Below are 57,671 nucleotides of genomic sequence, written 5' to 3'. Positions count from 1 at the left end.
ATATGGAACTACATTAGGTAATTCATTGAGAAGAATGTTAATCTCATCATTACCAGGAGCAGCAGCAAGAAGCATCGATATTGAGGGAGTTCAACACGAATTCCAAGCAATTAAAGGTGTTGTAGAAGATGTTACTGAAATCATTATGAATGTTAAAAACATTGCGTTTGTAGTTCATTCTGAAGAAGAAAAACAAGTTTCAATCAGTGTTAAAGGTCCAGCAGTTGTTACTGCAGCAGACATCGCTATCGATTCTGATATCGAAGTAGTAAATACTGATCAACACATTGCAACAGTATCAGAAGGTGGACAGTTTGAAATGATTATTTACGTTGGAAAAGGACGTGGATTTGTACCAGCTGATGGTAACAAAAAACGTGACTTACCAATCGGAGTTATTCCAATCGATTCAATTTATACACCAGTATCAAAAGTTAACTATACAGTAGAAAAAACTAGGGTAGGTCAAAGTGCTGACTTTGATAAACTAATCTTAGATGTTACTACTAATGGTTCAATTACAGCTAACGACGCTTTAGCATTAGCATCAAAAATTCTAATTTCACACTTAGAATTATTTATGGAGATGTCTGAAGAAGCAAAAGCTGCTGAAATATTGGTAGCTAAAGAAGAAGATAATAAAGTTCAAATGTTAGAAATGACAATTGAAGAATTAGACTTATCAGTACGTAGTTACAACTGCTTAAAACGTGCAGGAATTAACACAGTACAAGAATTAGCTAACAAAACAGAACAAGAAATGATTAAAGTAAGAAACTTAGGTCGTAAATCTCTAGAAGAAGTTAAAATTAAACTTCAAGAGTTAGAACTAGGATTCAAAGAAGAATAAAACTAACAAGGAGGCACACTAATGGGTTACAGAAAATTAGGACGTACATCAGCTCACCGTAAAGCGATGTTAAGAAACTTAGTAACTGCTCTACTAGTACACGGTAGAATTGAAACAACTGTTACAAGAGCGAAAGAAGTTCGTTCATTAGCAGAAAAAATGATTACATTAGGTAAAAAAGGTGATCTAGCAGCAAGACGTAATGCAGCTAAATTCATCCAACCTGTTGCAGTAGCAACTGAAGAAGGTAAGAGTCAATTAGCTCTTAAAAAATTATTTGAAGAAGTAGCACCTAAATATGCAGACCGTAACGGTGGATACACTCGTATTCTACGTGTTGGACCACGTAAAGGTGATGGTGCAGAAACAGCTATTATAGAATTAGTTTAATAAAAATTTTTCATACAACAATAACATACTACATACACACACAACTAAACAACACATACAACAAGAATTTAAACTAATTTTTTTGGCAAAAGAGTGCTTGAAATGCGTAGGAAAAGGCTACGTCGTCTAGCTCTAACGTATCCTAGCTTCTGCTAGGATACCCTTTTGTCCCTTTAAAAATTAAATCTAATTATACTTTAAAAGATTACCAGGCAAGGTAGTCTTTTTTTGCTTTGTACCTTTCGTTTTAGCAATTCTTTGAATTGCATAAAACGTTAGGTACAAAGTACGCAAGGACGTACCAAGAAGCAAGGCGATAGCTGAAGCTGATTGGAGTACGTCTACTGCGAAGTTGCCAATTGTAATATAGTAAATTATAATGAGATTTCTAGTGCCAAAGGCACGACGAAATCCTTACGTACAAAATACGCACAGTTGTCCCAAGAACGAATGAAATGAGTGATTGGCTGACAACCACTGCGAATTGACAAAGTGAAATCAGGACACTATGGAAAGTATATCTTACGTACAAAGTACGCAAGGACGTACCAAGAAGCAAAGCGATAGCTGAAGGCGATTGGAGTACGTCTACTGCGAATTGACAAAGGAATTATAAGAAACTTAATAGAAGTATCCTTACGTACAACGTATGCAACGAAGACTTACTTTTAGAGGAACGAAGAGACGAATAAAAGTAGCAGTGATAACTACTAATCATCTTAGTCGCGTTGCTTCTGATGATTAGAGTTATTGTTGCATAAGTTACTCGATAAAATTTCTCTGCATCCTTTGGATTTGTGAAATTTAACGATTAACTCATAGTCAAGACTGCGAGGCAGTGTTAAGATTTTTAGAATCTTCGATTCGTAAAAATCATTACGTGCAAAATACGCACAGTTGTCCCAATAGGTTTATTCTTGGCTTCTTGAGAAGAATCGAAAGAAGGTTAGAAGAAAGCTAAACAAGGAAATACCAAGAATGAAGAGTGAAACGATGAAATGATAGGTATATTTCTACTGAGAACGAATGAAATGAGTGATTGGCTGACAACCACTGCGAATTGACAAAGTGGAATCAGGACACTATGGAAAGTATATCTTACGTGCAAAATACGTACTGAATACTTGCTTTTCAGCTAAACAATATAAAATTAAAGAACCATATGGAAAATACCACATGGTTCTTGTTTATTATTACGCATCAGATCTTGCGAATTTATTTCTCATATTACAGCTTGCTGTAAATAACGCTTTATCTAACAAATCATCTGTTTGAACTTTAAGTTCTTTAGCAATTTTATCGTTAGCTTTTTCTAGATAATCTTTAGCGGCTTCTTTAGAAACTTTAGTTTCTACAAACTCTTCATCATATTTATTAAGAAGTTCTCTTGATTGTGATTGAACTTTTAATTGATAACGTTCAATATGTGAAGCAGTATCAGCAAAATGAGCATCACAAAGAGCTGCAATTAAGCGATTAGTCCAGTAGAAGTTTTCAGTTGTTACTTGGTTAGTTGTATTAGCTAGGTATTCAGGTGTGCGATTAATGTTAGTGTAGAATGGAACTATTGCATTAAACACACAAGAACCAACAGCTAGCCATTGAATAGATTTAAGTTCATCAGGCATATATGGTCTTATTTGAACTAATCCTAAGAAGTTAGTACGATTTATACCGATTGGACGTAAAGTTCCTTTTTTAACAGAATTAATGTTTTTAGAATATGAATCATATTCAGTTCCTTGATAGTGGTGAGATAATCCATATTTAATATCTTCAACAGTTATTTTTTTCTCTGGTACTCTAGCCCAAGGTAAATTATCAGAATCTGGGCGATAGTCAGCATTTATACCATCATAAGAGTTAGATGTTGGATTGAAATAGCGTTGAAGTATCCAAGCACGTGGCGTATTGTATGTATGGTCGGCATCACTACGGCTACCAAAAGCATGACGTGGATTAAAGTTTCCATCGATTGATAAGTCTAGGTGATATTTATCAACAAATTCTTTTAAATCTTCAGAACACATATATTCTTTTTTCGCTCCAAAAGCATCTTCAAAATCAAATTTATCGATACCAAGTTGGTTTGGCATAATTACATAACTATCATCAGGAACGCGACGTGCCATCCAATGATGTCCACCTATAGTTTCAAACCACCAAATCTCATCTTCATCTTGAAACGCAATTCCGTTCATTTCATAAGTACCATATTTTTCTAATAGTTTCCCTAAAAATGTAACACCTTCACGTGCGGTTGCAATATATGGCATTACTATTGTATAAATATCCTCTTCACCGATACCACCTACTTGTTCAGGTACATAATCATCGTCTCCTGGTTTACCAATAGCTGCTTTATATTCTACTAATGGATCAGCTCCAAGAACACGTTCATTAGATGTAATAGTTTCAGTAGCACTCATTGAAACATTGTATTCATTAGCACCACATTGTCCCCAAATACCATTATCTAATATAGCATTAGGTACTGCAGTATAACGTACCGGATTATTAGGTAATTCGATTTCTACTTTTGAAATAACAGATTTATATTTACGAGGTTGTTCCTCTGGACTTACGTTTATGAATTTTTTTGATCTAAACACTCCTGATGGTGAGTCCTCAGTACGAGCCACCATAGTTGAACCGTCGTAACTAGCATTTTTTCCTACAAGAATAGTTGTACATCCCATAATAATTCTCCTCCTAATTTGTAAATAATTGATTTTATATATGACGTGTAAAAATGTTTATTCTCGTAGAGTTTTAAAAAATATAATTTTCATAATATTTCCCCCTTACATGAAATATTCTTTAATTTTATTGTAGTACTTATAAATATTTTATTCAAGCGATATGAGAAGATATCGTAAAAAAATAATTTATTTAAAGAAAATAAAGATTTTATTAAAAGGAAAAAGAATAATAACAAATTAAAAACATTATAAAAAATAAAAATTATTGAAGATGAAAAAATAGAAGAATAAAATTATAAAAAGTATATTTTTATTACAATATTTATGATATAATAACCATGGTAACGATTTAAGAAAGGTTGGGAGATTAGAAAGTAGTACAGATAATCCTAAAAACGATATTTATTAAAACTGTGTAATAATATATAGTTTTTTTATTTTGACTATCTTGCTGATCTTAATTGGGAAAAAGAGATGTATGAGAAATTATTAATGAAAACAGCCTTACTTGCGGGAAAAATCCTAATGGAAAATGGCGCTGAAGTTTATAGAACAGAGGATACACTGGAGAGAATTATTAGAAAAGGTGTAGGAGAAGTTAGAACGGATGAATATTATACACACGTTACCTTAACAGGTATTTTTATTAGAATAGAAGGGCTGGGGACTGATTTCAGAAGAGTTAATGATAGAACGTATAATTTAACAAAGACAACAGCGGTCAATACACTATCTAGAGCATATACATCAGGACAGATCAGCTTACTAGATATGTATGATGCACTAAAAAGAGTGCAAGAAGAAAAGAGTCCGATAAAAAATTGGTTTAAAGTTCTTTGTTCAGGAATTCTTAGCGGAAGTATTGTATTGATATTCGAGGGAAGTTTTTGGGATGTAATTCCTGGGAGTATAGCTGGAGCAGTAGCATTTTATGTATATGTAAAAGTTATAGGGTATTTAAAAGCTCCATTCATTTCAGAATATATAAGCACCTTTGCTGGAGGAGTGGCAGGTTATTTAGGATTTGCATTGTTGAATGGTCAGTCTTTAAGATTAGCTATGATAGGGGCTGTAGTACCACTTGTACCCGGTATTACAATAACGAACTCCATGAGAGATATTATAGCCAAACAATTTATTTCTGGAACAATTCGTTTTATAGAAACATTCTGTGTAGCTTTTGCACTAGGTGCGGGAATTGTAACAGTTTATTATCTTGTTAGATTGTTAGGAGGTGCATTATAATGATGGCAGTATTAAGTCATGCTTTATTATTACTATATCACTTCGTTTTTAGTTTTATATCATCAGTTTCATTTGCTATTGTTTGTGATGTTCCGAAGAAAACTTTAGCTACAGGTGGTGTAATTGGTGCAATAGGTTGGTGTGGATATTGGGAAATGTGGAGTCATGGTCAAAGTGTATTCATGTCGAGTTTGGTGTGTTCACTACTTCTAGCAAATATAAGTCAAATCTGTGCGATTAAATTTAAAAATCCTTTAACAGTATACTTCGTACCTGGACTGGTTCCAGTAGTACCAGGGGTTACTATTTACGATGCATTTAGAACATTATTATTAGACGAATATGGAAACTCTGCTAAAATCTTCTTAAATAGTTTTTATGGTGCAGTGGGACTTGCAGTAGGAATAATAATCGCGGATTCAATTTTCAGGGTAGTATTAAACCCATTATTACAGAAAAAACATAAATAAAAAAATTAGACATAATAATTAATTAAAAAATTTATTATTATGTCTTTTATACTTCAATGATTAAGAAATCAGAAATCTATATTTTACAATACTGAGTGCTTAAATAAAGAGGGATAGTAAATTTTAAATAATCAGAAATTATCCTTTATTTTCCGACAATTTTATACAATTACAAAAAGTTTTCAAGAGAAAATACACAATTTTTTCAAAAAAACTGTTGACACATGAAAAATTTACTGATATACTTAGTATCAAGTTAATGATTCACACGATGAAAAGATAAGTAAGAGTGAAAGATGGTAAAGAGAGTCTCGGTTGGTGAAAAGAGATCGTATTGGAAACTTTGAAAATGGTCTTTGAGTGGTAATGGTCGAATAATTAGGCCTTTACGGGTGAGCCCGTTATAGCTTCAGGGTATAATATCAATATATATTGATACGTACTTTTTGAGTTGATATTTGTGAGAATATCATAAAGTAAGGTGGTAACACGTAAATTATAGACGTCCTTGCAGAAGCATAAGCTTCTGTGAGGACTTTTTTATTTCTCAAAATAATCACAAGGATACTTAACTTACAAAATAATATAAAATTTCGGAGGAAAGTAACATGTCAGAATTACTAAATATTTACAAAACTTTAAAAAACAAAAAATGGGTGAACTTAAGCCACAAGATTGATGAAAATTCACCTAAGTTTCCTGCACTTCCTGCACTAGAAAAAGAAAATGTCTTTACTTTAAAAGATGGATTTTATGTTCAAAAATTCTCAGTAGTAGGTCAATATGGAACACATATTGATGCCCCAATTCACTTCGTAGAAGGTGGACGTTGGTTAGATGAAATTGAACTTAAAGATTTACTATTACCTTTATACGTAATTGATAAAAGTAAAGAAGTAGCAGAAAATAATGACTATGTAATTTCTAAACAAGATATCCTTGATTTTGAAGCTAAGCATGGTGAAATATTACCAGAATCATTCGTAGCATTCAGAAGTGATTGGTCTAAACGTTGGCCTAGCTATGATGAAATTAGAAATCTAGACGAAAATGATGTTCAACACACTCCAGGTTGGGGAAGAGATGCATTAGAATTCTTAATTAAAGAAAGAAAAGTTAAAGCTGTCGGACATGAAACTCTAGATACTGACTCAGGAGTTACAGCAGCTGCGGAAGGACTAATTCAAGAGTATTACTTACTAGAACAAGATATTTATCAAATCGAAGTTTTAGCAAATCTTGATCAAGTGCCTGCAACTGGAGCGTTAATTTCAATTGCTTATCCAAACTGGACAGAAGCAACTGGATCACCAGTAAGAGTAGTAGCGATACTACCAGAAGATGAATAGTACGGTCTTTATAAAAAAGTTTTAGTTTATGAGAAAAAATATGTATTAGAAAAGAAGAAAAGTTTGAAGAGAAAAGTTACTAGAAGTTTATAATAAAGTCAAAATAATAAAGTCAGAAGAATAAAACAAAAAGAGAAAATAAATCAGTTAAACAAAAGGAGAAAAAATATTATGTGTCAAGGATGTCAAAATAAAGTAGTAAAAAGGAGCATACATAATGCTTAAAGGATCTTGTTTATGTAAAGCAGTGACCTACACTCTAGATGAGGAATTATCGGAATTAGTTTTTTGTCACTGCTCAATTTGTCGGAAAGCAACTGCGTCTGCCTATACAGTTAATGCTAAAGTTAGCAGTAAAAAGCTAGTATTACATGGAAAAGAAAATCTTGTTTCCTATAGTTCTTCTCCAGGGAAACAGCGTTATTACTGCCAGAACTGTCATAGTCAAATTTTCACTGTTCAAGAAAATATACCAGAAGTCTATGCTTTGAAATTAGGTACAGTAGATGAATGCGATCAGAATTTACAAACTGTTCCTAAACGTCATATTTTTCAGGATCCAGCCTTTTCTTGGTTGCTTGATAAATAAATCTAAGAAGATAGAGAAAATAAATTAGTTAGATAAAAGGAGAAAAAATATTATGTGTCAAGGATGTCAAAATAAAGTAGTAGAAAGAGCAGCATACAGAGTAGATCACGTGGGGTCATTTTTAAGACCTAAAGAGCTAGTAGAAGCTCGTGAAAAATTCTCAAAAGGAGAAATTTCACAAGAAGAATTAACTAAAGTAGAAGATAAAACAATTACAGAATTAGTTGAAAAACAAATTGCAAATGGATTAAAAGGAGTAACTGATGGGGAGTTTCGTCGTGCATACTGGCACCTTGATTTCTTCTGGGGACTTAACGGTGTAGAACATGTTCAAGGAGAAAAAGGATATCCATTTAAAGGAATTGAAACTAAACCAGATACAGCAAAAGTATCAGGGAAAATTAGTGGGGAAAATCATCCATTTGTAGCTCACTACAAATTCTTAAGAGACTTGGTAGCTGATAAAGAAGGTGTAACTGTAAAATTAACAATTCCATCACCATCACAATTATACTTTGAATTAATTCGTACAGAAGATCACATCAAAGGATACGAAAAATTCTATCCAACATTCGAAGAATTAAAAGATGCTATTGTAGCAGCTTATAAACAAGTAATCGCAGACCTTTACAACGAAGGATTACGTGTATTACAATTTGACGATTGTACTTGGGGAGCATTAGCTGATGATGGATTTGCGAATCGTTTTCGTGACGCACGTCCTCTAGAAGAAGTTCGTAGAGAATATGCAGCACGTTGCCTAGCTCTTAACAATGAAGTAATTGAAGGTAAACCTGAGGATTTAGCGATTAATACGCACGTTTGTCGTGGTAACTTCGCTTCTAAATGGATTTCTCAAGGTGGATACCAAAATGTTGAAGACGAGTTACTTGCTGGAGAAAACGTAGATGCGTACTACTTAGAATACGATACAGATCGTGCAGGAGATTTCAAGCCACTAGCAAAAGTTGGAAAAGATAAAAAAGTTGTTTTAGGATTAATTACATCTAAATTTGCAGATTTAGAAGATAAAGAAGAAGTAATCGCAAGAATTAAAGAAGCTAGCGAATATGTACCATTAGAAAATATCTACTTAAGTACTCAATGTGGCTTCGCTTCTACTGAAGAAGGAAATGTGATTACAGAAGAAGATCAATGGAAAAAAATTGGTCTAATCAAAGAAATAGTAGAAGAAGTTTGGGGATCAGAAAATTAATAATACTTTAGGTGCCGACAAAAGGTCCTAAAATTTAAAAAAGTTTATATGAGAATTCATAGACGCAGTGGTTTATTGATATCTGAATTCGCTTTATAAAAGCTTTTTAGATATCTAATAAACTGTGCGGGGGTGACTCGACAAAATCGATTTCTACGAATTTCGATTTTTGAGTCACTCCCAATAAATAGAATTATATAATTAAAGTAAATGATAAAAGTAAGCACATAAATTGACTTTTTTATCGATAATACAGTAAACTAAACTAGCATTGATTTCATTCGTTCAATGTATAAGTAATATCTGGTTTTATATTTCATATTATAAAATATAATCTATTTAATCAATACATGAGTAGCAAAGTAAGTCTCTCGCTGCCAAATAGGCAAATGTATTTAACCATTATTAAATAGGGGTAACCAAAATATTTCATAGTTTGAAAAATAGGACTTAAAATCAAGGAGGAAAAAAGAATGAAAAAGAACAAATTGTTTATAGGAGCACTAGCGTTAGTAATGAGTGTTGTAACAGCATGTAGTTCAAAAACGCAAAACACAATTACCACTTCTCAAGATAAAGATACTTTTACGTATGCTATTAGTGATGATCCATCATCAACTAACCCAATCAAGGTAAGTGACCGTTGGGGATTAACAATGACTAATATTATTTACTCACCATTAATCAAAGTTAATGGGGATGGTTCAAAAGAATACGCCCTAGCAGAATCTACTGAACTTGCAAAAGATGGTCTTAGCTTAAAAGTTAACTTAAGAAAAGACGTAAAATGGTCTGATGGACAAAAATTCACAGCTGATGATGTAGTCTTCACTTATCAAACAAAAGCTAAAAAAGAAAATGGAAACTTTAAAAACTTATGGATTGGGGACAAACCTATAACTATTGAGAAAATAGATGACAACACAGTAGTATTTAAGTTCCCAGAACCAAGTGCGGCTGCGGCAAATAACATTGCGAATGAAACTTACATTATTCCAAAACACGTTTATGGAAATGTATCTGACTTCTCAGTTAAAGAATTAAAAGAAACACCAGTAGGGACTGGACCATACAAACTAGTAGAAAACAAACGTGGAGAATACATTAAATTTGAAGCGAATGAAAATTATTACAATGGTAAGCCAAAAGTTAAAAATGTAGTACTACGTATTATTAAAAGTGCTGATACTACAAAAGTAGCATTACAAAAAGGTGAGGTAGATGCAGCATATGTATTACCTGCTGCAATTAAAGATTTAGATTCTAAAAACATCGATACTTATCCATACAGTGAAAACCGTATCGGATACTTAGGACTAAACACAAACACAGATGAATTAAAAGATGTTAAAGTTAGACAAGCTATTTTATACGCATTAAACAAAGAAGATATGAATAAAGCGGCTTACTTAGATAGCAAATACTACCAAAACCCTTATTCATTCTTACCACCGAAAAATCCATTCCATACTGATGATGTAGAGAAATATACTCAAAATGTTGAAAAAGCAAAATCACTATTAAAAGAAGCTGGAGTTTCTAACTTGAAACTTAATTTAGGATATGCAAGTAACGATGCTGCAAATACTATCCAAGCAACATTCATCCAACAACAATTACAAGCAGTAGGAATTAATGTAGAGCTTCGTGGTGGAGATGAGACAGCTATCTTTACAGAGTTAAGAAAACCTGGTTCTAAAGCTTACAACTTATTCTTAGGTGGATATATCATGGGTAACGATCCTGATTTATACTCTAAGCTATTTGGATCAAATGGTACTTCAAATTACTTCCAATACAGAAGTGAAAAGATTGATGGATTATTCAAACAAGGTGCAGCTGAATTAGATGAAGCTAAACGTAAAGAAGTGTACAAAAACCTTCAACAAGAAATTGCTAACCAAGCATACCTATACCCAATCGTAGATAACCAAAAAATCTTAGCGGTTAACAAACGTGTTGGAAATGTTAACGATGCTAAGTTAGTACCAATCTACACATTTGATGATTTATCAAAAATTACTCTTAAATAGTAATAGTAGTGGAAAATAAAATATAGTGTGAGGGGGAGTACGATAAAATCCTATTTATATAAGATTTTATAGTATCTCCCTCGCTTTATTAGTTTTAAGGGGAATGTTCATTTATAATTTATAACGAAAAGATTTGTGATAAATTATAAATGAATTTCATAAAAATATAGTAATTAAAATTTTAAGGAGATTATATGATTCGATATATTTTGAAACGTATATTACAGGCAGTACCATTACTTTTAGTAATATCGTTTATAGTATTTACTTTAATACATTTAGCACCATATGATGCTATCGATGCACAGATAACGTCGAATATGTCACAAGAAGAAATTAATATTCTTCGTGAGCAAAGTGGACTTAATAAACCATTCTTAATTCAGTATGTAGATTGGTTAGGACAAATATTGAGTGGAAATTTCGGTCACTCATTAGTAACTCACAATAGTGTAGGAGAGGAAATTCTAGCGAAAATACCTAATACAATATCATTAGTATTACCTGCATATATAACAGCATTAGTGATTGCAATAGTACTAGGATTATTAGCGGCTGCAAATAAAGGTAAGTGGCAAGATAAACTTATCGATGCTGTAGCTTCACTTGGAATAGCTACTCCATCATTTTGGATAGCGATGATATTCATCTATGTTTTAGGATATCAATTAAACTTATTCCCAATAATAGGGATGCACACAATTGGTAAAGAGGACGATTTTGGTGATTTCTTATCACACTTTATTATGCCTTATCTAACATTAACAATTGTATTCTTCGCAGAACTTACACGTTATGTAAGGTCTTCAGCTTTAAGTCAAACAAATGAAGAGTATGTAGTGGTTCAACAAGCTTTTCAAGCGACAAAAACTCAAATTTTCACAAGGCACATTATAAAAAATGTATTAATACCAGTAATAACTCAAGTGGGTATGTCACTGCCGATGTTAGTAACTGGAGCGATTATTACAGAAACAGTATTTAGTTGGCCAGGAATCGGACCATATATCACACAAGCAACTAGAGCATTAGATTACCCTATAATAATGGCGGTAATGTTACTGTCAGCTACATTAGTAATAGTAGGTAATTTAATTTCAGACATACTTTACTCAATAGTAGATCCTAGAATTAGAAGAGGAGGTAAGTAAGATGAAAAGATTTATTAAAATAGCTAAAAGTTCAAAAATCTATATTTTTTCACTTATTTTTATTGCGATATTAGTGTTTGTATCATTAATAGCACCTTTACTTCCTATAGATCCAGCGGCTACTGATGTAGCGAATCTATCTCAATCACCGAGTTTACAACATTTATTCGGAACGGATGAGGTAGGTCGTGATTACTTCATTCGTGTAATATATGGAGGTCGTATTTCTCTTATAGTAGGATTACTGGCGATGGTGACTGCCGTAACAATCGGGACGATAGTAGGACTTATCGCAGGTTATGTTGGTGGAGTTGTTGATAGTTTACTTATGCGTTTAGTTGATGTATTATCATCTATTCCATGGTTAGTATTAGTAATTGTACTTAGTGTATTTTTAAAACCAGGAATTGGTTCAATAATTATAGTAATAGGATGTTTTTCTTGGATGCGCCTTGCGAGATTAGTTCGTGCTGAAACTTTATCGGCAAAAGAATATGATTATGTAGTATATAGTAGATTTAGCGGTGTAAAAACTATCTCTATCTTAAAGAAACATATTATTCCAGCTATAATACCAACTTTAGTAGTAGCGGCAAGTGCCTCAATAGCTAACGCAATAATGACAGAAGCGGCGCTTAGTTTCTTAGGTCTTGGTATTCAACAGCCTATGACTTCTTGGGGAACATTGCTACAAAATGCACAACAAAGCCTACAACGTGCTCCTCATATGGCTATCATCCCTGGATTATTTGTAATGTTAACAATTTATTCATTCAATAATATTGGTAACTTACTTACAAAATATATTCAAAAGGAGGGAGAATAGTATGACAAACATAGTAGAATTAAAAAATCTAAAGGTTAATTATAAACCAAATAAAGAAGTAGATAAACAGTTAATACACGGTATCGATATTAATTTTAGAAAAGGTCATATCACTGGTGTTGTTGGTGAATCAGGTAGTGGAAAAAGTATTCTGATGCGTAGCATAATGTCTATTCTTCCTAACAATATTTTTGATAAAAATGATAAGTTTATCTTTGATGAAAAGGAAGTTAAGAAGGGTGAAAAGTTACCAATCTCTATGATTTTCCAAAACCCTATGACCTCACTAGATCCAGTTAGAACAATTGGTTTTCACTTAATAGAAGTAATAGAAAGATTCCAAAATAAGTCTAAAGAAGAAGCAAAAAAATTAGCAATAGAGCAACTAGAAAAAGTAGGAATTCTTAATGCACCGCTTAGAATGGAGCAATATCCACATGAATTATCAGGTGGTATGCGTCAAAGAATATTAATAGCTATGGCATTACTTGCTAATCCTAAGCTATTGGTAGCAGATGAACCAACAACAGCTTTAGATGTTACGGTTCAAGCACAGATTTTATCTCTTATTAAAAAATTACAAAAAGAAACAGAACTTAGTGTTGCACTAGTCAGCCATGACTTTGGTGTAATAGCTGGAATGTGTGACTATGTTTATATTATGTACAGAGGCAGAGTTGTCGAAAAAGGAAATGTTGAAGAAATCTTCAGCAATGCACAACACCCATATACAAAACAACTTCTTGCAGCGGCAAGATTAGAAAATACTAATAATGAACTTCTGACTGTTGATTATAAGGAAGACGACAAACACTATACTTGGCAAAAACTTAGCGATACTCATGAGTATCTGAAAGAGGTGGAGTAATGAGTAAAGAGTATTTAAAACTAAAAAATGTACGAAAAGTTTATAAATCTAAAGGAATGGGCAAGGAAGTCAAAGAAACTATAGCTGTTAATGATATTAGTTTAGATATTTATAAAGCTGAGACGTTAGCTGTAGTAGGTGAATCTGGAAGTGGAAAGACTACCCTAGGTAAGGGGATTTTAAATATTGATCCATTCACATCAGGAGAAGTTTTTGTAGAAGGTAATGAAAAATCTTTAACAAAAATGTCAAAAAAAGAACTTGCAGAAGTATATAGCAAGATGCAAATTATATTCCAAGACCCTTATTCATCGTTAAATCCGCGAATGAGTGCTTTAGATATAGTTATGGAAGCTTTACACAAAGAGGATAAAGAATTAGCAAAGAAAAAAGCGTTAGAAATTTTAGAGTTTGTAGGAATTTCTAACGAGGATGCGTTAAAATTATCAAATGCATTTAGTGGAGGACAACGTCAACGTATCGGTATTGCTCGTGCAGTTGTGACAAGACCAGATTTCATTTTATGCGATGAACCAACTTCTGCTTTAGATGCTTCAACACAAGCACAAGTAATTAATTTATTAAAAGATTTACAAGAAAAATTCTCTCTAACATATTTATTCATCTCACATAACTTAGGTGTAGTAGAGTATATTGCAGATAGAATAGCTGTAATGTATAGAGGTAATCTAGTAGAATTAGGAACAACAGCACAAATTATGAAAAATCCACAGCACGTTTATACAAAACGTCTGCTAAGTTCTATGCCGATTATTGATCCGGTAAGAGCTAGAAAGATGTTCGAAGAATTCGAAGTTAGTTCAGAGGAAATAGTAATAACTGGTACTGAGAAATTTGAAGAAGTAGAAGAAGGACACTTTGTATTAAAATAAAATTTAAATACCAATCTCAAAGATTAGAAGATCTAGCTCTTGAGGTTGGTATTTTCTCAAATTATTTAAAAGAGATTTTGACAGTAGGCGAACTTTGGAGTAAAATAATAATATTATTACATAATATGGAAAAGAGGAGCTATTATGGCTAAGAAAAAAGAAATTAAAACAAATGCTATGCGATTTTTAGATGAAAATGGTGTAGAATATAATCATTTTGAATTTGATGCAGAAAGTGATGCTGCGAAGACTGGTGTAGGAGTAGCTGATATTATCGGGCGCGACCACAATCAAGTATTTAAAACAATTATGACTACAGATGGAAAAGGTAACTATGTTGTAGGAGTACTTATGAGTGAAGATAGTATAAACTTTAAGAAACTTGCTAAGGCGGCAGGAGTGAAAAGTTTATCAATGTTACCACTTAAAGATCTGACAAAAATTACAGGATATGTAAAAGGTGGATGTTCACCATTTGCGATGAAAAAACTATTCCCGACTTTTGTAGATGAAAAATGTCGTGAAGTAGAAACGATTATTGTTTCTGCAGGTAAAGTAGGTCACCAAGTAGAAGTAAAACCAGAGGTACTAGAGCAACTTATCGGAGCTCAAGTAGTAGACTTCAAAGCTGAATAAAATAGAGAAAACGACTTTAGATAATGATAATTGATGTATCTTATTATTTGAGTCGTTTTTATTTTTTAACAAAAATTAATATATATTCAGTAAAATTTAAATATTAAAAATTTATAGATTATTGTTGAAAAAAGACAACAAATCACTCTAAAAATCGCTGAAAACGTATGAAGTAACAATATTCATCTTAATTGAAAAAGTATTGTAACATAATTGAAATAGTTTAGATATTCTACTGAAACTTTGTTTTGTTATACTAATAGGAGTAAGGAGGCGTAGTATGTTATTTGATACGCATGCGCATCTAAATGATGATGCTTATTTAGAAGACTTAGAAGAAACTATTGCCCGTGCGAAAGAAGCGGGGGTGAAATTAATAAACATAGTTGGTTTCGACGATAAAAGTATAGAAAAAGCACTGGAAATCACAGCTAAATATGACTTTTTATATTTAACAGTTGGTTGGCACCCAGTAGAAGCAATAGATTTCACAGAAGAAAAATATGAAATGATAAAAAATATTGCTTTAACAAATGATAAGGTAGTAGCAATCGGTGAGATTGGTTTAGATTATCATTGGGATAAAAGTCCAAAAGATGTTCAAAAAGAAGTATTTAGAAGACAAATTCAACTAGCCAAAGAAGTAAATAAACCGATAGTAATTCACACACGTGATGCTATGGCGGACACAATACAAATACTTCAAGAAGAAAAAGCTAGTGAAATCGGTGGAATAATGCACAGCTTTTCTGGTTCTGTAGAAAGCATGAATATTATGCTAAAAGAGAACTTCTACATTTCATTAGGAGGTCCAGTAACATTTAAAAATGCGAAGACACCTAAAGAAGTAGCAAAAGCTTGTCCATTAGATAAGTTGTTAATTGAAACGGATTGTCCGTATTTAACACCAACACCATATAGAGGAAAAAGAAATGAACCTGCATATGTGCATTATGTAGCACAAGAAATTGCAGATCTTAAAGAAATGTCGTATGAACAACTAACAAAACAAACATTTAATAATGCATGTACGTTGTTCGGATTAGAAGATAAAAAGGAGATTGATTAATAGAATGAAATTAGGTAGAATTATTGCAGCAGCAGCAACATCAGGATTATTATTATCAGGAGCTTTCGTAGTAGCGGAAGAATATACAGGGCACAATGTTTTCGCCGTAAGTTTAGATAACGGAAGCAAAGTTGAGCTAAAAGCTAAAAAAGGAACAGTAAGAGAAGTTCTTATTGCTAATGATATTCCTTTTGGAGCAGATGATAGAGTAGAACCAGGACTAGATACAAAAGTAAACGGTGGGGAAACTATTAACATCTATAAAGCCCATGAAATAACAATCGTTGATGGTAATACAACTACAGTAAGAAAAACTACTTACAAAAAAGTTGGAGATATCTTAAAAGAATTAAACATTACTCTTGGAGAAAACGATAGAGTAACATCAGATTTAAATAAAGAAGTAGCAACAGTTGATACTATTAAAATCGTAAGAGATGGAAAAGCTACAGAAGTTAAAAAAGAAGAAATCAAATTTGAAACAAAAGAAGAAAAAGATGATTCTAAATATGTAGATGAAAAAGTTACTAAAGTTGAAGGTAAAAATGGAGAAAAAGAAGTAACTTATAATGTTGTAAGAGAAAACGGAAAAGAAGTCTCTAGAGAAGTTGTTTCAGAAAAAGTACTTACAGAAGCAACAACTAAAGTAGTTGTAGTAGGAACTAAACAACGTCCAGCAGATCAACAAAAATCAGCTAGTCAATCAGCTGCTTCAAGCCAATCATACTTAGCTCAATCAACTCCAGCTCAATCATATTCATCAGCTGGTGGTTCAGTAAGATTATCAAATGGTAATACTGCAGGAGCAGAAGGAGCGGCAGCAGCTCAAGAGATGGCTCGTCGTACAGGAGTTTCAGCTTCAACTTGGGAACACATTATTGCACGTGAATCAAACGGACAAGTAAATGCTAGAAATGCTTCAGGAGCTAGTGGATTATTCCAAACTATGCCAGGATGGGGATCTACAGCAACAGTTCAAGACCAAATCAATGCAGCTACTCGTGCATACAAAGCGCAAGGTTTAGCAGCTTGGGGAATGAGATAATATAAACAAAAAGGCGATCACTTGATCGTCTTTTTTTAAAAATTATATAAAGAAAATCTAAGTCATAGAGGATGAACTCGTCTTTAAAGCAGAGTTCATCCTTTTTTTACAACTTAGATTTTTAATTTTATATTCTCTTTTCAACTAATTTGAATGTTACAAAAGATATTACAGAACAAATCACGATTGCAATTGCACTAGAGTGGAAGATATTACCAATTCCTACTAGAGGTGAAACGACACCACCTAAGAAAAATGGCACGAATCCAAAGAATGCAGATGCGCTACCAGCACGCTCACGTTCTAAACTCATAGCAATAGCAGAACCAGCAGGTAATATGAAACCTAGCCCCAGTAGAAGAAGGAAAAATCCAGCTTCAATGAATAGGAAAGGTAACGTTAATGTTAAAACGATTGCTAGATATATACTAACTGCTAGCATAAGTGATAATCCAAGTTTGATACTATTTTTTTCTTTAAAGTTACCAGCGCTTTTACTACCTAAAACTATAGCAAAACCATTAAGACCAAAATACAAACTGTACATCAATGGAGTTAAATTATAGTGTGTTTGTAAGATAAATGGAGATGCAGCTATATATGCAAACATTGCAGCTAAGGCGAATCCTTGGATAATAACTAGGGAAAAGAACAGTTTATTTTTTGCGACTAGGATGATTGAGTAATAAGTTTTAGTTATTGGAAGATTCAAACGTTTATTAGACTCTAGTGATTCATGGAATTTGAAACTTACAACTAATAAGATAATACCTATTACAGCAAGAGTTACGAATATTCCGCGCCAGTCTGTAAGTTGAAGTAATAGACTCCCTAATATAGGAGAAAATATAGGTGCTAATCCATTAACTGCCATAAGTAACGCAAAGAATGCAGCTAGTTCACGTCCATGATATAAATCAGTAGAAATAGCACGAGAAATAACTACAGCGCCTGCAGAAGAAACACCTTGGATAAATCTCAATGTTATCATTGCGTAAACATTCGGAAAGATAATAATAGCTAGTGTACTTATTAAATATATAACTAAGCTTATTATTAATGGATTTTTACGTCCATATTTATCGCTGATAGGTCCAATAAGCAATTGCCCTAATGCAAGACCAACCATACTACCTGTTAGAGTAAGTTGAATTGTTGAGGTACTAGCATTGAAGAATGATGTCATAGTAGGCAATGCTGGTAAATATAAGTCTGTAACAAATGGCCCAAAAGCCGATAAAGTTCCTAAAAATAGAATTAAAAATAATTTAGAATTTCTTTTTAATGTCATATTGATTCCTTTCGATTTTTGAAATATGCTACGTATTATAGCATAAAAAAATTTTTTTCGTAAGTTTTTTTCTTTATAGAACTAAAAATAATTAATATGAAATTTTATATTTATTGATAATAAATCTTAACTAAATATTTTACTGTTTTTAAACGTGGTTAATTTGATTTTTGTACTTAACATAAAAGATATTAACTTTATATTTTTAAATATTATTTTGTATTCGAACTAGGAGGTGTATAATGTTTGTTATCCTTTTAAAAAACAGTTGTATCAAGGGTTTAGGTTTGTTAAAATAAAAGTATAAAGTAGAAAAGGAGGTTGTTAATATGGTAAAAAATTCTCAGAAATTTAAGCATCCTAAGGGGCTTTGGCTTATTAATGTAATGATAGCCATTCAGAGTTACGCATCATACGCAACATCAGGTTTTTTAATATTATTTTATACTTATTCTGTAGAACAAGGTGGATTAGGGTTAGATAAAACATTCGCAGGGGACGTAATGGCTTATCTAGGAACAATTGGTTCGCTTTTACCACTTCTTGGGGCATATTTAACTGATAAATACATTGGTATGCAACGTGCAATTCAGTTCGGTATTCTATTTAACTCGATAGGGACACTGTTCACTGCATTTGCTCATGGTAGATTCTACGTCTTCTTAATAGGGGTAATTATTAACTCGATTGCTGGAGCATTCTTCCGTGGTAACCTATCAGCTATTGTAGGGGAATTATATGATGAAAAACAAGTATCTATGAAAGATGCTGCATATAGTATATTCTATACTTTCGTAAATATCGGAAGCTTACTTGGTCCAATTATCGGTGGTCTAATTTACCAAGATTGGGGAGCTACAAAAGGAGCAGATGGTAAAATCGCGGTTTACGGATTTACACCAGCGTTCTTAATGGTTTCTATCTGTTTATTTATTACATTCCTATTATTTACATTTGGTAAAAATAAATTACTAGGTGATTCAGGAAGATATCCAGTTGGTAAAAATAAACATGAATCTGCTGAAGAAAATAAAGAAGACTTAAAAGGATCTAAATATGATAAAGGTCGTTTATATGCTGCCGTTATAATTTTTGTATTCTCTACAGTTTTCTGGTCAGCGTATTTCCAAACACAAACAACAATTACTCTTATGACAGATGAGCTTGTAAATTTAAATGTCTTAGGATTTGATATGCCGATTACTTGGTTAGTTTCATTCAACGGATTTTTATGTATAGTACTTGCTCCAATATTTGGATGGTTCTGGATGAAAAAAGCAGAAAAAAATAATGACTGGAAAGTTGCTACGAAAATGGGTTGGGGTATGCTACTAACTGGTTTAGGATTTGTATGTTTTGTACTAGGACTTCAATCATTAGGTGGGAAACTAGATGGATCAATAAAAATGAGTATTTGGTACGTACTAGGTGGATACTTCGTACTGACAGTAGGGGAATTACTAGTATCACCAATTGGTATGGCATTGTTCAGTAAATTATTACCTAAAAAATTCGCTGCTATGTCTATGGCGATGTGGTATTTCACATATGTTGTATCTTCATGGATTACAGGTAAAACAGTAGGTTGGACTGAAACTTGGGGTTATGAAAAAGTATTAACTATAATTGCAATAATTATGGGAGTATTAGGTGTGCTGCTATTTATCATAGCTAATCCATTAGAGAAAATTATGGCTCTTGATAAAATTGGAAAAGAAGATGAAGAAGAGCTAGAAGTACAACAAGCTTAATAAATAAAAAGACTGACTTAAATAATCGAAAGTGATTAATTTAAGTCAGTTTATTTTATATCAAAATCTATAGAATCAATATTCATAATAAGTTTATTATTTATAAACCAAATTAATGAAAATACATAAATAGCATAAGTAAAAAATAATAAAGAAGAAAGAATAGTAATTTTATTATTTTTTAAAAATATGAAATTTAATAAAATTATTATTAAGTAAACAACAACAGAAATTAACAAGCGTTGTTTATTTTTTTTTGCCCAATTATTGTATTTTTCCAATAATTCAGCTTTTTTAGCTTCGTTATTCACAAAATTCCTCCTAAGTTTTATATATAAAATTATAACAAATAAAAGAGTAAGCTGCAATTAAATAACTAAAGTGTAAAAAAGTGAATAATATTTGTATATATTCCCTATTTATGTTGATTGAATACAAATAAATATGATATAATTAAGTTGCCATATTATACACAAATTGGAGGCAATATGTCTTATACAAGAGATTATATATTTGAAAAAATAATAGAAAAACTACCTACTTTAAAAATTCACGAACGACGAGAAAAAGATAATAGTGTTTTTATTTTAGAGTATGAAAATCGTCGTGCAAAAATAGATATAGATAGTTTTGTCAGAAAGCTAGGAGATAAGAAAACTAGCAAAGGGGATAAAAAAATAGAAGAGTTTGTCTACTATATAGTAGAAAATTTCAGTGCACAAACAAGTGTTTCTTTAGATAATATTAATGAAGAACAATTATTGAAAAATATTTATCCCGTAGTAAGAGCTAGCAGTTTTAACAAAGATAACGAGAAAGATCTTGTTAGTTTTGAACATACAAATGAAACTAAAATTTATTTAGCGTATGATTTTAAAGATGGCTATAAATTGCTAGACAGTAGTTTTTTAGATAAATTCTCAAAAAATAAGCAAGAAGTTTTAGAAGTTGCTAAAAACAATTTAGAGAACTTACCACTTAAGTATAATGTGGATGAAGTTGCAGGGAATAGATTTTATTTCCTAAATGCAAAAGATGGTTATGATGGAGCTAGAATATTTGATAAGAATGTATTAGATTATTTCTATAAGAAAATAGGTGATTCATTTTATGTCGGCTTGCCACATCAAGATACGTTAATTATCGCAGATATAAATAATAAACAGGGCTTAGAAATTTTGCAAAAAATGATGGTTCATTTTTTTACGGAAGGTCTTGTGCCAATAACAACAATTACATTTAAATATGATGGAAAAGAACTAGAGAGTTATTTTATTTTTGTAGAATAACTTTAAAAAATTAAAATTAAGTATAGGAGAGAGAGTCATGTTATTTTTTTACAATAAGAAAATGTTAGGAGAAACATTATTAATTACTATTCAAAGTAAAGAAGAGGTAACATATGAGGAGAAAAAAAATATCACTCTAATTAAAGATGAAAATGGTGCTTTAGTTGGGTTAAATATTTTTAATGTTGAAAACTTGAAATTAGATGGAGAAGGAAGTATTGATTTAACAGAAGAACAAAAAGAAATTCTTCAAAAACGTTTAGAAAAAAATGGAATCAAAATTGATTTAGAAGGAAACAATGACGATTTCTTCGTAGTTGGAGAAGTTTTAACTTGTGAAAAACACCCAGATGCTGATAAGCTAAAAGTAACGGAAGTAAAAGTTAGTGAAGATGAGACATTACAAATTGTCTGTGGAGCTCCTAATGTAGAAGCAGGTCAAAAAGTTGTTGTAGCATTAAGTGGTGCGATGATGCCAAGTGGTTTATTAATTAAAAAATCAAAATTACGTGGTGTAGAATCAAACGGAATGCTATGTTCAAAACGTGAATTAGGATTACCACAAGAAGAAGCACGAGGAATTTTAGTATTAGGTGCCGATACTAAAGTAGGAACTCGAGTGAAAGATTTGAATCTTGAATAAAATCTAACTTAGGAGGTGTATAGTATGGTTAATTGGAAAAAGTGGTTTTTAGAAGAAGATGAAGATGAGATATTCGAAGAAGAGATATCGCGTAAAGAAAAGAAAGAAAGTTCTTTAGAAACTAGGGAAAGAAGAACTGAAAACAAGAGAAAAGAAAGAGTCTATTATGAAGATGAAGAAGATTTTGAAATAGACTTTAGTTCTAGAAAATCTAAGAGAACATTTGAAGAAGATGAGTTTGAATCAGATTTTGGAAACAGAAGAAAAAGAGAGAAAACTCAAGAGAAATTTGAAGACTATGAAGAAGTAAACCTTGAGGATTTTGAAATAGATAAATTCGAAGATGATGATTATGAAGTAGACTTCGAACAAGAGAGAAAATCTAAAAAAGAAACTGGATTCTTCACTAAATTTAAGAATTTATTTAAACAAAATGATGAAGAATTAGATGATGATTTCCTAGATGAAGAGCTTCTTGAAGAAGATAAAGATGATGAGGCTGAAGATTATAAAACATATCTAGAACGCCAAAAACGCGAACAAAAAGAAAAAGCTAAACTAGCTAAAAAAGAACAATCAAGAGTAGCAAAAGAAGAAGACTTTGAAGATTATGAAGACGAGGAAGAATACGAAGAAGATAAAAAAGTAGGATTCTTTTCAAGGCTTAAAGATAAATTGTTTAACGTAAGTGAAGATGAGATTGATCAAGAAGAGTTAGAAGCGGTATTAGATGATTATGAGGAAGAAGAATACGAAGAGGAAACTCCAGTTAAGAAAAAACCTCAAGTATCTGTTGAAAGATTTGATTCTGAACCCGAAGAAGAACTTGAGATTGAGTTTGTAGATGAAGTTAAAGAAGAGGCTAAATTTGAAGAAATTGATATTACAAAATATGAAGAAAAAGAAGAGAAAGCTTCAGCTGGAACAGTTACAGACTTAGGAGATGCATTGAAGAAACTTGGTGTTACAAATTCTGAGATAACTGACGTTGATATCTTTGATGAGAAACCAACAAGAAGAAAACACCCAACGCTTGCAGCTGTTCGTACTAAGAGATTAAAACAAGACCACAAGATTGATGAACTTGGAGATAGTGTAGTACTAGGGAAGGATAGTAGTGAATTAAAACAAGAAGTAGCTACTTCATTCAAAGGTCAAACTCAAGAGGAAACTCAAGTTCAAGAAGAAAGAGTTACTAAAAATAAAGAAGCTCGTAAAGAATTTGAAGAAAACTTTAATTCTTTAGAGAGAAGAAGCGATAAAATCGAAAAAGATAATCCACTATACGTTAAGAAAAACGAAAAATTAGATGGAATTTTTGATGAAATTCGTGAAAAAGAAAGTAAAACTCACGAGAAAGAAGCTCCAGCACTTGAAGTAAGAGAACTTGATGCGGAAGGAAGCCGTCGTGAAAAATTAAAATATACTTCTGTACATGATGTGTTAGAAGGAAATGAAGATTTATTCGAAGATGATATCGATAGAGTAAGTAAAAAACTTGTTGGTGAAAGATTCGAAGAAAGCCAAGAATCTAGCGAAGAAGTTGAAAACTTCAGAAAAGGTTTATATGAAGGTAAGAAATCTGAAAATACTCAAGAAAGAACGGCCTTAGATGAGCTTATTAAAACTGAGAATATTGATGTTTCTCCAAGAAAAGAAGAAACTCTTCCTGAAATAGAAGAACTTAATGAAAATTTAGCTGACCTTAAGAAAGAAAAACAAGAAGAAACTTATGTTGATTTAGTTCAAGAAGCGGCTAAAATAGAAGACATTGAAGTTGAAGATTACGAAGAAATTAAAGAAGTTAAAAAAGATAGACTTTCTGGTTACAGTGATTATCATTTAAATGAAGATGAAATCGAAGAGTTAGAAGAACAAAACTATCTTGAAGAATCTGCAGATTCAGTAAATATTGATAGCTTAATAAGAGAAGTATCACCTAATAATAAGATTATTAAAAAAGCTAATGATGTAGATAAATTCACAGACGAAAAAGTTGTTCCTAAAGAAGTAGTTGAGAAGAGAGTAGAAGATGCTAAAGCTCACGAAGAAAGTGAACAAGTTGAAGAAGTTGAACGCGGAATAGATTATACAGAAAAATTATACACTAATGATGTCTCTGAGTACTTTGATAAAGGTAATGGAACTAAGTTAGGTGAATATAAAACTGTAGATTATGGATATAGACCAGTAAGTAAAGAAAAAATTGAAAATAATCAAAAAATACTTGATGCAATTTTTGAAAAATATTCTTCATCAGGAATTTCTACATCGACTAAATCAGTAACAAGTCAAATGATGAGTTCAAATACTATCACTCCTAAATCACGTAGTGTAGGTAAATTTAAACCATCTCCAGTATATTCTTCTGTATATGGTTCAGCAACACGTAATACAGCTGAAAATTCAAATAAACCAGTTGGTATATCAACTACAGGATTATCTATAAATAATCAAGTGAGTAAAACAACACCTGAAGTAAAAAGAAATGAACCAAAATTAGTTGAAAAAAAAGCAGTAGAAGCTAAAGCTGCTACAGAAATAAGTAATGCTAATATCTATAAAGAAATTGCCTCACAAGAAGAGACAGTTTGGAATATAGGTTCAGCAAAACGAGTACCTAAAAATAAGGTTAAAAATAAAAAATAACTAGATAATCAGTAACAAAGAGGATGGCTTTTGAGCCATCCTCTTTGTTTAGGATATTTCATTGGAAGAAAAAAATTTAGCTATAGACTGAATTTTTAATATTGAAATGAAATATAAGAAAATAAATAAGGGAGTGACTCAAAAATCGTGATTTCAGAGAAATCGATTTTATCGAGCCAATCCCTTGTTATTAATTTTAATCTATTACATATTGACCAGGGCTTATTGTATTTACGATAGTTTCAAATAGAATTATTCCAACTACGTTTAACATAAGTCGAGAACGAATTTTTTTTCTGTTTTTTGGTGCATCGTAGACTTTTATTAAGTGATCGCTCATTTTAGCAAGAGGGCTATTCACAAGGCTAGTGATTGATAAAATAGTTGCACCGTGTTGTTTCGCTGCTAAGACGCAATCATTAATTACGTCTGTATTTCCCCCTAGAGAAAATACTAGAATTACATCATCTTTTGTACAAATATCAGGGATTCTTTTAATAGAATAATGTTCAAAATAATCATTGGCCCAAAGATTTATAAGTTTAAGCTTTCTATTGAAATCACTCATAACCATATAACTAGAACCACTACCTAAACAAAAAATACGACGTGCATTAATTATTTTATCAGCAAAAATATCAAAATCATCTTGATTAAGAATAGACATAGTACGTGAAAATTCGACACTAAGTTGTTCTTTTAAGTTGTTAAAGGTAGATGAGGTCGCCTTATTATTTTTAGCTAACTCTTTGCTTATTTTCAAATCATATTTTAAGTCAATAAATGTGTTATATCCCAATTTTTTACAAGCCCGAATTACAGTAGAAGAAGAAACAAGGATTTCTTGTTTAATTTCTTTTAGAGTGGTATGTTCAATATTATCTTGTTTCATTAGATAATCAATAGCTTGTTGTTCCGAAATCGATAGTCTATCATAGTTTTCTTTTAAATTCTCAAAAAACATAAAAAAGTTCCCCCTATAGTAAAATTTACTAAAGATTTTCATTTGATTACTCAGCATAAAGTATCATATCACAAAATATAGAAAAATAAAAGCTATATTGTTAAGGTTTTCTATAGTTCAGTAAAATTTTACTAAAATAGTAATAAATTACAAATCAAGAAACTTTTAGGCGAAATCGAAAAAATCGTTTTCAAATCTGTTATAATGTACCTATAAAAAATAACAAAGGAGAAAAGGTAATGGCAAAGAAAAAAAATAAATTCGTTTCTGCTTTTGAGCAATTCGGACGTTCGTTCTTATTACCAGTATCTGTACTTCCTGGTGCAGGTATTATTAAAGGGATCGGGACAGCCTTCAGTAATTCAAACACACTAAAAATGTTCCCAGCATTAAAAAATGACATTATTCAATTTATTATGAAATTCCTAATCGTATTAGGAGATACAGCATTCAACAACTTACCAATTATTTTTGCAGTTGGGGTAGCTGTAGGTTTAGCAAAACGTGAAAAAGGTTCTGCTGCACTTTCTGGTTTACTAGGATTCATCGTATTACACTACGTACTTAACTTCCTATTGGTACAAAGTCACAAATTAGTAGATACTAGTAAATTATCAAGTAACGAAGCAAAATTAGCATTATCAAATGCCATGCAGACAAAAGTACTTGGTATTCAAACAATGGACCTTAGTGTATTCGGGGGTATCATTGTAGGTATAGTTGTATACTTCGTCCATAAGTGGGCTGTTAAAGTTCAATTACCAACAGTTATTGGATTCTTCAGTGGACCACGTTTCGTACCTATCGCAACTATCGTAATCATGTCAGCAGTTGCAACTGGACTATTCTTCGTATGGCCTCCAGTACAAAAAGGTATTAGTGCATTATCAATCTTCATCCTTAAATCAGGACCTATTGGAACGTTCCTGTATGGTTTAGTAGAAAGAGCATTATTACCATTCGGTCTTCACCACGGTTTAAACTGGCCAGTTCGTACAACAGAACTAGGTGGAGCTTGGGAAATTGGCGGACAACGTGTAGTTGGTACAATCAACGCTTACTTAGCTTCATTAGCTGATCCAAACGTACAACATGTAGATCCAAGTATTACAAGATTCAACGGTGGTAAATTCGTTTACTTCATGTTCGGTCTTTCTGGTGCAGCTTATGCAATGTACAAAACAGCTGATGAGAAAAAACGTAAAGTTGTAGGATCATTATTATTCGCAGCTGCAGGTACTTCATTCTTAACTGGTATTACAGAACCAATCGAATTTACATTCTTATTTGTAGCTCCAATTCTTTATGTAGTACACGCATTCTTAGCTGGTTCAGCATTATTCGTAATGCACATGTTAGGAGCAGGGGTCGCTACTCCAACTGGACACGGATTTATTAACTGGGTAATCTACGGAGTACTTCAAGGTCCTAAAACAGCTTGGTGGTTAGTACCAATCGTAGGTGTAGTTTACTTCTTCATCTACTATATCGTATTCAGATTTATGATTGTTAAATTCGATCTTAAAACTCCTGGTCGTGAAGACGGAGATGATGTTAAATTATCTAATAAAAATGAAGCTCGTGCTAAACTTGGTGTAGAAATCGCTACAATCGGTAAAGAAGAAGCACCAAAATCAGTAGACGTAGCTGCTGGTGATGATGAAGTAATGGAAACAGTACAAAAAACACCAGAAGGAATTAGAAAACAAGCGATTGAATTAGTTAAAGCACACGGTGGACCAGATAACATCGAAGCTGTAGATGCTTGTATAACTCGTTTAAGAATTAATGTAAAAGATAAAAGCTTAGTAGACCAAGAACGTATTACAACGAAACTTGGAGCTATGGGATTTGCAGAAAGTGATATGCAAATGCAATCAATTTACGGATCTCATGCTAATGTATTAAAAATGGAAATCCAAGAAATGCTTGGTATGGAGGAATAATTTCATGAAGAATTTGTTTGTTACAGACTTAGACGGTACATATGTTAAGAATTCAGTGTTCGTAGAACAAGAAGATTTAAAAGCGTATCATGATGCGAAAAAATACGGGGATTTCTCAGTTGCGACTGGGCGTTCTGTTGAAGAAATCAAATATATTGCAGAAGGCAATGATATGGATGTTACACACATGATAGGGTTTAACGGAGCGGTCGTAACAAGACAAGATGAAGTTCTTTTTGAAAAACATATTCCTACTAAAGATTTAACTGGAATATTTGAATATCTAAAGGAAAGCAAATTAATATTTGATGCTTTAGATGGAAAACAACGTATCGGTAATTTTGATCATGAGAAGAAAGATAGATTGTGGAACATGGAACTAATTTGTGTTGAGAATCCTTTTGAAATACTAAAAGGAAAAACAATCTATAAAATAAATGTAAGACCAACAAAAGACCAATTAGATTATCATTACGATATAATGAAAGAAAAATTTCCAGAAGTAGAGATTTATAAATCAGGTTCAACACGTATGGAAATCACAGCAAAAAATATTTCTAAAGCTAGTGGTATAGAAGCTATCAGGTCAGGGTATGATAGAGTAATAGCTTTAGGAGATTCAGGGAATGACGTGGATATGTTTAAAGTAGCAGATATTTCATACTGTATGAGCCGCGCGCCACAAGAAGTAAAAAACCAAGCTACACACGTAGTGGACGATTTTGCAGCGGCGATAAAACATTTTGTAGAAAACTATGAATAGTAAAAAAGAACCGGCAGAGATGCTGGTTCTTTTTTACTATTTCATGTATTAAAATCAATAAATAAAATCCAGGGGTTGACCCAAAAGACCTAAAACTTAACAAAGTTCATATGAGAACTCATAGACGCAGTGGATTTTTAATATTTCTAATATTTCTCCAATATTTTACCTCTTACCGCTGAGATAAGATAAAGTGAACCTGTAATTAGAAGAATTTCATCATCTTTCAGATTTGGAATAATATTATTTAAAGCAACTTCATAATTCTCATATTTAGTGACATGAGTATCACCAAAGCTTTGAATTAAATTATCAAGATTTGATTCTTTAATCTCGATTGGAACTTTTGTCGCTGAAAATTCAGCAGGGATTGTTTTTAATTTTTCAATCATATCTTTATAGTCTTTGTCTTCAAGAATACCAAGTAGAATTTTCAATTTAGGGAATTTTTGCTTATCTAGGTAGGCTACTAAACTATCTATTCCATCATTATTATGAGCGCCATCTAATAGAATATTGTCACGAATCCATTCTAAACGACCTACCCAAACAGATTTACTTAGAGCTTCTTTTATAACACTATCTTCTATATCGATGATACCACGTTTTTTCAGATTAGATAATGCTTCTAAAGCTAAAGACGCATTAAAAGTTTGGTGTGCACCGACCATTTTAGTAGAATAATCTACACCTTTATATGAGAATTCGTTACCTCTAGCTTCGACTTTGTTCACAACGATATCTTCTTCGTTTAGTATGCTTAAGTTAGCATTTTTATTCTGACAGATGTCTTTTATTACATTTACAACACCTTCACAAGCAGGATATATTAGGACATTATCATTTTCTTGGATAATTCCACCTTTTTCATAGGCGATTTTTTCAAGAGTATCGCCAAGAATCGCAGTGTGATCTAGACCGATTTTTGTAATAATAGATAATACTTTTTCTTTAAAAATATTTGTTCCATCGTATCTTCCACCAAGACCAACTTCCATAATGACGAAATCTGTTTTTTGATTTCTAAAGTATAATAAAGCTACACCAGTGATGATTTCGAAGAATGACAGTTTATCACTAGGGTCTGGATTATTTTTGTCGTAAGTTTCTTGAACTAGTTTGAATAATCGATAGGCTTCTTTATATGAAATGAAATCATCATTAACACGAATTCTATCGTTAAAACTTAGCATACCAGGACTTGTGTATAATCCAACTCTATACTTAGTTTTTAAGACATCTTTTAAATAAGAACAAGTAGATCCCTTACCATTAGTACCAGCAACATGAATTACTTTAAGATCTTTTTCAGGATGGTCGAAAAGTTCAAGAATATGTTCCATTCTGTGAAGGCCAAGTTTCATTCCAGTACGTTCTATTTTATACGATGAAGTAATAAGAAGTTCTTCACAAACACACTCAATCGCATAGTTTACAATTTCATCTTCATCTAAAGTTAGAAGTTTTTCAGCAAGTTGCTCTAAACTTAACTGATTGAAAAGTTCTAATATGTTATTTTTATCTTCTAAATTATTTTCTTTTAAATATTTCTCAAATTTTATTTTGCAATTCAAATTCATAAATAAACACCAACATTTCTAATAATATACACTTAATTTTATAATGATAAAGATAAATTGTAAAGGATATAATTTGGGTGAAGGAATTTAAGTTAAAATCAAAAATAAGATATAAATAATCCTTATAAATTATTTATGGTTATGTTGATTAGTAGATCTATATAGTATTATTGAAATTAAATATGAAAATTAACAACTTTAATTTCATTTTAATTATAGTCTAAAGTTCATGTAAGGTAAGTGGGATATAATATAAACATAATAAAACTTAATAATATTTTTTTCATAATATACGGCTCATCGAAAGATGGGCCTTTCTCCATTTCAGGGGATTATTTTCAAAATTTTTCAACTTTAATTTCATTTTAATTATAGTCTAAAGTTCATGTAAGGTAAGTGGGATATAATATAAACATAACAAAACTTAATAATATTTTATTTCATAATATATGGCTCATCGAAAGATGAGCCTTTCTCCATTTTTAGGGATTATTTTCAAAATTTTTCAACTTTAGTTTCATTTTAATTATAGTCTAAAGTTCATGTAAGGTAAGTGGGATATAATATAAACATAACAAAACTTAATAATATTTTTTTTCATAATATACGGCTCATCGAAAGATGAGCCTTTCTCCATTTCTGTAATATGGTTGATAGTGTTATTATTAAAAATTGAGAAATATAGCTTTCTTACTTGACATGAAGATTATTTTGTAATACTATGAAGTTGTATCAAGAGCCTTACTAGTTAAGGAGAGATACTTGAAGAAGAGAAAGCCTTATTAGTTAAGGATACCAAAAGGCATATCTATTTGATATGCCTAATTTTTTGATAAGAGGTAGTATTGTGATGTTTGATATTTTTGGAGTATATCTTATTGATTTCAAACAAAATATTGGTGGGGAAATTTCTGGGAAGCACTATGCTGTTGTTATGAGCAAGATGTCAAAGAAAGATGATACACTTATTGTAGCGCCTATAACAAGTAAGAAAAAAGGCAAGAAATATAGGGGTGGAATAACTATAGATTGTACAAAATATCAAAAAAATCCGACGTATGAGAAGGCATTTGTAAAAATTAGAAAAATAAGAGAAATTCATAAAAGTAGATTTTTAGGAAGAAAGATTTATGATTTAGAAGAATCAGATGTTATAAAATTAAAAGATACTTTTAGAAGTTATTTTGATTTATAAATTTAAGAATAATAATCAGTTCATTTTTAATTAGTTTAGACTAAAGAGAGTAACTCAAAAAAATTATTTGAGTTACTCTTAATTTTATGCTATATCTATATATTATATTTCTTTTCCAGATTTGAGAGAATTATTTCTCCGTCAATAAGGTTTTTATTTTTGATATCTTTAATTCCTGCTTGTAGAAATTTAGCCTCTAATCGTTCTTTATTTGTCTGGGATTGTAATTTTCCTGGAATATGATTAGATGTTTTTTTAAAAATTCTATTTGTAATATACTTTATGTTGTGTTTTTGCATATTATCACCTCACTATAAAAATATACCATCATTTTTAGTATTGTCAATATAAGAAATAAATTTGATAAAAAGTAAATCTTTAAGTAAAATATTTTTCAGAAAATAATCATTTTTTCAACTTTAGTTTCATTTTAATTATAGTCTAAAGTTCACGTAAGGTAAGTGGGATATAATATAAACATAACAAAACTTAATAATATTTTTTTTCATAATATACGGCTCATCGAAAGATGGGCCTTTCTCCATTTTTATGGAGATTTGACAAGTAATAATTTTTAAGATATTATTAGGGTGTATTAAGAGCCTTATTGATTAAGGAGAGATACTTGAAGAAGAGAAAGCCTTATTATTTAAGGTTAAATAAAAGGTATATCTATTTGATATGTCTAATTTATTTAGATAGATTGAATTAGGATAACTATTTTAAAAATTTTGTGAATGTTCATACTGTTAAGTGATTAGCAAATGAAAAATCTAGATTTTTAGAAATTAAGCTAGAATAATTCTATAAAGAATCGAATAGTGTGTAAGTATTTAGTATAGATGATATTTGCGAAGGTGTAGATATGGATATTAGATTTGAAAAAGATATAAGCAAAAACAATTCTCTAGTGATCTGTGAATGGTCGAATGAGAAAGGTGAAGAATTTCAAAAGCAATGGATGGGATCAAAGGTTTCTTATCCTTTAAATTTAAATAAGATACAGAAATTAGAGAATATATTTTCTATTTTTCATGAAGAAGAATTTCTTGGGATAATACAAATTATAAAAATCGAGGGAGATAATGTGCATTTAGGGAGATTTATTTTAAATCCACAAAAAGTAGGGCAAGGTCTTGGAAAGAATGCATTAGGATCATTTGTTCAGCGTATTTTTGAAGATGAAAATATTGATAGTATAACTTTAACAGTATTTGATTCTAATATAATCGCTAAGAACCTGTATGAGAAATTAGGTTTTAAAATTGATAAAGTGATAGAATGTCCAAATTTGAAGTATATTATGAAAAGAACTAGATAATTATTATTTTCAAAATTTTTCAACTTTAATTTCATTTTAATTATAGTCTAAAGTTCATATAAGGTAAGTGAGATATAATATAAACATAACAAAACTCAATAATATTTTTTTTCATAATATATGGTCCATCGAAAGATGGGCCTTTCTCCATTTTCAGAATAGTTTTCGGATTTTTTCTTGAAACTTTATTTCAAAGTGCTATAATATTATTTATGAAAAAAACATCAGTTAATTTATTAGAAGGTCCGATTTTACGGGCGATGATTGCTTTTGCGATACCAATTATGATAGCAAATATTTTTCAGCAACTCTATAATACGGTAGATATTATGATTGTTGGTAGATTCCTTGGAGAAGAATCCCTTGCTGCTGTTGGAGCTACTGCTGCGATATTTGAGCTTGTAGTTGGTTTTGCATTAGGTATAGGAAATGGTATGGGTATAGTTATTGCTCGTCATTACGGTGCAGGAAATTATGAAAAGTTAAAAAGTGCTGTAGCTGCCACATTTGTAATAGGCGGGGTATTGAGTATTGTGATTGCAGTATTAGGTAATTTTACTTTATATCCATTACTGAAATTACTAGGAACACCAAGTAATATCATTGATCAGTCTTATGAATATAGTTATCTTATAGTAGTATTTGTAGGTGTTACTCTTGCGTATAATTTGTGTGCGGGATTACTTCGAGCAGTTGGAGATAGTAAGGCTGCATTATATTTCTTAATTTTCTCAGCAATTATTAACACTGTATTAGATATATATTTTATAGCATATCTACATATGGGTGTACGTTCGGCTGGAGTTGCAACTATTATTTCACAAGGTATTTCTGCAGTATTATGCTTTAACTATATTCGTAAAAAAACACCATTTCTAATTCCAACAAAAAAACATTTTACATGGAATAAAAAACTTTATTCTGATTTATTTAGTCAAGGGTTAGCAATGGGACTTATGTTTTCTGTTGTTTCAATTGGTACAGTAATCTTACAAACATCGATTAATGCCTTAGGTCCAGTAATTATCAGTGCTCAGACGAGTGCTAGAAGAATAATGATGTTCTCACTACTTCCAGTAGGATCTATGAGTGCGACCATAACGACTTTTACATCGCAAAACTTCGGAGCAAGACAGTATAGTCGTATAGTTGAAGGATTACGTAAGGGTGCGCTTGTTACGATAATTTGGTCAGTCTTCATCTGTATTACGCTATTTTTTGCAAGTCCATATTTAAATGAACTTATCACGGGAAGTAATGATGAAGAACTAATTTACCAAGCTTCGCTATATCTTAAGATTAGTTCTGTATTTTATCCATTTTTAGCAATACTTTTAGTATTGAGAAATGCTCTGCAAGGATTAGGACAAAAGATGATGCCACTAGTTTCAAGTATTATAGAAATGCTAGGGAAAATATTATTTGTAATATTTATTATTCCAAGTGTAGGATATATAGGAGTAATATTTGTAGAACCTATTCTATGGGTCGTAATGGCAGCTCAATTATATTATGCATTTAGGAAAGAACCCGTCATTCGTTCATTGAAGAAAAAGAGTGAATAGAAAGTTGGGAAGTCACACCCAATTAACAAAATAGAGAAGTAATTCTAAAATCATAATTTTAGGGTTGCTTCTTTTTTTACTGCAAACCCCATAGTCACATGATATAATAGTAAGGTATGCAAAATAAAATGATAAGGTGATAGAATGAATAAATTAAAAAAATTGCTAAATGAAAAAAAATATTTAATTATGGGAATATTGAACTTTACTCCGGATTCTTTTTCGGATGGAGGCGATTTTTATGATGTGGAAGCTGCGATAGAAGGTGTTCGTAAGATGGTAGCTGAAGGTGCGGATATTATTGATATCGGTGCTGAATCGACTGGTCCAGGTTCTACTGTAGTTAGCGAGGAAGACGAATTTGCTAGATTACAAAGTGTATTTCCAACTTTAAGAAAAACATTCCCTGATGTGTGTTTTAGTGTCGATACGTATAAACCTAATGTAGCTGAATACATGATTGAAGCTGGAGTAGATGTACTAAATGATGTAAATGGTGCCAAAGGAAGTACTATGGCTGAAGTTGCTGCTAAGTATGACATTCCAATCTTCATCATGCACAATGGTGGTGTAGAAGAAGGGCATGAGATTGAGCAAGTTGTACGTGAACTGGGCGAGAGTGTGGATATTTGTCTAAATGCTGGTGTGAAGAAAGAAAACATAATTGTTGATCCTGGGATGGGATTTGGTAAAACTGCAGAAGCTAACTTAGAAATTACACGAAAACTAGAATTACTTAATTCATTAGGTTGTGAAATCTTATATGCGGTAAGTAGAAAGAGAACTACAGATTATGTATTAGGTGGTAATAGTAATCCGAAAGATAGAGATATAGTAAGTGCTACTTTATCATTAGAAGCGGTGAAACGAGGAGCTAGAATGGTACGAGTTCATAATGTAAAAGTTATGAAAGAAGCTCTAATAACATATGAAATAATTAATGGCTAATCTAACAGAAGGAGGTTGAAATGAAGAATACATTTATTTATAATAATCATCTAGAAGCGATGAAAGTTCTTAGTACGCTTGAGAGTGAATTAGAAATTTGCGATGAATTTATTTTCAGCGTGGCATTTATTTCAGAAAGTGGTTTAACTAGTTTACTTCAGACTTTGAAGAATTTAGAAGAAAAAAACATTCGTGGAAAGATTTTAACGACGAATTATTTATATTTTAATACTCCTAAAGTGTTAGAGAAATTGTCTAATTTTAAAAATATCTCTCTAAAGGTTTATGATTGTGTAGAAAATAAACACGGCTTCCATACTAAAGGTTATTTATTTAGATATGGTGATTCATGGAAAGTACTGATGGGAAGTTCGAACTTAACGAGTGCTGCACTTACGATAAATAAAGAATGGAATACTTTTGTTGAGGGTGATAGGGTTCTAACGGATAATATTCTATATGAGTTTAATAGCTTATGGAAGAAAGCCAAGTCTTACTCTGAAATAAAAGATAAGTATGTTGAGGAATTCGCTAGTAATCAGATTGAGACTGTTACTAAGAAAATTATTTCCGAGGAAATTAAACCGAATAAGATGCAAAGGAGTTTTATAGAAAATTTCGAAAAACTTCGTAATCAAGATAACAAGGGTCTTCTTATTTCTGCGACAGGAACAGGTAAGACATTTGCGGCTGCTTTTGCGATGAAGAGTATAGGTGCTAAGAGATTGTTGTTTATAGTCCATAGAGAACAGATTGCTCGTCAGGCGCTGGAGACATTTAAGACTATTTTTGAAACTAGTCGTAGCTATGGTTTACTTACAGGTAAAGAGAAAAATATAGAAGCGGATTTTATTTTTTCTACTGTTCAAACTATGTCTAAAGAAGATGTTTTTAAGAGTTTTAATAATACTCATTTTGATGAAATTATAATAGATGAGGTGCATAGGGCAGGAGCTGACAGTTATCTTAGATTGATGGATTATTTAAAACCGACATTTTATCTAGGGATGACGGCAAGCCCTGATAGAACGGATAGTTTTAATATTTATGAATTGTTTAACAATAATATCGTTTATGAAGTTCGCTTAAAAGAAGCGATGGAAAATTCACTATTATGTCCGTTTCATTACTTTGGTATTAGTGATCTAGAAGTTGAGGGTAAGGTTATTGATGAACTGAGTGATTTTTCAAATCTAGTGTCTAGCGAACGCATAGAGCATATTATAAGTAAAATTAATTATTATGGTTATTCAGGAGATAGGGTGAAAGGTTTAGTTTTCTGTTCGTCAAAACAAGAAGCTAAGGTACTTAGTGAAGAATTTAATAGGCGTGGTTATAATACTACTAGCTTAACAGGTGAAGATAGTCAGGAGCGTCGTGAACAAGAGATTGCTAAGTTAGTTGCGAATGATGGCGATATGTTAGACTATATATTTACCGTAGATATTTTCAATGAAGGTGTAGATATTCCTGAGGTTAATCAGGTTATTATGTTAAGACCTACGCAAAGTTCTATTATCTTTATTCAACAGCTAGGTCGTGGTTTGCGAAAATCTGCGAATAAGGAGTTTGTTGTAATAATAGATTTTATAGCCAATTATAAAAATAACTTTTTAATTCCTGTGGCTCTATCTGGAGACAATAGTTATGATAAAGATACTGTAAGGAAGTTTTTATCTCAGGGGACTAGGTATATTCCTGGAACATCGACTATTCATTTTGATGAAATCTCTAAACAAAGAATTTATAGCGCGATAGACAATGTGAAGTTAAATACGTGGCTATTTGTTACTGATGAATATAATAAGTTAAAAAATAAACTTGGAAGAATACCTACTTATTCAGATTTTGAAAACTATGACGCTATTGATGTTAGAAAAATTTTCGAGGTAGCTGGAAGTTATTATTCATTCTTATCTAAGAAGGAAAAACAGTTTAAATATAGTGGAAAACTGACAAAGACTGCAGAGAATATGCTAAATTTTGTTTCTACTAATTTAATCTTAAGTAAAAAGATAGAAGAACTTGTAATTCTACGTTTGTTATTAGATGAGAAGAAGCGTAATATTCTTACAGCTTTTGAAGAAATTATGTTGAAAGATTATAATAAATTTATCGCAGATTATGAGTTGGATGTTAGTAGGAAGATACTTACTAACAACTTCGTAACTAGCAGTGTTACCAAGAAGAAGTTTCATGATTGTATATTTTTAGATGAGAATGTTGCTGAGATAAGAATGTCTAAAGAATTCGAAGAACAGCTACGATCAGAGATTTTTAGGGAATTATTACAAGATTTGGTAGACTATGGAATTTACAGATATAATAAATATTATAAAGATAATTTATACAAAGATACTAATTTTGTATTGTATGAGAAATATAGTTTCGAAGATATTTGTAAATTATTCTCATGGGGAATAAACTATGTGCCACTCGCTATAGGTGGTTATAAATACGATGAAAGAACGAAGACTTTGCCAGTGTTTATTAATTACGATATTGATGAAAATTCATTTAATCGAGATTATACACATGGATTTTTACCTGATAATGGTTTTACTTCGATGTCGAAGCCGAGAAGGAATTTAGAATCGAAAGAGTGCGACTATTTCTATAATAATGAAACGAAAATCTATCTATTTATGAGGAAAAATAAAGATGATAAAGACGGAGCACGAATATTTTATTTCCTAGGTGAGATGAAGACGACAGGCGAACCTAAATTAGTAGCTAGAGAAAGAAGCGGAGATACTGTAATTCAATTTTTCTATAAAATACAGACTCCAATTCGAGAAGATATGTACGAATATTTCACGAGGGATAGAATATAAAATATAATAGATTAAAGAGTAACTAAGACGAATTTGAGTTCATGGGAATTAGGATTTCATTTAGTTGCTCTTTTTTTATTTTGTAATGTAGGGAATATGTGGGGAATATATTGAGTGTATTTTGGTTATTGAAAACTTTACAGTTTGATTGTAAAATATAAAATAATATAGGAGGTGGTATTCGATGAATATTTTCTTGAAAAATAAACTCTATAGGTTATTCACTATTTCATCGGCGTTTGGGAATGCTGGTAGAACGCTATTTGATATTGCATTTATTATTTATGCGACAAATTTACCGAATCCAGAATTAGCCGTAAGTATAGTTTCGATAGCTACGACATTGCCTTATATTATTTCATTTATCTTAGGATATTTTGCAGATCAGACAAAAGATAAGTACAACAGAATATTATCTACAAGATTTTATCAGTTTTTATTATTTTCATTATTCGCTTTCGTGTGCATTTATGGAGTTCAATGGTGGATTTTTATTGTATTAGTATTTGTAAATGTAGTTGCAGATATTTTAGGTGGTTATAATGGCTATTTATCAATGTCGATTAATACTAGATTAGTACGTAAAGAACAACTAAGTGAAGCATTAGCATTTATTAGTTCTATAAACAATACAATCTCACTTGGTGGAAAGGCTGTTGGAGTATTCGTTTTAGGGTTTTTAAGTTACAATTACTCATATTTTGGATTGCTGAATGCAGCGTTATTCTTGATAGCATTTTTAATACTGGCAAAATATAAAAATGCGATGAAAGCAGAGATTGGCAGTTTTAAAATTAATAATAAAGAGAAGGTAAGCACTAAAAGATTTTTAAAGGATACTATTGAAAACTTTAAAATACTTCGTGAGATAAAGAAAATTTATAATTTTGTTATACTATTTTTAGGGATGAACTTTTACTCATCTGCGATGTTCGCTTTACTTCTAGTAATTTTAGTAAAAAATGAGACCTTACTATTTGGGAATGTAGCCTATACTATTACTTTATTAGAAATAGTGGAAGTAGTTAGTACAATTATCGGAGGAGTCTACCAAATTAGTTTTTATAAGAATATGAGTTTGAAAAATAATGCTATATTAGAAATAATTTTATTCATTATGTATGTAGGAAATCTATTGATACTACAAAATAAATTTATACTTATTATTTTAACTGTGATAATAGGTTATTTTGCAGGAATATCGAATCCAAAACTAGATGCATTGATTTTACAATCAGTTCCTGAGGAAAAACAAACGTCAATATATAGTATTTTTAGTACTGTTATTACTATTTCAGTACCAATAGGAACAACAGTAATATTATTTTTCGCTAACGCTATTAGTGCATCATTTGCATTATATAGTTTATTACTATTATTAATTATAGTTTTGTTGTATTCATTTAAAGTTAAACAATAAAAAACAATCCCCTTAGATTTTGTCTAAGGGGATGCTTCTATTCATTACTTCATGGATGAAAAGAAGTATGAGTTTAATGTTCTGAGATTATGAATGAATAGCTTATTGATTTTCTACGAATTTTTTCTCATCAAATCCGAACCAAGCTGCTTCCATGATACCTTCCATATCTTTGATTAGAGCTAATCTTGGGTTGGCTGGAGTACATTGGTCTTCGTAAGCATCCATTGCTAAAGTAGGTAGAGCTGCTTTGAATGCTTCGTAGTCAACACCATGATCTCTGAAGCACATTGGAGTTCCTACACGTTTACCAAGTTCGAATACTGCTTGAGCATAAGAATCAACTGCTTGTTCAGGAGTATCAGCTTTTAGTCCTAGCATACGAGCGATGTCTTGGAATCTTTCATCAGCTTGATAGTGTTCGTATTTAGGCCATAGAGATACTTTACCAGGACGAGTACCATTGTATTTGATTACATATGGTAATAATGTTGCGTTAGTTTCACCGTGGATAGTGTGGAATTTACCACCGATTTTGTGGGCCATTGAGTGAGAAATTCCTAAGAATGCATTTGCGAAAGCCATACCAGCTAAGCAAGAAGCATTGTGCATTTTTTCTCTAGCATCTTTGTCAAATTCTTTAACAGATTTTTCTAAGTTTTCGAATACAAGTTTGATTGCACGAAGTGCTAATCCATCAGTATAATCGTTAGCAAGGATAGAAGTATATGCTTCTGTTGCGTGTGTTAATACGTCCATACCTGTTGAAGCTGTTGGTCTAGCTGGTACTGTTTGAACTAGTACTGGGTCAACGATTGCTACGTGTGGAGTGATAGCATAGTCAGCTAACGGATATTTTTTATCATTTTCTTTATCAGAGATTACTGCGAATGGTGTAACTTCACTACCTGTACCAGAAGTTGTTGGAACAGCGATGAATTTAGCTTTTTGTCCTAAGTGAGGGAATTTTACAGTACGTTTTCTGATATCTGCGAATTTTTGAACTAATTCAGTGAAGTCTGCATCTGGTCTTTCGTAGAATAACCACATGATTTTAGCTGCGTCCATTGGAGAACCACCACCTAGTGCTACGATAGCGTTAGGTTTGAATGTGTTCATGATATCTAATCCACGTCTTACAGTTGTGATATCAGGGTTAGGTTCTACTCCAGCGAATACTTCGTATTGAACTTTATTTTTACGACGGTTTAATTGATCGATGATACGTCCTGCGAAACCAAGTTTAACCATTGATTCGTCAGTTACGATCATTACTCTCTCTAAACCCTCCATTTCACTTAAGTATTTGATAGCGTTTGGTTCGAAGTAAACTTTTGGAGGTAATTTGAACCATTGCATGTTGTTGTTTCTACGTCCGATTAATTTGATGTTTAGTAAGTTAACAGCATTTACGTTACCAGATACTGAGTTACGTCCATAGCTACCACATCCAAGAGTTAGAGATGGGATAAATGCGTTGTAAACATCCCCGATTCCTCCGAATGTAGAAGGTGAGTTCCAAACTACACGACAAGCACGAACTACTTTACCAAATTCTTCAGCAACTTCTTCGTTTTGAGTGTGGATTGCTGCAGTGTGTCCTAGACCGTTGAATTCAACCATTTGTCTAGCTTTTTCAATACCATCTTTTGTGCTACTAGATTTTAATACAGCTAATACTGGAGATAGTTTTTCACGAGTAAGTGGTTCTTTAACACCAACTTCACTACATTCAGCAGCTAAGATTACTGTTCCTTTAGGAACCTCGAATCCAGCTAGTTTAGCGATTTCTGTAGCTGGTTTACCAACGATTACAGAGTTTAATTTAGCTCCGGCACAGTTTTCAGAGTTTGCTTCAACACCGAATAATAAGTTTTCTAATTTAGCTTTTTCTTCTTTAGTTACGAAGTGTACTCTGTGAGATTTCATAAGTTTAACGAATTCATCGTATAATTCTTTATCAACGATTGCAGCTTGTTCACTGGCACAAATCATACCATTATCGAATGCTTTACTTAATACGATGTCGTTAACAGCTTGTTTAAGTTTAGCTTCTTTGTGTACATAAGCAGGTACGTTACCAGCACCAACACCTAGAGCAGGTTTACCGCAAGAGTAAGCTGCGCGAACCATTGCGTTACCACCAGTAGCAAGGATTGTAGCTACACCATCGTGGTTCATCAAAGCGTGTGTTCCTTCCATAGATGGTTTTTCGATGAATTGGATACAGTTTTCAGGAGCCCCTGCTTTAACTGCTGCATCACGAACGATGCGAGCTGCTTGTTTAGAACACTCATTTGCAGATGGGTGGAAACTGAAAACTATTGGGTTACGAGTTTTTAAACAGATTAGAGATTTGAATACTGTTGTTGATGTTGGGTTAGTTGTTGGTACAACACCACAAACAACACCAACTGGTTCAGCTATTGCTGTAAGTCCATCAACGTCATCTTTGTCGATTACTCCAACAGTTTTAAGATCGCGCATGTAGTTTACAATGTATTCACATGCATAAAGATTTTTAATCGCTTTGTCTTCAACAACACCACGACCAGTTTCTTCAACAGCTGCAACTGCTAACGGTCCGTGTGCTTCAAGAGCTGCAACTGCTGCTGCTTGAACTATTGCATCAATTTTCTCTTGATCTTCGATCTTTTTGAATTCATCTAAAGCAACTAATGCTTTTGATACTAACGTATTTACTTCTTCAACTGGATCTACAGTTTGTAATTTTTCTTTAGACATGATTTTTACTCCTTTTAATTCAGGAATTTATAACAGAAATAATGAGAATATCTGTAAAGTATAATAGTGGATAATTATCATTTAATTTTTGTTATAAACACCTCTTATTTGTTTACATTTATATTTTACACCTAGAATCAGTCGTTGTAAACATCTGTTATATAACTAAAAACCTAGATAAAATATATATTTTCATATAAAATTTGAACGTACAAATTAATGATTCACACATTTTTAAATTCAACAATATATTTCTGTTATATAAATAAATCACTTTGATAATAGTTGTTTTCAATATTATTTTACATTATATAAAATAATTGATATATAACAGATTATAGAGAGTGTTATTATTTTGGATAGTTAAATATAATGTTAAAAATAAAATTCCTATTGTTGATAATGGCTATCGATTAAAGAACAATGGGTTTGTGTATTATAATAGAAGAAAAAAATAACAAGTATATTTATCGTAGTCTAACTAAGAGGTAATTAAGTAGGAGAGGGAGATAGAATGTAATTTTTTCAGTAATTATTTAATATGAATTATATTTATGATCTCCTTATATTTATTAACGATGATTAAATTAAAAAATATTTAAAAAATACACAGTTATTAGTTGATTTTTATTTTTAGAATTGATATAATAATCGCTAGAGTAATTTTATTACTCCTTACTCTTTAGTAATCTAGAGAGTCGCAAAGACCAAAAGGAGGTAACACACACATGAGAAAATATGAAGTAATGTTTGCTGTTCAACCACGTATCGATGAAGAAGCTAAAAAAGCTGTGGTTGATAGATTCGTAAATATTCTTTCAGAAGGTGCAGAAGCAGTAGAAGTTAAAGATTTAGGTAAAAAACGCCTAGCTTATGAAATCGAAGACTTCAGTGATGCTTACTACTATGTAGTAGAATTAACTTCAGCAACAGATGCGTCTACAAAAGAATTCGATCGTTTAGCAAAAATTAGCGATGACATCATCCGTCACATGGTAGTAAGATTAGAAAAATAAGGGGTGAAATACTATGGTAAATCGTGTAGTATTAGTAGGTAGATTAACTAAAGATCCAGAATTGAGATATTCTAGTTCGAATATTCCAATGCTTTATTTCTCAGTAGCTGTAAACAGAACATTCACTGACCAAAATGGTCAAAGACAAGCAGACTTTATTAACTGTGTAGCTTTTAGAAAGCAAGCAGAAAATATGGCACGTTTTTTAGGACGTGGTAGTCTGATTTCTGTTGAAGGTAGAATACAGACGAGAAATTATCAAGGTAAAGATGGAAACACAGTTTATGTTACTGAAGTAGTAGCGGAAACTGTTCAATTCCTTGAATCAAAAAATAGCTCACATAGCAGACAAAACAATGGTTTTGACTCTATGAGTTTTAATCAACCTCAATCACAACCAGCGTATAATAATAATCAAAATTATTATAACAACAATACTAATCAAAACTTTGGACAAGCTAATTCAGCTATGCAAGATTTTATTAATGATAGTTCATCATTCTCTGACTTTGGGGAAAACTTCCCAAGTAATCTAGATGATGACTTCATGCAGGATGTAGTAAATCCGTTTAAAGAAGACTAAAATTACATAGGAGGACATGCACAATGGCAGTAAATAACAATCGTCGTAACAACATGCGTCGTCGTAAAAAAGTATGTTATTTCACTAAAAATAACGTAGAATTTATCGACTACAAAGATGTAGAATTACTTAAAAAATTCATTTCTGAACGTGGAAAAATCTTACCACGTCGTGTAACAGGTACTTCAGCTAAGTACCAAAGAATGTTAACTACAGCAATTAAAAGAGCTAGACACATGGCACTTTTACCATACGTAGTAGACGAAAAATAAGAATAAGAGTGAAAAAGATGAGCTTAGGCTTGTCTTTTTTTTGTGCTTTGATATAATAAGAGAGAAATATAGTAAAAATTATCGGTTATGATAGGGGGAATAGGGATGGAATTAAAAAGATTAGATGAAACTAAAGTATTAAAGGATCCAGTACATAGTTATATTCATATTCATTATGAAGTGATTTGGAATTGTCTTGATAGTAAAGAATTCCAAAGATTGCGTCGTATTAGACAATTAGGGGGAGATTTTCAAGTATATCCAACAGCCGAACATTCAAGATTTTCTCACTCGTTAGGGGTATATGAAATTGTAAGAAGGATGGTAACTGAGGTTAAGACGCTATGCGCTGAGTTAACTGAATATGAAAAAGTGTGTGTGATGCTTGCTGGGTTATTACATGATGTTGGACACGGTCCGTTTTCTCATGCTTTTGAACATGTAACTAATCATAGTCATGAGGAATATACAGCAAAAATAATATTGGGGGACACTGAACTTAATTCTATTTTACGAGCAGTATCTAAAAAAATGCCTGAAGATATAGTTTCTATTATTCAACATACTCATGAAAATGATATATTGAATCAGATTGTTTCTGGGCAACTCGACGCTGATAGAATGGATTATCTACTACGTGATTCTTACTTTACAGCTACGAGTTATGGACAATTTGACTTAGAAAGAATATTGCGTACGATGCGTGTTAAAAAAACAAGTGAAGGTAGGAAGGTGATTGTAGTAAAACATACAGGTATCCATAGTGTAGAAGATTATATTATGGCGAGGTACCAAATGTACTGGCAAGTTTACTATCACCCTGTAGCTAGAAGTTATGAAGCAGTGTTTATTCAACTATTTAATAGATTGAAAGATATTTTTAAAGACAATAAAGATTATTTTGAAGATATGAAGGTGCTGATTCCATTTTTAGAAAAAGCTGAAGTTAGTGAAGAAGAGTACTTCAGATTAGATGAGAATTCGTTATTATACTGTTGTGCTCTTATCCAAGATAAAGATGATGTAATAGCTGCAGATTTAGCGAAAAGATTGCAAAATAGAAAACTTTTTGAGTATGTAGATTATAATGAAGAGAATTTAGCTCAAATACAAAATATGCTACGTGAGAATGGGTATGATGAACAATACTATTTAAGGATAGAGAATATAGAAGCGAGTGTCTATAGCCCGTATAAAGGTAGAAAAATTTTAATTGAGAAATTAGATGGACAGATAGTAGCTCTTGAAAAAGCTAGTACTATCGTTGAATCTATAACAAAAGGTCAGACTAAAAAAGAGGGGACTATATTTTTCCCGAGATAAAATAAAAAATTTAAGGTAATGTAGAAGTGTTTTAAAAGAGATAAAATAGGAACACTTCTATGTTACCTTGTTTTTATTTAGGGTAAATAGATAAGGATTTTTAATTTTTAATTTAATTGTCAGAAAATAAAATATTTTTAACTTACTATTGATTTTAGTTTTCGGAAATGTTATAATCATAATTACATTATAAAAAACAAAAATAAATTAACAACAAAGGAGAGATGTAAAATGTTTGAATTAGCAAATGTAGCGAGACCAGGGGTAAGTGAATATATTTCAGGAAGTGGGGCATTGTCTGCACTTGATAATAGATTAGAAGGATTTAAAACTCCTTTGATTGTTACTGGAGAAAAATCTTACGCGGCGTTTACGAAGTTTTATAAAGGAAATAGAGAATTTAGAGTAGCAAAATATGATGGATCAGCATCTTATGAAGATATGCAACGTATTGCAGATGAATTTGGAGAAGGTGTTGACGTAGTTCTTGGAGTAGGTGGAGGTCGTGTTATCGACACTGCCAAAGGTGTAGCACAAAACTTAAACGTTGAGTACATGACAGTACCAACTGTAATCGCAACTTGTGCACCTTATGCACCTGTAGCTGCGGTTTATCACCCAGACCACACATTTAGAGAAGTTGCATACTTTAAACGTACTGCATATGCTTGTGTGGCAGACTTAGATTTATTATTAGAATCACCAAAAGAATATTTCGTAGCAGGTATCGGTGATACTTTAGCGAAATGGTATGAAGCAGTAGTTTTAGTAGAAAGAAACAATAAATTTAACGATCCTTTTGTAAGAATGGGATTAGAAGCAGCTAAAATCACTCGTGATGTACTTTTACGTGATGCTAATGGTGCATTAGAAGCTATGGAAAAAGGTGAAGTAACAGAAAGTTTCAAAAATGCTGTAGACACAGTATTCGCAATCTCAGGATGTGTTGGATGCTTCGGTGTTCACTATGGACGTATGGCGGGAGCTCACGCAGTTCATAATGGTATGAGTTTAGTTAAAGAAACACACTCTGTGTTACACGGTACAAAAGTATCATATGGTATCTTAGTTCAATTACTTGCTGAAGGTAAGAGAGAAGAAGTTGAGAAACTTGTTCCATTCTATAAAGACAATAACTTAGCTTACAACTTAGCTTGTGTTAATGTAACTGAAGATGTAGAAGAAAAAATGAAGAAAATTGCAGAATTTGCAGCTAGTGAAAAAGAAACATTTAAACTTGCAGTTGATGTTTGTACACCAGAAGTTGTATTTAATGCGATGAAAGAATTAGAAGAATTAACAAAATAATAAAATGTTAAAAGACCTCGGATGATTTAATCTGAGGTCTTAATCTTTATGTTTTATAAGTTATTTTTTAATACTGGTACTAGCATAGCGTTGCTAATGTTTTGTGCGGTATCGTCCTGAAGTAGATATTTAGCGATTTCGTAACCGAATAAAATTGCGACAGCTGGTCCTTGGGCAGTAATTACATTTTTATCAACGATTACTGCTTTTTCGTTATTGTATGTTTTACAGTTAATTTCTTTATCGAATCCTGGGTAAGAAGTCACTTCTTTGTCTTCTAGTATACCGGCTCTACTTAAAACGATAGGTGCTGCACAGATAGCTGCAACAAGTTTTCCAGCGCTATACATGTCTTGGTAGAATGCGATTATTTTGTCGTTGTCACGAAGTAGTGTACTTCCGGGCATTCCACCAGGGATTACTATAGCATCATAGTCAAGGATGTTATCGATATCGTTAATTTTTTTATCTACTATTATTTTCACATCATGTGAGCTTGTTATGTGATCTTCGTTGTTGGCAGAAATTAGATCAACATGAATATTTGCACGGCGTAATATATCTAGAGGTGCGATAAATTCTAGCTCCTCACTTCCATTTTCAACGAATAAAGCAACTTTTTTAGTCATTAAAAATCCTCCTAATGTATTTTGTGTAATGTGTATAGAATAAAATATTTCTCATGTTATCTTATTGTGGCGAAGGACGCTTCCGACTAATTTTTTATGTGATTACATGTGAAAATTGAATTCAATTTTGTCACCACCACGATAGAGAACATGAAATTCATAATTATATATAAATTTAATAGTTCAAAGAAACTGAGAATTTTGATTTTTTCTCTTTATTTTAATTTTATTGCATTTGCAAAGAAAAATCAACCACCTACGGAAGATGGTTGATTAAGTTTAAACTCATTGTTAATTATTTGGAAATTTCTAGAACTCCGTATCCAGTGTCGCGGCGTTTGTATACTACTGAAATTTCATTTGTGTTGCTGTCTAAGAATGCGAAGAAATCGTGTCCTAGAAGTTCCATTTGGAATACAGCTTCTTCTCTAGTCATTGATTCTACTTTAAGTTGTTTAACTTTACCGAAATCTAATGCAGTTTCTTCAGTTTCTTCTAACTCGCTAGTAAGAAGATTTTCTTCAACAAATCCTTTTTCGCGTCCTTTTCTATTGATTTTAGTTTTGTGTTTTCTCATTTGACGTTCAAGTTTGTCTACAACTAAATCAACAGCTGCGTATAAGTCTTCGTTAGTTTCCTCTGCACGAAGTGTTACACCTTTAAGTGGCACAGTGATTTCAATTTTTTTCTTATTATTTTTGTATACTTTAGCATTAGCATAAACGTTTGCTTCTAAACTGTCAGCAAAGTATTTTTCTAATTTAGAAACTTTGTTTTCAACATACTCTCTAATTGCTTGAGTAATCTCTAAATTTTCTCCTCGTACTTGATATCTTAACATTTTAAAGCACTCCTTTCATAAAGTAGCCTAGCTACTTTATAGGGGGTTCCCCCTCTTTTTATAGTTATATTATACCACTTTTTGATAACGTTAGCAATATAGTTTGCATAAAAATGCCACTTTTATAAAATGGATATTTATTTTGCTTTATAAATATATTTTTGTTAAAATAAAATTAAATACAGCAAATATAGAAGTTAGAAAGAATTGTAGAAGCTTAAAATGTTAACTAAATGAGTAAAAATAATCTGAAAATTTAATAAATATTTACAGCTAAGGAGGGGAGAAAAAATGTTTTTTAGGGAGTACTGTGAATTTATAGAAGCACTTTACATAATTTATTATTCAAAAATGAATGATTATGAGAAAAGAATTAATTATAGAAGAATTAAAGAGAGTTATGATAGTTTTGGGAAAAGAAATGATGACTTTGAAGAAATTTATGATGAGATAACTATAGGAGCAGTCTATACTATGAAAGAAAGTGATTTAACTTTTTTAAGAAAGTACAATGGGCTGCTTTTGTCTATTTCTAGATTACTCAATTTGAAAATTAAATTACACTGTTTGGATAATTGTCCTTATATCCAGAAGATATATTCAGTAGAGTTGGCCGGGGATAAATATCATTGTTTACAATGCGACAACAGGAATCAAAATTTATTTTTTAGTTTTGAAAATAATAGTATGAAGACTACGTATTGTAGGAGGTGTATTACTTTTGGAAGAAGTGATGATAATTTTGTAAAAATTCATATTAATATTCCAGTATCGAAAATAGAAGAACCTAAACGACCAAGTGTAAAACTGAGTGATGTCCAGGAGATAGCGAGTGAAAGATTGGTAGAGAATACTAGAAAAGATCTAAGTACACTAGTCTGGGCTGTTTGTGGTGCAGGAAAGACAGAAATAGTTTATGAGGTAATTTATCAAGCGATTCTAGAAAATAAAACTATTTGCTTAGCTATTCCAAGGAGAGCTGTAGTTAAAGAATTATTTGAAAGATTTTCTCGCGATTTTAGTGGTTATCCTATAAACGTCTTACACGGTGAAGAGAAGGTTCTAGAAGAATCAAATTTTTATATAATGACTACTCATCAGCTTGTGAAGTACTACAATTACTTTGATATAGTGATAATTGATGAGGTGGATGCTTTTCCGTATTCAGGAGATGAATGTTTAGAAAATGGTGCGAAAACAAGTTTGAAAAATAATGGTGTATTTGTGTTTTTATCGGCTACGCCTTCAAATAAAATTAAAGCTAGTGTAGATGAAGTTATTAAAATACCTATAAGATACCATAGATATTTATTGCCTGTTCCGAAAATTAAAATTGAAAAGAGCGAGGTATTTGATTTTACGAAAAAATCCAAATTTATAGAGAAATTTATAAAAGACAGGTTAGCGAAAAACAGACGAATCTTAATATTTGTCCCTGAAATAGGAATGTGTGAGACGACTGTACTTTATTTAAATAAGAGCTTGGCAGATGATATTATTATAGATTTTGTATATAGTGAAGATGAAAATAGGAGTGAAAAGATCAGGGCGTATTATGATAGGGAAATAGATATTCTTGTAACTACTACTATATTAGAACGCGGTGTGACTTTTGATTATCTAGATGTGATAATTTTCGATGCAAAACATATAAATTTTACAAAATCAGCATTAATACAAATTTCTGGAAGAGTAGGAAGAAAAGATTACGATAATAGTGGGGATATAGTATTTTTATCGGATAAAATTAGCGGGGAGATGAAAGCGGCGATTAAAGAGATTGAATATATGAATAACTTGGCTAAATATAGAAAGTTAAATAGGAGGTAGATTATGAATTGTAGTTTTTGTGGATCAGAAATTAGGAGTAAGTTAGGTTTCGATACAATTTTTAAAACAAAGGAAAAATTTCAACTGTGTGCTGAGTGTAAGGGACATCTTGATATAAATGTGTTAGAAGTAGGAGAATACACGCTCTATTATTTCTCAGATTATGAGTTTGTAAAGGATGATATTTATTCAATAAAATATTTTGGAGATGTAGCATATGCGCTGAAGTTTAAAAATTTATTTAAACAATTTTTATCTTTAAATAAGTTTGATTTGATAACGATTGTACCTGCTAATGAGATTCGGGAGATTATACGAGGATTTGATCATATTGAACAGTTATGCAGAATATGCGATATTAATTTTGAGAAGATACTAGGGTGTGAATATAGAGAAAAGCAGGCGAAACTTCATAAAGAGAGAAGGGAGAATAAATATTATATTCTACCTACTGTTTCTAAAATGGAAAAGGTTGGGAGTTTATTGATCATAGATGATATATTTACAAGTGGGAATACCCTACTAGGTTGTGCTAAAACTATAAGAGAACTTTATCCAAAGATAAATATAAGTTTTTTGACATTATCAAAAGTAATATAATAAATAATCTGAGTATTTTTTACTTAACAACATAGATATTTGTGGTATAATGTTAAAGTTGATTTTAAATGTTGTCTTAGAAAGGTTGGGAGTGACTCAAAAATCGTGATTTCGTAGAAATCGATTTTGTCGAGTCACCCCCGCACAGTTTATTAGATATCTAAAAAGCTTTTATAAAGCGCGTTTAGATATCAATAAACCACTGCGTCTATGAGTTCTCATATAAATTTTGTTAATTTTTAGAACTTTTGGAGCAACTTCAAATTATACAGTTAGGAGATGGTTAAAACAAAAATTTTATTTTCATTTATAATGATCGCATTAATTTTAATTTTAGTAGTTTTCTTGTCGAAAAAATTTGAATTAAATAAAGATCAAATTATTATTTTTTGGATATTAGTTTTATTTTGGTCGGCAATAAGTATTATTAGAGCATATAGAAAATTATATGCTATAACGCCGGTTGAACAAGGTGGACTTTCGTTAACTCCGGTACTTGCTGCACAGATTGCTGCAGGTTATGGACTTATGAGTTTAATTGTAAGGTTGCCGATGTTTTTAGCGAGTGATATTTTTAAAAGAAGAAAAATATTCGTGCAGATCTCGTTATTTTTACTAATTGTAACATCGTTTTTAGTTGCGTTTAACGGAAGTTATGTGACGTTATACCTATCGTCATTATCTCTAGGTATAAGTGCAACAATGCTTGCCTTATTTAATGTTATTTTCTCAGAAACATTTTCAAGAGATAAGGCTGCGGTATCAGTTTCGATATTATCTGTAGCACCGTTATTAGCCGAATTTATCGCTGCACCGATACAATATGTCTTTACTATGAATACATATAAACACTTTGATTATATGTGGATAGTAGCAGGTGTTATTGCAGTAGTAACGTTTATATTATCGTTTATGATGAAAGATTATCGCCCAATTGATAGTGGTTTTTCATTTGATAAAGTAAAAGTAGTAATTAAACATAAGAGTTTTATTTATATCTGTTTATTAGCATTGTTACTTTCATTTATTAAATTCTCAACAAGTGGTGCTAATATGATAGCTTATGGTAAAACAGAGCTAAACATGACGCCGCTTATGCTTGCGTATATGGATGCAGTCTTTGCTGTTCCTCAGCTTATTGCAGGGGTTCTTGTGGGAGTGTATTTCACTAGAAAATGGGGTATTCAAAAAACCTTATTATTCTTATTAGGATGTTCATTAGCGTTCTACATAATAGCGTTGTATGTTAATAATCCATATGTTATTTATTTTAGTTATATTCTTAACGGATTAGGGTATGGAGGTGCATATAATGCGCTAATCTCACTTGCTATGCAATATTTTGATAGAGAATACCGTAATGTAAGTATGGGGATATACCAAGCGTTCTTCGCGCTAGGAATTTATTACGGAGATTATGTATATGTATGGATTGCTAAACATGTGAAAAATGGTTTATTTGGTTTCTCGCAAAGTAAAGCAATATTCTTAATAGTTATAGGAATAACTATAGTAAGCATGCTTATGGTTAAAATCAAAGTTAGAGATAATTAAAAAAAAGTTGATTCACGATTTTGTGAATCAACTTTTTTGTTATTTTGAATTTATTATCCGATTAGGTCGGCTCTTATCCAACCATTACTTCCTCCGTATGAAACATAAGCCCATGCTTCACCTTCAGAGTTTACTTCGATATAGTGTTGGTAAACAGAACGTCCTACTGGAATAGGAGTAATGATACTACTTGAGTCGTTAGAAGAACTTCTTAAGTTAACCCCAGCTGATGGTTTAACATAAACTGTACGCTCATCACTACGACGACTTCCAGAACTTGAAGAGCTAGAAGAAGCTGAAGGTTTAGAAGAGCTTTCTTTAACGATAATAGTTTCTTTTTCTTTAGCTTTTTCGTTTAAACCATTAACAGTGAATGTACGTTTAAATTCTCCTGTTGTTTTAAGTTTTAATTTGTTTACTGTATTTTTATTTAATGAAATAGTTACTTCTACTTTGTCACCATTTTTTAAATTACTTTGTTTATCAAATGAGATGTCTGGGTTTGATAATAAGTTTGAGATTTCCGCATTTGAGTTAGCAACTTCAGGAACTTTTTTAATGTCAACTTCAGGTTTTCCTTCACCTTCAGCACCATATGTTACGAAGTTTACTTCATATGTAGCTAAGTCGATAACATTTTCTTTTTTCAAGAATTTATTATAGCCGAAGTATAATCCTACTACTAGTACTACAAAAGTGATGATAGCTGTTAATACAACTGGAATAATACTTTTCTTTTTTTCTTTAGGTTCTTCCATATACATAGGAGGAACGTTGTAGTTTTGTTGTTGGTTGTTATAATCTTGAGGTTGTTGATACTGTGTGTTTTGGTATTGAGTGTTTTGATATTGTTGATCATAACCTTGATTATTGTATTGAGTGTTATTCAGATTCGGATCGTAATTATAGTTAGGATCAAAATTTTGATTATTGAAGTTTTGGTTGTTTGGGCCTTGACTATTTCTATTCATTTAATTCTCCTTTTTAATAATATTTTAGTTGGCGTAATCTCCACCAGGAGCGTTTAGATACTCTTCAAGTGAAATATTTTTTTCGTGGATTGTTTTAGCGATGTCTTCTCCAACGTAACGGATATGCCAACTTTCTTCCATATAACCGGTTTTATCTACGAATTCTGGTTTGTATCTAACGATATATCCATATTTATGTGCGTTATTTGCTAACCATTCAGCAGCCTTTTTACTGGCTTCGTTAGTTCCGTCTGACCCTAGTAGTTTACCTTGATTGTCGATAAGGTCGAATACTAAACCAGTTTGGTGTTCACTGTATCCAGGACGAGCTGAAAATCTGTCTGCTTCTTGTTTTCCATGAGCAGCTACATAATTATTGTACAGACCAGCCTGAGTATCGTAGGCTCTGAAACCTGATACTTGGTTAGAAACATTAAGACCTAATGCTTGAGCATCGGCAATAAGTTTGTTAACTTTTTGTCGTGCAGTAGGATCTTCTCCAGGATTATAATTAGCAGGTAATGGATGTTTTTTATTAGCTAAAATAATACCGTTGATAACAGTAGGTTTAGTAACTGTTTCTGGAGTTTTACCCATAGTTGATGATTCATTTTCACCATTTTTATTTTTATCGTTCTCTTTATTAGTAGAAGTCTTAGAATCTTGTTTTTGATTAGATGAATTAGGAGTTGTTGCTTTATCATCTTTAGTTAAATAATAAAAGCCACCAAAAGCAACAGTTAAAACTACTAAAGTAACTGTAACGATAGTAATAATATATTTTTTCATAAAAAAAATAACCCTTTCTTTAAGTTTAATAACCGCATTTAATTCATAATATTAATGCAAAAAAATATAAATACTAATTTAAATATATCTCTTATTAAATATGATAAGTTGAATAGCTGTTTTTGTCAATTATAAACATGATTTTTATTAAAAAATTACTATATTAGAGTTTAATAATCTTAAATTTCTAAATCTATATTAAAAAATATTTCTAATTTATTATTGTTTCAGGTGTAATAATGTTAAAAATACTAATATAAAATATTAATATAAAAGACATATTTATATTATTTTTATATTAAAAATAGAATTATTATATTTAGGTAATATATGTATTTTCTAAATATTGATGTAAAGAATTTAATGTGTTAATTTCCCAATGATTTATACTAGATTTAGCTAAAGTATTCATGATATTTTTTATAGTGGGCATAAAAATATTTAATAGAATAGTGAAATAAATAAAACACTGTAATAATTGTGACTGAAACAGTAGTAGAATTTAATTAGTTAAAAAATATAAAAAATAACATTAACTTCATGTCATATAATCTAACAAAATGTTGACGTAAGAAGGATTGAATTATAGCAGTCTTAGTAATTTTTTATGTCTAAGAAATATAAAAATAAAATATTGTTTAAGAATACTTAGTGCATTGATATAAAAGGTTTGGAGTCGTATTCATATTAAGTTGTTAAAATTATTGTAAAAAATACTATATTAATATTTTTTAGAGAATAAATTAAAACGCTTTTAAAAGAGCTTGACATATAGCAGATTAAGGTGTATATTTTAGTCAATGATTTATATATTATCATCATAAAAGCTGCCGATTTTTAGGTGAACATTTTGTGACGAATCATAACAGGTTTTAATAAATGGCCTAAAAATACATTTATTGCAGGGAAAAGGAGTTTAACAATGAAGAATAAATCAAAAACTAATTGGAAGATAGATGAAAATACTACCGAGAAGTTTAATCGTTACGGTATTCGTAAGTATAACGTAGGAGCTGCCAGTGTAGCTATTTTATCAGGGCTTTTCTTTTTAGGAGGAGCAGATGCGCAAGCGTCAGAAAATACATCATCTCAAGCATCAACACAAGCTGTTGCAACGGAGAGTGGAAGTAGTACCACGGCTAATACGTGGGAAAAGGCTATAACAACAGTTGTAGAAAAAGAGAAAAATAATAATGTAGTAGCTACTGGTACAGAAAAAAAGCAGTTGAAACTGTAGCACCTAAGGCTGTAGAGGTTCAATCTGCGCCTAAAGAAACAGTAGCTACAGCACCAAAAGCTGAAACTAGAGAAACTAGTACTGATAGAGCTGTTTCTAGTACAGAAGGATACAGTGGATTCAGAGCAGCTGGAAGACGTGGACCAAGTCGTCCAGCCCCAAGTCAACCAGTGAATCATCCAACTGCAACCCCTACGAATACAGTGAATGCATCAGCAGCGACTAATCATGATAAAATTGAACGTTTAAGAAAAGAAGATGCAATTGAGCCAACAGATGTAAGTAATGGTTCTCACAAATTTACAGGAGAAGGTGCAGCACGCCTAAATACACCTATTCATTATGATGTAACAACTACAAAAACTAATGGAGGATTAGATGTCTCAATTTTCTACAAAGCACCAGGGAATACTAGAGAATTTGTAAGAAATAACTTTATCCTTCACGCAGGTAATGGATTTGGTACTCCACAGTTACGAGGTGTAACAGGAACTACTGGAACACCAAGTATTGTTAAGGGTGAAAACTTCATGTCGCATTCTGGTTATACATTAGCTAGTTCTGTAGATACAAATAGAGATCAAACTGTAAAATTCTTTTTACCTATTAGTAGACCAGATGCAGATTTAACATTTAAGTTACAACCAACTACATTTAACGTTAACCAAGGTGGAGGTAGTGAAGCTACTATTAACGATCCATATAGTAACTCAAACTATTACTTTAAAGAACGTCCGTTATACCTAGATGCAAACCCAAATGGTAAAACAGCTAAAACAAAAACGTTCAAAGAAGTAATTGATTTCCAAACTATCTATCTACCAACAACTAAATTGGCAGAAGGCGAAACTAAAGTCGTTAAAGATGGGGAAAATGGTGAACGCCAAAAAACTTATAAGGTTCATAAATTTGGAGAAGAAACTGTTTTAGGATTACCTACTAGTAATGTTATTACAAAAGAAGCGAAACCACGTATTGTACAAATTGGTGTTGCGAAAGACTTAGTTGAAAAACCAGAAGTAGTAAAACCACGTGTTGATCAAAATAAAGTTGGTGATACTAATCACTTAACATTCTATTTAGACAAAGACGGAAATAATATCTATAATGAAGGTGTAGATGAACTTATACAAAATATAGATATTAAAGATGGTACCAAAGGTGACAAAGGAGAACGCGGACAACAAGGAGAACGTGGACTAACTGGAGCCAAAGGTGACAAAGGAGAACGTGGAGAACGCGGACTAACTGGAGCCAAAGGTGACAAAGGAGAACGTGGAGAACGCGGATTAGCTGGAGCCAAAGGTGACAAAGGAGAACGTGGAGAACGCGGATTAGCTGGAGCCAAAGGTGACAAAGGAGATCGTGGGGAAACAGGAGCAGCAGGACGTGATGGAGTTACTCCAACAGTTACTGTTAAAGATAATAAAGCTGATGGTACACACACGATCACTATTAATGATGGTAGAGGAAATGTGACTAATACTGTTGTAAGAGATGGATTTGATGGGAAATCTCCATTAGTTGCAACAAATAGAAATGAAGAAGCTAAAACAACAACAGTTATTTTCTATTATGATGAAAATGGTAATAATGAGTTAGATAATTCAGATAAAAAATTAAAAGAAGTTGTGATTGCAGATGGTGCAAAAGGTGAGAAAGGTGACAAGGGAGCTACTCCTAAAGTTACAACTGCTCGTGGAGCAGACGGTCGTAGTACTGACATTACATTTACAGTTCCTGGTGAAGAGCCTGTTGTAGCTAACATAAAAGATGGTAAAGATGGACGTACACCAACTATTGACTTAAATGCATTAGCAGAAGCAGCAGTAAGAATTAATAATCAAAGAAGTGGAAGAGTAAGAAGAGCATTAGCAGACGACCCATCTACAGCACCAGCATCACAACCAGTAGAGGGTACTCGTATTACAGCATACTATGATAATAACGGTAACGGTAAATACGATCCAGGTGTGGATGAATTAATTGGTACAAGTGATATCTTGAATGGTACAAATGGACGTAATGGTGCAGATGGAGCTTCTGGAGCAGACGGACGTAACGGTGCTGAATTACTAAGTGGAGCTACTGCACCAACTGCTAAAGATGGTAAAGACGGTGACACTTACATTGATGCTACTACAGGGGACGTTTACAAAAAAGAAGGCGAAAACTGGAAACAAATTGGTAATATTAGAGGACCACAAGGACTTAAAGGGGATAAAGGTAAAGATGGAATCCAAGGACCACAAGGACCACAAGGACCAAAAGGAGAACAAGGTCTTCAAGGTCGTGACGGACGTGAAGGTATCCAAGGACCAGCAGGACGCGACGGACGTGATGGAGCGCAAGGGCGTGACGGAAGAGACGGACGAGATGGAAAAGATGTATTAAACGGAAAAGTAAATCCAGAACCAAAACAAGGTAAAGATGGAGATAAATACGTAAATACAGAAACAGGAGACGTGTTCGTTAAAAACAA

47 protein-coding genes, 2 pseudogenes and 1 other annotated feature (1 of these 50 running past the window's edge) are annotated in these 57,671 nt (G+C 31.9%); of the genes and pseudogenes, 38 read left to right on the top strand and 11 right to left on the bottom strand.

Annotated features, from left to right (window positions below):
- On the top strand, window positions 1-850 hold the 3' portion of the coding sequence (locus PNO30_RS03980) for a DNA-directed RNA polymerase subunit alpha (RefSeq protein ID WP_271987248.1). The gene continues 92 nt to the left of window position 1, outside the view; the window shows 850 of its 942 coding nt (coding positions 93-942); its start codon lies off the left edge, out of view; it ends in the stop codon at window positions 848-850.
- A gap of 21 nt (window positions 851-871) precedes the next feature.
- On the top strand, window positions 872-1,240 hold the full coding sequence (gene rplQ / locus PNO30_RS03975; RefSeq protein ID WP_003144119.1) for a 50S ribosomal protein L17: 369 nt from the start codon (window positions 872-874) through the stop codon (window positions 1,238-1,240).
- A 1,193-nt stretch (window positions 1,241-2,433) separates the two neighbouring features.
- On the opposite strand, the gene PNO30_RS03970 is transcribed toward rplQ, so the two are convergent.
- Window positions 2,434-3,939: a C69 family dipeptidase gene (locus PNO30_RS03970; RefSeq protein ID WP_271987247.1), complete on the bottom strand. Its 1,506-nt coding sequence runs from the start codon at window positions 3,937-3,939 to the stop codon at window positions 2,434-2,436.
- A gap of 477 nt (window positions 3,940-4,416) precedes the next feature.
- On the opposite strand from PNO30_RS03970, the gene PNO30_RS03965 reads away from it, so the two are divergent.
- The 14 genes and pseudogenes from PNO30_RS03965 to PNO30_RS03900 form a co-directional block, all read left to right on the top strand.
- The gene (locus PNO30_RS03965) at window positions 4,417-5,187 is read left to right on the top strand and encodes a threonine/serine exporter family protein (protein ID WP_003147646.1); all 771 of its coding nucleotides are present in this window, start codon (window positions 4,417-4,419) and stop codon (window positions 5,185-5,187) included.
- Window positions 5,187-5,657, top strand: a complete 471-nt coding sequence (locus tag PNO30_RS03960) for a threonine/serine exporter family protein (RefSeq protein WP_271987246.1) — start codon at window positions 5,187-5,189, stop codon at window positions 5,655-5,657. The genes PNO30_RS03965 and PNO30_RS03960 overlap by 1 nt, the downstream gene beginning before the upstream one ends.
- 262 nt (window positions 5,658-5,919) lie before the next feature.
- Window positions 5,920-6,170 (top strand) — a binding site (T-box leader).
- Between the two features lie 95 nt (window positions 6,171-6,265).
- Window positions 6,266-7,006, top strand: a complete 741-nt coding sequence (locus PNO30_RS03955; RefSeq protein ID WP_271987245.1) for a cyclase family protein — start codon at window positions 6,266-6,268, stop codon at window positions 7,004-7,006.
- 217 nt (window positions 7,007-7,223) lie between these two features.
- Entirely contained in the window at window positions 7,224-7,595 is a 372-nt protein-coding gene (locus PNO30_RS03950) for a GFA family protein (protein WP_271987244.1), read from the top strand.
- Between the two features lie 52 nt (window positions 7,596-7,647).
- Window positions 7,648-8,811: a 5-methyltetrahydropteroyltriglutamate--homocysteine S-methyltransferase gene (locus tag PNO30_RS03945; RefSeq protein ID WP_271987243.1), complete on the top strand. Its 1,164-nt coding sequence runs from the start codon at window positions 7,648-7,650 to the stop codon at window positions 8,809-8,811.
- Between the two features lie 473 nt (window positions 8,812-9,284).
- Window positions 9,285-10,844, top strand: a complete 1,560-nt coding sequence (locus tag PNO30_RS03940; RefSeq protein ID WP_271987242.1) for an ABC transporter substrate-binding protein — start codon at window positions 9,285-9,287, stop codon at window positions 10,842-10,844.
- Window positions 10,845-11,038: 194 nt separating this feature from the next.
- Window positions 11,039-11,995 (top strand): ABC transporter permease, encoded by a 957-nt coding sequence (locus PNO30_RS03935; protein ID WP_271987241.1) that lies wholly within the window; start codon window positions 11,039-11,041, stop codon window positions 11,993-11,995.
- A 1-nt stretch (window position 11,996) separates the two neighbouring features.
- Window positions 11,997-12,821, top strand: a complete 825-nt coding sequence (locus tag PNO30_RS03930; RefSeq protein ID WP_271987240.1) for an ABC transporter permease — start codon at window positions 11,997-11,999, stop codon at window positions 12,819-12,821.
- A gap of 1 nt (window position 12,822) precedes the next feature.
- Window positions 12,823-13,689 (top strand): ABC transporter ATP-binding protein, encoded by an 867-nt coding sequence (locus tag PNO30_RS03925; RefSeq protein ID WP_271987239.1) that lies wholly within the window; start codon window positions 12,823-12,825, stop codon window positions 13,687-13,689.
- On the top strand, window positions 13,689-14,582 hold the full coding sequence (locus PNO30_RS03920; RefSeq protein WP_271987237.1) for an ATP-binding cassette domain-containing protein: 894 nt from the start codon (window positions 13,689-13,691) through the stop codon (window positions 14,580-14,582). The genes PNO30_RS03925 and PNO30_RS03920 overlap by 1 nt, the downstream gene beginning before the upstream one ends.
- A gap of 144 nt (window positions 14,583-14,726) precedes the next feature.
- On the top strand, window positions 14,727-15,218 hold the full coding sequence (gene ybaK / locus PNO30_RS03915) for a Cys-tRNA(Pro) deacylase (protein ID WP_102169840.1): 492 nt from the start codon (window positions 14,727-14,729) through the stop codon (window positions 15,216-15,218).
- A 280-nt stretch (window positions 15,219-15,498) separates the two neighbouring features.
- The gene (locus PNO30_RS03910; protein ID WP_102169839.1) at window positions 15,499-16,287 is read left to right on the top strand and encodes a TatD family hydrolase; all 789 of its coding nucleotides are present in this window, start codon (window positions 15,499-15,501) and stop codon (window positions 16,285-16,287) included.
- Window positions 16,288-16,291: 4 nt separating this feature from the next.
- A pseudogene (locus PNO30_RS03905) lies at window positions 16,292-16,894 on the top strand (ubiquitin-like domain-containing protein); the annotation flags it as partial.
- A 135-nt stretch (window positions 16,895-17,029) separates the two neighbouring features.
- Window positions 17,030-17,332, top strand: a pseudogene (locus PNO30_RS03900) (transglycosylase SLT domain-containing protein); the annotation flags it as partial.
- Window positions 17,333-17,459: 127 nt separating this feature from the next.
- Here PNO30_RS03900 and PNO30_RS03895 read toward each other — a convergent pair.
- Window positions 17,460-18,623, bottom strand: a complete 1,164-nt coding sequence (locus tag PNO30_RS03895) for a multidrug effflux MFS transporter (RefSeq protein ID WP_271987236.1) — start codon at window positions 18,621-18,623, stop codon at window positions 17,460-17,462.
- Between the two features lie 329 nt (window positions 18,624-18,952).
- Here PNO30_RS03895 and PNO30_RS03890 point away from each other — a divergent pair, with 329 nt between their 5' ends.
- Window positions 18,953-20,374, top strand: coding sequence for a peptide MFS transporter (locus PNO30_RS03890; protein WP_271987234.1), 1,422 nt, complete (start codon window positions 18,953-18,955; stop codon window positions 20,372-20,374).
- Window positions 20,375-20,424: 50 nt separating this feature from the next.
- Here PNO30_RS03890 and PNO30_RS03885 read toward each other — a convergent pair whose 3' ends face one another.
- On the bottom strand, window positions 20,425-20,685 hold the full coding sequence (locus PNO30_RS03885) for a hypothetical protein (protein WP_048802210.1): 261 nt from the start codon (window positions 20,683-20,685) through the stop codon (window positions 20,425-20,427).
- A gap of 177 nt (window positions 20,686-20,862) precedes the next feature.
- On the opposite strand from PNO30_RS03885, the gene PNO30_RS03880 reads away from it, so the two are divergent.
- Genes PNO30_RS03880 through PNO30_RS03870 form a run of 3 tightly spaced genes read left to right on the top strand, consistent with a single transcriptional unit; the run spans window position 20,863 to window position 24,955 of the window.
- The gene (locus PNO30_RS03880) at window positions 20,863-21,663 is read left to right on the top strand and encodes a DUF1444 family protein (RefSeq protein WP_271966208.1); all 801 of its coding nucleotides are present in this window, start codon (window positions 20,863-20,865) and stop codon (window positions 21,661-21,663) included.
- A gap of 37 nt (window positions 21,664-21,700) precedes the next feature.
- Complete coding sequence (gene ytpR, locus PNO30_RS03875) at window positions 21,701-22,306, top strand: YtpR family tRNA-binding protein (RefSeq protein ID WP_271987233.1); 606 nt, start codon at window positions 21,701-21,703, stop codon at window positions 22,304-22,306.
- 24 nt (window positions 22,307-22,330) lie between these two features.
- On the top strand, window positions 22,331-24,955 hold the full coding sequence (locus PNO30_RS03870; protein WP_271987231.1) for a hypothetical protein: 2,625 nt from the start codon (window positions 22,331-22,333) through the stop codon (window positions 24,953-24,955).
- 196 nt (window positions 24,956-25,151) lie between these two features.
- Here the strand turns inward: PNO30_RS03870 and PNO30_RS03865 are convergent, their stop codons facing one another.
- Complete coding sequence (locus PNO30_RS03865) at window positions 25,152-25,919, bottom strand: MurR/RpiR family transcriptional regulator (protein ID WP_271987230.1); 768 nt, start codon at window positions 25,917-25,919, stop codon at window positions 25,152-25,154.
- 239 nt (window positions 25,920-26,158) lie between these two features.
- Here PNO30_RS03865 and PNO30_RS03860 point away from each other — a divergent pair, with 239 nt between their 5' ends.
- Together PNO30_RS03860 and PNO30_RS03855 are read left to right on the top strand one after the other, a co-directional pair.
- On the top strand, window positions 26,159-27,865 hold the full coding sequence (locus PNO30_RS03860) for a PTS transporter subunit EIIC (protein WP_271987229.1): 1,707 nt from the start codon (window positions 26,159-26,161) through the stop codon (window positions 27,863-27,865).
- 4 nt (window positions 27,866-27,869) lie between these two features.
- A complete protein-coding gene (locus PNO30_RS03855; protein ID WP_271987228.1) occupies window positions 27,870-28,628 on the top strand; it encodes a Cof-type HAD-IIB family hydrolase in 759 nt (252 codons plus the stop codon).
- A 146-nt stretch (window positions 28,629-28,774) separates the two neighbouring features.
- On the opposite strand, the gene PNO30_RS03850 is transcribed toward PNO30_RS03855, so the two are convergent.
- Entirely contained in the window at window positions 28,775-30,208 is a 1,434-nt protein-coding gene (locus PNO30_RS03850; protein ID WP_271987226.1) for a bifunctional folylpolyglutamate synthase/dihydrofolate synthase, read from the bottom strand.
- An 850-nt stretch (window positions 30,209-31,058) separates the two neighbouring features.
- On the opposite strand from PNO30_RS03850, the gene PNO30_RS03845 reads away from it, so the two are divergent.
- The gene (locus PNO30_RS03845; protein WP_271987295.1) at window positions 31,059-31,403 is read left to right on the top strand and encodes a type II toxin-antitoxin system PemK/MazF family toxin; all 345 of its coding nucleotides are present in this window, start codon (window positions 31,059-31,061) and stop codon (window positions 31,401-31,403) included.
- Window positions 31,404-31,498: 95 nt separating this feature from the next.
- Here the strand turns inward: PNO30_RS03845 and PNO30_RS03840 are convergent, their stop codons facing one another.
- A complete protein-coding gene (locus PNO30_RS03840) occupies window positions 31,499-31,702 on the bottom strand; it encodes a hypothetical protein (protein ID WP_271987225.1) in 204 nt (67 codons plus the stop codon).
- A gap of 566 nt (window positions 31,703-32,268) precedes the next feature.
- Here PNO30_RS03840 and PNO30_RS03835 point away from each other — a divergent pair.
- From PNO30_RS03835 to PNO30_RS03815, 5 genes are all read left to right on the top strand, one after another.
- Window positions 32,269-32,724, top strand: coding sequence for a GNAT family N-acetyltransferase (locus PNO30_RS03835; protein WP_271966188.1), 456 nt, complete (start codon window positions 32,269-32,271; stop codon window positions 32,722-32,724).
- Between the two features lie 98 nt (window positions 32,725-32,822).
- Complete coding sequence (locus PNO30_RS03830; protein WP_334212533.1) at window positions 32,823-34,289, top strand: MATE family efflux transporter; 1,467 nt, start codon at window positions 32,823-32,825, stop codon at window positions 34,287-34,289.
- 144 nt (window positions 34,290-34,433) lie between these two features.
- Window positions 34,434-35,237 carry a dihydropteroate synthase gene (gene folP / locus PNO30_RS03825; protein WP_271987223.1) on the top strand — a complete coding sequence of 268 codons (804 nt, stop codon included), beginning with the start codon at window positions 34,434-34,436 and terminating at the stop codon, window positions 35,235-35,237.
- A 20-nt stretch (window positions 35,238-35,257) separates the two neighbouring features.
- Entirely contained in the window at window positions 35,258-38,071 is a 2,814-nt protein-coding gene (locus PNO30_RS03820; RefSeq protein WP_271987222.1) for a DEAD/DEAH box helicase, read from the top strand.
- A 184-nt stretch (window positions 38,072-38,255) separates the two neighbouring features.
- On the top strand, window positions 38,256-39,491 hold the full coding sequence (locus PNO30_RS03815) for an MFS transporter (protein ID WP_271987221.1): 1,236 nt from the start codon (window positions 38,256-38,258) through the stop codon (window positions 39,489-39,491).
- Between the two features lie 102 nt (window positions 39,492-39,593).
- Here the strand turns inward: PNO30_RS03815 and adhE are convergent, their stop codons facing one another.
- Window positions 39,594-42,236, bottom strand: coding sequence for a bifunctional acetaldehyde-CoA/alcohol dehydrogenase (gene adhE / locus PNO30_RS03810; RefSeq protein ID WP_271987220.1), 2,643 nt, complete (start codon window positions 42,234-42,236; stop codon window positions 39,594-39,596).
- A gap of 728 nt (window positions 42,237-42,964) precedes the next feature.
- Here adhE and rpsF point away from each other — a divergent pair.
- From rpsF to PNO30_RS03785, 5 genes are all read left to right on the top strand, one after another.
- Window positions 42,965-43,252, top strand: a complete 288-nt coding sequence (rpsF, locus tag PNO30_RS03805) for a 30S ribosomal protein S6 (RefSeq protein WP_003144346.1) — start codon at window positions 42,965-42,967, stop codon at window positions 43,250-43,252.
- 13 nt (window positions 43,253-43,265) lie between these two features.
- On the top strand, window positions 43,266-43,835 hold the full coding sequence (locus PNO30_RS03800; RefSeq protein WP_271966176.1) for a single-stranded DNA-binding protein: 570 nt from the start codon (window positions 43,266-43,268) through the stop codon (window positions 43,833-43,835).
- Between the two features lie 23 nt (window positions 43,836-43,858).
- Window positions 43,859-44,107 carry a 30S ribosomal protein S18 gene (rpsR, locus tag PNO30_RS03795; protein WP_003148047.1) on the top strand — a complete coding sequence of 83 codons (249 nt, stop codon included), beginning with the start codon at window positions 43,859-43,861 and terminating at the stop codon, window positions 44,105-44,107.
- Window positions 44,108-44,212: 105 nt separating this feature from the next.
- The gene (locus PNO30_RS03790; RefSeq protein WP_271987219.1) at window positions 44,213-45,430 is read left to right on the top strand and encodes an HD domain-containing protein; all 1,218 of its coding nucleotides are present in this window, start codon (window positions 44,213-44,215) and stop codon (window positions 45,428-45,430) included.
- Window positions 45,431-45,661: 231 nt separating this feature from the next.
- Window positions 45,662-46,738 (top strand): iron-containing alcohol dehydrogenase family protein, encoded by a 1,077-nt coding sequence (locus PNO30_RS03785; RefSeq protein WP_271966173.1) that lies wholly within the window; start codon window positions 45,662-45,664, stop codon window positions 46,736-46,738.
- A 53-nt stretch (window positions 46,739-46,791) separates the two neighbouring features.
- Here the strand turns inward: PNO30_RS03785 and PNO30_RS03780 are convergent, their stop codons facing one another.
- Complete coding sequence (locus tag PNO30_RS03780; protein ID WP_271987218.1) at window positions 46,792-47,367, bottom strand: DJ-1 family glyoxalase III; 576 nt, start codon at window positions 47,365-47,367, stop codon at window positions 46,792-46,794.
- 295 nt (window positions 47,368-47,662) lie between these two features.
- Window positions 47,663-48,208, bottom strand: a complete 546-nt coding sequence (gene hpf / locus PNO30_RS03775) for a ribosome hibernation-promoting factor, HPF/YfiA family (RefSeq protein WP_271987217.1) — start codon at window positions 48,206-48,208, stop codon at window positions 47,663-47,665.
- Between the two features lie 291 nt (window positions 48,209-48,499).
- On the opposite strand from hpf, the gene PNO30_RS03770 reads away from it, so the two are divergent.
- The 3 genes from PNO30_RS03770 to PNO30_RS03760 all read left to right on the top strand — a co-directional run bounded on the left by PNO30_RS03770 (window position 48,500) and on the right by PNO30_RS03760 (window position 52,192).
- Window positions 48,500-50,038, top strand: coding sequence for a DEAD/DEAH box helicase (locus PNO30_RS03770; protein ID WP_271987216.1), 1,539 nt, complete (start codon window positions 48,500-48,502; stop codon window positions 50,036-50,038).
- Between the two features lie 3 nt (window positions 50,039-50,041).
- Complete coding sequence (locus PNO30_RS03765; protein ID WP_271987215.1) at window positions 50,042-50,638, top strand: ComF family protein; 597 nt, start codon at window positions 50,042-50,044, stop codon at window positions 50,636-50,638.
- 345 nt (window positions 50,639-50,983) lie between these two features.
- Window positions 50,984-52,192: an MFS transporter gene (locus PNO30_RS03760; RefSeq protein WP_271987214.1), complete on the top strand. Its 1,209-nt coding sequence runs from the start codon at window positions 50,984-50,986 to the stop codon at window positions 52,190-52,192.
- 53 nt (window positions 52,193-52,245) lie between these two features.
- Here the strand turns inward: PNO30_RS03760 and PNO30_RS03755 are convergent, their stop codons facing one another.
- Together PNO30_RS03755 and PNO30_RS03750 are read right to left on the bottom strand one after the other, a co-directional pair.
- On the bottom strand, window positions 52,246-53,163 hold the full coding sequence (locus PNO30_RS03755; RefSeq protein WP_271987213.1) for a hypothetical protein: 918 nt from the start codon (window positions 53,161-53,163) through the stop codon (window positions 52,246-52,248).
- 24 nt (window positions 53,164-53,187) lie between these two features.
- Entirely contained in the window at window positions 53,188-53,952 is a 765-nt protein-coding gene (locus PNO30_RS03750) for a M15 family metallopeptidase (RefSeq protein WP_271987212.1), read from the bottom strand.
- A gap of 922 nt (window positions 53,953-54,874) precedes the next feature.
- Between PNO30_RS03750 and PNO30_RS03745 the strand changes: the two genes are divergently transcribed.
- Together PNO30_RS03745 and PNO30_RS03740 are read left to right on the top strand one after the other, a co-directional pair.
- Window positions 54,875-55,189 (top strand): YSIRK-type signal peptide-containing protein, encoded by a 315-nt coding sequence (locus tag PNO30_RS03745; protein ID WP_271987211.1) that lies wholly within the window; start codon window positions 54,875-54,877, stop codon window positions 55,187-55,189.
- Window positions 55,190-55,359: 170 nt separating this feature from the next.
- On the top strand, window positions 55,360-57,671 hold a 2,312-nt coding region (locus PNO30_RS03740; protein ID WP_271987210.1), incomplete at its 3' end, for a G5 domain-containing protein.

This window comes from Gemella haemolysans (genome assembly GCF_028308085.1).
Lineage (GTDB): Bacteria > Bacillota > Bacilli > Staphylococcales > Gemellaceae > Gemella > Gemella haemolysans_D.
The sequence above is the reverse complement of the archived record's forward strand: the minus strand, read 5'-3'. Positions and strand labels throughout refer to the sequence as shown.

Coding starts and splice junctions, on each gene's coding strand:
- PNO30_RS03890 (WP_271987234.1), top strand. CDS start 18,953: ATGGTAAAAAATTCTCAGAAATTTAAGCATCCTAAGGGGCTTTGGCTT.
- PNO30_RS03780 (WP_271987218.1), bottom strand. CDS start 47,367: ATGACTAAAAAAGTTGCTTTATTCGTTGAAAATGGAAGTGAGGAGCTA.
- rpsR (WP_003148047.1), top strand. CDS start 43,859: ATGGCAGTAAATAACAATCGTCGTAACAACATGCGTCGTCGTAAAAAA.
- PNO30_RS03880 (WP_271966208.1), top strand. CDS start 20,863: ATGTCTTATACAAGAGATTATATATTTGAAAAAATAATAGAAAAACTA.
- PNO30_RS03785 (WP_271966173.1), top strand. CDS start 45,662: ATGTTTGAATTAGCAAATGTAGCGAGACCAGGGGTAAGTGAATATATT.
- PNO30_RS03820 (WP_271987222.1), top strand. CDS start 35,258: ATGAAGAATACATTTATTTATAATAATCATCTAGAAGCGATGAAAGTT.
- PNO30_RS03790 (WP_271987219.1), top strand. CDS start 44,213: ATGGAATTAAAAAGATTAGATGAAACTAAAGTATTAAAGGATCCAGTA.
- PNO30_RS03960 (WP_271987246.1), top strand. CDS start 5,187: ATGATGGCAGTATTAAGTCATGCTTTATTATTACTATATCACTTCGTT.
- PNO30_RS03865 (WP_271987230.1), bottom strand. CDS start 25,919: ATGTTTTTTGAGAATTTAAAAGAAAACTATGATAGACTATCGATTTCG.
- PNO30_RS03845 (WP_271987295.1), top strand. CDS start 31,059: ATGTTTGATATTTTTGGAGTATATCTTATTGATTTCAAACAAAATATT.
- PNO30_RS03815 (WP_271987221.1), top strand. CDS start 38,256: ATGAATATTTTCTTGAAAAATAAACTCTATAGGTTATTCACTATTTCA.
- PNO30_RS03925 (WP_271987239.1), top strand. CDS start 12,823: ATGACAAACATAGTAGAATTAAAAAATCTAAAGGTTAATTATAAACCA.
- PNO30_RS03765 (WP_271987215.1), top strand. CDS start 50,042: ATGAATTGTAGTTTTTGTGGATCAGAAATTAGGAGTAAGTTAGGTTTC.
- PNO30_RS03745 (WP_271987211.1), top strand. CDS start 54,875: ATGAAGAATAAATCAAAAACTAATTGGAAGATAGATGAAAATACTACC.
- PNO30_RS03920 (WP_271987237.1), top strand. CDS start 13,689: ATGAGTAAAGAGTATTTAAAACTAAAAAATGTACGAAAAGTTTATAAA.
- PNO30_RS03930 (WP_271987240.1), top strand. CDS start 11,997: ATGAAAAGATTTATTAAAATAGCTAAAAGTTCAAAAATCTATATTTTT.
- rplQ (WP_003144119.1), top strand. CDS start 872: ATGGGTTACAGAAAATTAGGACGTACATCAGCTCACCGTAAAGCGATG.
- rpsF (WP_003144346.1), top strand. CDS start 42,965: ATGAGAAAATATGAAGTAATGTTTGCTGTTCAACCACGTATCGATGAA.
- PNO30_RS03955 (WP_271987245.1), top strand. CDS start 6,266: ATGTCAGAATTACTAAATATTTACAAAACTTTAAAAAACAAAAAATGG.
- PNO30_RS03770 (WP_271987216.1), top strand. CDS start 48,500: ATGTTTTTTAGGGAGTACTGTGAATTTATAGAAGCACTTTACATAATT.
- PNO30_RS03840 (WP_271987225.1), bottom strand. CDS start 31,702: ATGCAAAAACACAACATAAAGTATATTACAAATAGAATTTTTAAAAAA.
- hpf (WP_271987217.1), bottom strand. CDS start 48,208: ATGTTAAGATATCAAGTACGAGGAGAAAATTTAGAGATTACTCAAGCA.
- ytpR (WP_271987233.1), top strand. CDS start 21,701: ATGTTATTTTTTTACAATAAGAAAATGTTAGGAGAAACATTATTAATT.
- PNO30_RS03910 (WP_102169839.1), top strand. CDS start 15,499: ATGTTATTTGATACGCATGCGCATCTAAATGATGATGCTTATTTAGAA.
- PNO30_RS03935 (WP_271987241.1), top strand. CDS start 11,039: ATGATTCGATATATTTTGAAACGTATATTACAGGCAGTACCATTACTT.
- PNO30_RS03755 (WP_271987213.1), bottom strand. CDS start 53,163: ATGAATAGAAATAGTCAAGGCCCAAACAACCAAAACTTCAATAATCAA.
- PNO30_RS03945 (WP_271987243.1), top strand. CDS start 7,648: ATGTGTCAAGGATGTCAAAATAAAGTAGTAGAAAGAGCAGCATACAGA.
- ybaK (WP_102169840.1), top strand. CDS start 14,727: ATGGCTAAGAAAAAAGAAATTAAAACAAATGCTATGCGATTTTTAGAT.
- PNO30_RS03800 (WP_271966176.1), top strand. CDS start 43,266: ATGGTAAATCGTGTAGTATTAGTAGGTAGATTAACTAAAGATCCAGAA.
- PNO30_RS03965 (WP_003147646.1), top strand. CDS start 4,417: ATGTATGAGAAATTATTAATGAAAACAGCCTTACTTGCGGGAAAAATC.
- PNO30_RS03970 (WP_271987247.1), bottom strand. CDS start 3,939: ATGGGATGTACAACTATTCTTGTAGGAAAAAATGCTAGTTACGACGGT.
- PNO30_RS03870 (WP_271987231.1), top strand. CDS start 22,331: ATGGTTAATTGGAAAAAGTGGTTTTTAGAAGAAGATGAAGATGAGATA.
- folP (WP_271987223.1), top strand. CDS start 34,434: ATGAATAAATTAAAAAAATTGCTAAATGAAAAAAAATATTTAATTATG.
- PNO30_RS03950 (WP_271987244.1), top strand. CDS start 7,224: ATGCTTAAAGGATCTTGTTTATGTAAAGCAGTGACCTACACTCTAGAT.
- adhE (WP_271987220.1), bottom strand. CDS start 42,236: ATGTCTAAAGAAAAATTACAAACTGTAGATCCAGTTGAAGAAGTAAAT.
- PNO30_RS03860 (WP_271987229.1), top strand. CDS start 26,159: ATGGCAAAGAAAAAAAATAAATTCGTTTCTGCTTTTGAGCAATTCGGA.
- PNO30_RS03750 (WP_271987212.1), bottom strand. CDS start 53,952: ATGAAAAAATATATTATTACTATCGTTACAGTTACTTTAGTAGTTTTA.
- PNO30_RS03940 (WP_271987242.1), top strand. CDS start 9,285: ATGAAAAAGAACAAATTGTTTATAGGAGCACTAGCGTTAGTAATGAGT.
- PNO30_RS03850 (WP_271987226.1), bottom strand. CDS start 30,208: ATGAATTTGAATTGCAAAATAAAATTTGAGAAATATTTAAAAGAAAAT.
- PNO30_RS03895 (WP_271987236.1), bottom strand. CDS start 18,623: ATGACATTAAAAAGAAATTCTAAATTATTTTTAATTCTATTTTTAGGA.
- PNO30_RS03835 (WP_271966188.1), top strand. CDS start 32,269: ATGGATATTAGATTTGAAAAAGATATAAGCAAAAACAATTCTCTAGTG.
- PNO30_RS03855 (WP_271987228.1), top strand. CDS start 27,870: ATGAAGAATTTGTTTGTTACAGACTTAGACGGTACATATGTTAAGAAT.